The 55,090-nt window shown below is 68.3% G+C and carries 36 protein-coding genes and 2 pseudogenes; 20 read left to right on the forward strand and 18 right to left on the reverse strand.

Annotated elements, in window-relative coordinates; all coding sequences use genetic code 11:
* Positions 1-287: 287 nt before the first annotated feature.
* On the forward strand, positions 288-569 hold the full coding sequence (locus tag AC0AIB_RS21605) for a hypothetical protein (protein WP_465097350.1): 282 nt from the start codon (positions 288-290) through the stop codon (positions 567-569).
* Between the two features lie 2 nt (positions 570-571).
* On the forward strand, positions 572-973 hold the full coding sequence (locus AC0AIB_RS21610; RefSeq protein WP_465097374.1) for a hypothetical protein: 402 nt from the start codon (positions 572-574) through the stop codon (positions 971-973).
* A 38-nt stretch (positions 974-1,011) separates the two neighbouring features.
* Here the strand turns inward: AC0AIB_RS21610 and AC0AIB_RS21615 are convergent, their stop codons facing one another.
* The 5 genes from AC0AIB_RS21615 to AC0AIB_RS21635 form a co-directional block, all read right to left on the reverse strand.
* Positions 1,012-1,440, reverse strand: coding sequence for a hypothetical protein (locus AC0AIB_RS21615; protein ID WP_357892999.1), 429 nt, complete (start codon positions 1,438-1,440; stop codon positions 1,012-1,014).
* 192 nt (positions 1,441-1,632) lie between these two features.
* Complete coding sequence (locus tag AC0AIB_RS21620; protein WP_465097351.1) at positions 1,633-2,268, reverse strand: hypothetical protein; 636 nt, start codon at positions 2,266-2,268, stop codon at positions 1,633-1,635.
* A 24-nt stretch (positions 2,269-2,292) separates the two neighbouring features.
* Positions 2,293-2,553 carry a hypothetical protein gene (locus tag AC0AIB_RS21625; RefSeq protein ID WP_095563279.1) on the reverse strand — a complete coding sequence of 87 codons (261 nt, stop codon included), beginning with the start codon at positions 2,551-2,553 and terminating at the stop codon, positions 2,293-2,295.
* Between the two features lie 66 nt (positions 2,554-2,619).
* Entirely contained in the window at positions 2,620-3,288 is a 669-nt protein-coding gene (locus tag AC0AIB_RS21630) for a hypothetical protein (RefSeq protein ID WP_465097352.1), read from the reverse strand.
* Complete coding sequence (locus tag AC0AIB_RS21635) at positions 3,285-5,909, reverse strand: FtsK/SpoIIIE domain-containing protein (RefSeq protein ID WP_465097353.1); 2,625 nt, start codon at positions 5,907-5,909, stop codon at positions 3,285-3,287. Before AC0AIB_RS21635 ends, AC0AIB_RS21630 begins: the two co-directional genes overlap by 4 nt.
* Before the next feature lie 559 nt (positions 5,910-6,468).
* On the opposite strand from AC0AIB_RS21635, the gene AC0AIB_RS21640 reads away from it, so the two are divergent.
* The 5 genes from AC0AIB_RS21640 to AC0AIB_RS21660 are packed head-to-tail and all read left to right on the forward strand — an operon-like array spanning position 6,469 to position 25,132.
* On the forward strand, positions 6,469-7,611 hold the full coding sequence (locus tag AC0AIB_RS21640) for a serine/threonine-protein kinase (RefSeq protein ID WP_465097354.1): 1,143 nt from the start codon (positions 6,469-6,471) through the stop codon (positions 7,609-7,611).
* 46 nt (positions 7,612-7,657) lie between these two features.
* Positions 7,658-10,612: an SNF2-related protein gene (locus AC0AIB_RS21645; protein ID WP_465097355.1), complete on the forward strand. Its 2,955-nt coding sequence runs from the start codon at positions 7,658-7,660 to the stop codon at positions 10,610-10,612.
* Positions 10,609-16,116, forward strand: coding sequence for a class I SAM-dependent DNA methyltransferase (locus AC0AIB_RS21650; RefSeq protein WP_465097356.1), 5,508 nt, complete (start codon positions 10,609-10,611; stop codon positions 16,114-16,116). Before AC0AIB_RS21645 ends, AC0AIB_RS21650 begins: the two co-directional genes overlap by 4 nt.
* Positions 16,113-22,853, forward strand: coding sequence for a DEAD/DEAH box helicase (locus tag AC0AIB_RS21655; RefSeq protein WP_465097357.1), 6,741 nt, complete (start codon positions 16,113-16,115; stop codon positions 22,851-22,853). Before AC0AIB_RS21650 ends, AC0AIB_RS21655 begins: the two co-directional genes overlap by 4 nt.
* Positions 22,850-25,132: a UvrD-helicase domain-containing protein gene (locus AC0AIB_RS21660; protein WP_465097358.1), complete on the forward strand. Its 2,283-nt coding sequence runs from the start codon at positions 22,850-22,852 to the stop codon at positions 25,130-25,132. The genes AC0AIB_RS21655 and AC0AIB_RS21660 overlap by 4 nt, the downstream gene beginning before the upstream one ends.
* 470 nt (positions 25,133-25,602) lie before the next feature.
* Here the strand turns inward: AC0AIB_RS21660 and AC0AIB_RS21665 are convergent, their stop codons facing one another.
* From AC0AIB_RS21665 to AC0AIB_RS21680, 4 genes are all read right to left on the reverse strand, one after another.
* Positions 25,603-26,835, reverse strand: a complete 1,233-nt coding sequence (locus AC0AIB_RS21665) for a sigma-70 family RNA polymerase sigma factor (RefSeq protein WP_465097359.1) — start codon at positions 26,833-26,835, stop codon at positions 25,603-25,605.
* A gap of 63 nt (positions 26,836-26,898) precedes the next feature.
* Entirely contained in the window at positions 26,899-27,621 is a 723-nt protein-coding gene (locus AC0AIB_RS21670) for a DUF2637 domain-containing protein (protein WP_465097360.1), read from the reverse strand.
* A complete protein-coding gene (locus AC0AIB_RS21675; RefSeq protein ID WP_465097361.1) occupies positions 27,618-28,010 on the reverse strand; it encodes a hypothetical protein in 393 nt (130 codons plus the stop codon). The genes AC0AIB_RS21670 and AC0AIB_RS21675 overlap by 4 nt, the downstream gene beginning before the upstream one ends.
* Before the next feature lie 643 nt (positions 28,011-28,653).
* Positions 28,654-28,914: a hypothetical protein gene (locus tag AC0AIB_RS21680; protein WP_465097362.1), complete on the reverse strand. Its 261-nt coding sequence runs from the start codon at positions 28,912-28,914 to the stop codon at positions 28,654-28,656.
* A gap of 52 nt (positions 28,915-28,966) precedes the next feature.
* Between AC0AIB_RS21680 and AC0AIB_RS21685 the strand changes: the two genes are divergently transcribed.
* The 3 genes from AC0AIB_RS21685 to AC0AIB_RS21695 are packed head-to-tail and all read left to right on the forward strand — an operon-like array spanning position 28,967 to position 32,111.
* Complete coding sequence (locus AC0AIB_RS21685; protein WP_328341282.1) at positions 28,967-29,644, forward strand: vWA domain-containing protein; 678 nt, start codon at positions 28,967-28,969, stop codon at positions 29,642-29,644.
* Positions 29,641-30,495, forward strand: a complete 855-nt coding sequence (locus AC0AIB_RS21690; protein WP_328341280.1) for a protein phosphatase 2C domain-containing protein — start codon at positions 29,641-29,643, stop codon at positions 30,493-30,495. The genes AC0AIB_RS21685 and AC0AIB_RS21690 overlap by 4 nt, the downstream gene beginning before the upstream one ends.
* Positions 30,492-32,111, forward strand: coding sequence for a serine/threonine-protein kinase (locus tag AC0AIB_RS21695; protein WP_465097363.1), 1,620 nt, complete (start codon positions 30,492-30,494; stop codon positions 32,109-32,111). The genes AC0AIB_RS21690 and AC0AIB_RS21695 overlap by 4 nt, the downstream gene beginning before the upstream one ends.
* 832 nt (positions 32,112-32,943) lie before the next feature.
* On the opposite strand, the gene AC0AIB_RS21700 is transcribed toward AC0AIB_RS21695, so the two are convergent.
* Positions 32,944-33,312: a hypothetical protein gene (locus AC0AIB_RS21700; RefSeq protein WP_328341276.1), complete on the reverse strand. Its 369-nt coding sequence runs from the start codon at positions 33,310-33,312 to the stop codon at positions 32,944-32,946.
* Between the two features lie 53 nt (positions 33,313-33,365).
* Here AC0AIB_RS21700 and AC0AIB_RS21705 point away from each other — a divergent pair, with 53 nt between their 5' ends.
* From AC0AIB_RS21705 to AC0AIB_RS21715, 3 genes are all read left to right on the forward strand, one after another.
* A complete protein-coding gene (locus AC0AIB_RS21705) occupies positions 33,366-36,236 on the forward strand; it encodes a CHAT domain-containing protein (RefSeq protein ID WP_328341274.1) in 2,871 nt (956 codons plus the stop codon).
* A 486-nt stretch (positions 36,237-36,722) separates the two neighbouring features.
* Complete coding sequence (locus AC0AIB_RS21710) at positions 36,723-36,932, forward strand: hypothetical protein (RefSeq protein ID WP_328341272.1); 210 nt, start codon at positions 36,723-36,725, stop codon at positions 36,930-36,932.
* Positions 36,933-37,013: 81 nt separating this feature from the next.
* Positions 37,014-37,202 (forward strand): hypothetical protein, encoded by a 189-nt coding sequence (locus tag AC0AIB_RS21715; protein WP_465097364.1) that lies wholly within the window; start codon positions 37,014-37,016, stop codon positions 37,200-37,202.
* Between the two features lie 92 nt (positions 37,203-37,294).
* On the opposite strand, the gene AC0AIB_RS21720 is transcribed toward AC0AIB_RS21715, so the two are convergent.
* Genes AC0AIB_RS21720 through AC0AIB_RS21730 form a run of 3 tightly spaced genes read right to left on the reverse strand, consistent with a single transcriptional unit; the run spans position 37,295 to position 38,954 of the window.
* Complete coding sequence (locus AC0AIB_RS21720; protein ID WP_328348967.1) at positions 37,295-37,606, reverse strand: PCC domain-containing protein; 312 nt, start codon at positions 37,604-37,606, stop codon at positions 37,295-37,297.
* Positions 37,603-38,628 (reverse strand): hypothetical protein, encoded by a 1,026-nt coding sequence (locus tag AC0AIB_RS21725; RefSeq protein WP_465097365.1) that lies wholly within the window; start codon positions 38,626-38,628, stop codon positions 37,603-37,605. Before AC0AIB_RS21725 ends, AC0AIB_RS21720 begins: the two co-directional genes overlap by 4 nt.
* Positions 38,625-38,954 (reverse strand): PadR family transcriptional regulator, encoded by a 330-nt coding sequence (locus tag AC0AIB_RS21730; RefSeq protein ID WP_328341268.1) that lies wholly within the window; start codon positions 38,952-38,954, stop codon positions 38,625-38,627. The genes AC0AIB_RS21725 and AC0AIB_RS21730 overlap by 4 nt, the downstream gene beginning before the upstream one ends.
* Before the next feature lie 656 nt (positions 38,955-39,610).
* Between AC0AIB_RS21730 and AC0AIB_RS21735 the strand changes: the two genes are divergently transcribed.
* Entirely contained in the window at positions 39,611-44,917 is a 5,307-nt protein-coding gene (locus AC0AIB_RS21735) for a CHAT domain-containing protein (RefSeq protein WP_465097366.1), read from the forward strand.
* Here the strand turns inward: AC0AIB_RS21735 and AC0AIB_RS21740 are convergent.
* On the reverse strand, positions 44,855-45,475 hold the full coding sequence (locus tag AC0AIB_RS21740) for a restriction endonuclease (protein ID WP_465097367.1): 621 nt from the start codon (positions 45,473-45,475) through the stop codon (positions 44,855-44,857). The genes AC0AIB_RS21735 and AC0AIB_RS21740 overlap by 63 nt on opposite strands.
* 101 nt (positions 45,476-45,576) lie before the next feature.
* Between AC0AIB_RS21740 and AC0AIB_RS21745 the strand changes: the two are divergent.
* Together AC0AIB_RS21745 and AC0AIB_RS21750 are read left to right on the forward strand one after the other, a co-directional pair.
* Positions 45,577-45,859, forward strand: a pseudogene (locus tag AC0AIB_RS21745) (transposase family protein); the annotation flags it as partial.
* A 69-nt stretch (positions 45,860-45,928) separates the two neighbouring features.
* Positions 45,929-47,096: pseudogene (locus tag AC0AIB_RS21750) on the forward strand (IS3 family transposase).
* A gap of 226 nt (positions 47,097-47,322) precedes the next feature.
* Here the strand turns inward: AC0AIB_RS21750 and AC0AIB_RS21755 are convergent.
* The gene (locus tag AC0AIB_RS21755) at positions 47,323-47,694 is read right to left on the reverse strand and encodes a hypothetical protein (protein ID WP_328341262.1); all 372 of its coding nucleotides are present in this window, start codon (positions 47,692-47,694) and stop codon (positions 47,323-47,325) included.
* A gap of 352 nt (positions 47,695-48,046) precedes the next feature.
* Between AC0AIB_RS21755 and AC0AIB_RS21760 the strand changes: the two genes are divergently transcribed.
* Together AC0AIB_RS21760 and AC0AIB_RS21765 are read left to right on the forward strand one after the other, a co-directional pair.
* The gene (locus AC0AIB_RS21760; protein ID WP_328341260.1) at positions 48,047-48,388 is read left to right on the forward strand and encodes a hypothetical protein; all 342 of its coding nucleotides are present in this window, start codon (positions 48,047-48,049) and stop codon (positions 48,386-48,388) included.
* Positions 48,389-48,780: 392 nt separating this feature from the next.
* The gene (locus tag AC0AIB_RS21765) at positions 48,781-49,680 is read left to right on the forward strand and encodes a DUF6308 family protein (protein ID WP_465097368.1); all 900 of its coding nucleotides are present in this window, start codon (positions 48,781-48,783) and stop codon (positions 49,678-49,680) included.
* A 34-nt stretch (positions 49,681-49,714) separates the two neighbouring features.
* On the opposite strand, the gene AC0AIB_RS21770 is transcribed toward AC0AIB_RS21765, so the two are convergent.
* The 3 genes from AC0AIB_RS21770 to AC0AIB_RS21780 form a co-directional block, all read right to left on the reverse strand.
* Entirely contained in the window at positions 49,715-50,617 is a 903-nt protein-coding gene (locus tag AC0AIB_RS21770) for a hypothetical protein (RefSeq protein ID WP_465097369.1), read from the reverse strand.
* Positions 50,618-50,820: 203 nt separating this feature from the next.
* The gene (locus tag AC0AIB_RS21775) at positions 50,821-51,789 is read right to left on the reverse strand and encodes a hypothetical protein (protein WP_465097370.1); all 969 of its coding nucleotides are present in this window, start codon (positions 51,787-51,789) and stop codon (positions 50,821-50,823) included.
* 632 nt (positions 51,790-52,421) lie between these two features.
* Positions 52,422-53,957: an ISL3 family transposase gene (locus AC0AIB_RS21780; RefSeq protein ID WP_465097371.1), complete on the reverse strand. Its 1,536-nt coding sequence runs from the start codon at positions 53,955-53,957 to the stop codon at positions 52,422-52,424.
* 131 nt (positions 53,958-54,088) lie between these two features.
* On the opposite strand from AC0AIB_RS21780, the gene AC0AIB_RS21785 reads away from it, so the two are divergent.
* Positions 54,089-54,391, forward strand: coding sequence for a transposase (locus AC0AIB_RS21785; RefSeq protein ID WP_465097372.1), 303 nt, complete (start codon positions 54,089-54,091; stop codon positions 54,389-54,391).
* A partial coding sequence (locus tag AC0AIB_RS21790; RefSeq protein WP_465097373.1) for a DDE-type integrase/transposase/recombinase occupies positions 54,388-55,090 on the forward strand: 703 nt, incomplete at its 3' end. The genes AC0AIB_RS21785 and AC0AIB_RS21790, both read left to right, overlap by 4 nt.

Genomic DNA, 55,090 nt, shown 5'->3' on the forward strand with positions numbered 1-55,090 from the left:
ACGGTTCGGCACCACCCGACCCCTGCCCAAGATCCTCGACCTGCCCCAACAGGTCTGGATCAACAAACCCGAGCCACAACGACAAGCCGCTTAACTCCCGTTGGCCTCAATCCCTTGACACGTTCCGCTTCGGCTGCGGATCGTCTGCGTCCGCCTCGACCTCAGCCTTTGGTACGACGGCCAGTGGGTGTGGCTCGAAGGCATCGAGCTGTGCTCGCCCGGCCGCGCCGGCCGCTTCCGGCGCGTCCTCGCCCGCGTCGCTGCCCTCCCACAGCCGCAGGAATGACGTGGCCGCCACCGTCTACCTGTCCGCAGCGGCCATCGACCAGCTCGCGGCCGCCCAGCGAGCGCTCGACGAGCACGTCACCTCCAGCGCCACCGGCTACTGCCTGCGCTGCCAGCTCGTCGGCCCCTGCGCCACCAACGAGCAAGCCGCCGCCACCTTCACCCGCTACGGCCGTCTGCCCCGAAGAACGCCCGGCGCCACCCGACCGCAGCTCATCAACGCCCGCCGCATCACTGCCGGCCCCGATCCCGCAGCCGACCTCACCCGGAGGTACCAACCGTGACCATGCCCGACATCGCCGCCGCGCTCCGAGACCTGCACGTCTCCATCGGCCAACAGCATGACCTGACCAAGGTCGTCATCCAGGATGCCGAAAACGCCCGAGCCGAGTTCCGCGCCCTGACCACCGGAGCCACCAACCCCCTGGTCAACCGGGCGCTGGGCAACTACGCCCAAGGCATAGTCAAGCTCCGCGACGGCTCATGGCTGCTCGCCGAAGCAGGCGGCATCCTCGCCGAGTACGCCCGAGCAATCGGCATCGACATGCCGCCACGGCAGCCGACCGAGGGCAAGCGGAAGGTAGAGCCGATTTACGACGAGCAGAGCGATATAGGTCCCCGCCAGCCCAGCATCCAACGGCTCCCGCAAGCCGACGAACCGGCACCGCGCGACCCGGCGGCTGGCTGACCCTTCATGGCGTGGTGGAGTGCGGTGACGGCCGGTGCTCAGCCACCGGCCGTCGCCACCGCCACCAAATGCTTACCGACGAGATCCTGGGCCTGCTTGACCTCGTCCACGCCCTCTTCGAGGCGGACGGGCGCCTGCCGGCACGCACGCACCGCGCTGTTCAGCAGGTTGTTGCCCCCGCCCCGGCTGACCTTCTGGAAGTGAGCCTGGGCCTTGTTCACCGAGTCGACGACCTCGGCGATGCCGCGTCCCACCTGATCGAGCGTCTGTAGCACCATGCTCAACTCCGCCATGACCGAACCGATGGGACCGCCACCCCGCCCGGCGGTGATCCGATCCAGTCCGGCGTTCATGGCCCGCCCGGCCAGGCCGCCGACCTTCATGCCGGCATACGCAGCACCCACCGCCACCCAAGGTGAGGGCTGGTGGCCAGCGGCATCGACTGCTGCGGTGGCCGCCACAGCAATCCCAGCGCCAGCCACCTTCCCGACCTTCTCGCTGACCTTGGTGATGCCTTCCCGAGCGGACTCGATGGCGGTGTCACGGAGGGCACCGACCGTTGCCGTCAGCGCGCCAGCAGCTTTCTGTCGCGCCCCGGGTCTGCCCAGGTCCCTGGTTCGTCCCCGCTGGCCACGCCCTCTCGTCCAGGCCATCGACAGCTACCGCGCCAGGTCGAGGAATGCGCAGCCAGACGCGACCAGCATCGGAAGAGTCTTGGCGAGCTCGCTTGCCACCTCGGCGGCGGTAGCTGCCTCCACGTCCTCGCCGGCCTCGCGCTGCTCCTTCGCACCTGCCTCGAAGTCAGCGCACGCGTCCCATAGCGAGCCGACGCTCGAAGAGTAGGCCCACATGCCATAGACGGTGTAGTTGACCTTCGCGTGCGCCTGCCCGTTATGGCCGATGAGGCGTCGGTCCGGCTCCTCGGGGGTGTTGCCCATGCCTTCCGCGAGCGGGTGGAGCTTGATCCGCCGGAGCGCCTTCTCCAGTTCGCCGTCCGGGTCGAACTCGATCAGTAGCCCTCGGCCGAGGAGTCGGTCGATGACCGGCCCGGGGTTGGCAGGTCCGTTGCCGGCTGCGATCACATCCCGCTGAAGTGTCTCGCGGTTGACCTCCAGGCGAGCGTGCCGCTCTGGGTCGAGGAAGGCTCGCCCCCATACCTGGAACTCTTCGTCGGTCAGTTCCTCGGAGTCGCTGCCGAGCCGCACCTCCCAGTACTCCGGCGTCGGATCGGGCGGGATGACGTACCGGTAGGAGGGGCCGAGATTGAGGCCGACGGGGACGATGACGGTGGGCATCGGGTGACCTTCCGAGGATCGGAGTCAGAGGACGGCGTTGTACTTCTCGGTCTGGGCGATGGCGGCCTGGATCAGGCCGGCACCCTCGCCGAACTTCTGTTTGGCGGCGCTGAGTTTGCCGATGGCGCCCATGACGGCGGGCTGCTGGGTGCCGGCGGCGAGGGCCTGGAGCACGGCGATGGCCCGGTCGACCTGGGCGTTGACGCCGGCGAGCTGGGCGAGGGCCTTGTCTGCCTCGGACTTGCCGTGGGCCAGGCCTGCCTTGATGTCTCCGATGGTGGCCACTGAATGTTCCTCTCCTGGGTCGTGGTGTCCAACGCCCCGCCACCGGTGGCAGGTGCGTCTGCGGGTTCAGCCTCGGGTCGCGGCAATGAAGATGAACCACAAGATCGGCATGCCGACAAAACAGATCACTCCGCCTGCGCGGGCGGACCGGGTACCCCCTCCGCCGATGCGCGGTTGGCCGACGAGGCTGATCGTGAGGTAGCCGGCGAAGAACGCCAGCGCGGGCAGCCCACACAGCGACCAGGGCACGAGTTGCCATGGGATGCCACCGAGGTCGGCGTCGGGGCTGACGGCGAACATCAGCAGTGAGGCGAGGGTGCCGAGGGTCGCTGCGGCGGTGTAGACGAGGGCATTGCGGGCCAGCGGTGTGAGCCCGGGCAGCAGTGGTGGTTGCGCGGCCTGCCGGTGGGCGTGCTCGGCGGCGGCGTCGGCCGCGTCGGCGGCTGCAGCGGCCCGGCGCAGGGCCTCGGCTGGGTCGGGAACCGGGCTGGGGGCGATGCCGCCGATGTGCGGCTCGGGCAGGCGCAGCGTGGCGGCGAGCTGGTGAAGGTGTTGGCGCTGGGCGGCGAGCCGGCGGGTGATCTGGTCGAGAGCGGCCCGACCGCTGCGGCTTGCTGCGGCCTGCTGCTCAGCTCGTGAGCGTTCGTTCCGTAGCAGGGTGGCGAGGCGGCGGGCGTGGTCGGTGTAGGCGGCCCAGCCGCCGTCGCGGGGCATCGGGGTGACTGGGTCGGTCATGTGAGGTCGTCGATCTGGTCGAGGGTGCCGGGGCGTACGTAGGGGACGATGAGGGTGCGGCGGTTGTCGTTGCGGTCGATCAGCAGGGCCCGGTTGGGTCGGGACTGCCACTCGGAGGCGTAGTCGTCGAGCAGGGAGCCGATGTCGCTGCTGGGCAGGTTGAGCGCGACGAGGCAGGCGACCTCGCCACCGCCGGTGGGGCCGAGGTCGTCATTGAACCGGCTCAGGGTGCGCCACCAGCCGAGCAGGTGCACGCCGTGGCCGGGACCGTTGGCCAACACGGCCCGCAGGTCCTCGTGCCCGGAGCGGTAGGTGGTCGGGTCGCTGGCCGCGAGGAGGTTCGTCGCGGCATCGGCACCGAACACCACCAGGTACGTCGCCTGCCCGCCGCCAGGCTCGGACTGCTGGGCGAGGTCGACCAGATACGTCCGATACGGGGTCGAAGTGATCGTTTCGCACGGATGGCCGGCTGCGGTGATCGCCTCGACGGCGGCGTCGGCCGCCTCGTCGGCAGCGGCGACAAGCGGCGCGACCAGGAAGCGGGCGGTGCCGGGGGCGTGCTGGCGGGCCAGGCTGACCGCGGCTGCGTACAGGATGTCGGCACCGACCGGCGAGGTGCCGAGCACGGCCAGATGGCTACCTGGAGTGGCGTCGAGGGTGAACCCGGCGGTCGGCAGGCCGACGTCGACGGCGCGGCCGACCAGGGCCCGCCGCCGACGCACGTCCGGGGAAAGGCGGACGAAGGTGGGATCGGCGTCAGGATGCTGCTCGGCGTAGCCAGCGAACACCGCAGGTGGCGCGTCGCCCGGCGGGCGGGCGTTCCACAGCAGGTGTCGCTGTGCGGTCACCGACGCGGCATCGGCGTTCGGGAAGCGGATCACCCGATTCGCTCCCACTATCCCGGCCGCCGCATTGATGACGGCTCCGCCAATCGGAAGGTTGTCGGCACCATCGTTGAGCTGGTCGAGGATCCCGCCGCCACCGGCGAGCGCGACCCGCAGCGGGAACTGCCCGAAGATCGACTCGGTCTTGGTGAACAGCGCCTCCACCCCGGAGATCGTCTGCGACGCCAGGACCAGGTGGATGCCGTACGAGCGGCCCTTACGCGCCAGCTCCTCCAGCAGCGCCACCGCCTGCCGGGCCACCGCGTCGTTGCCTTCGAACAGCACATGAAACTCGTCGATCACCGCCACCAGCCGCGGCATCGCCACGTCCGGCCGCCCGGCCCGCAGGTCGGCGAGCTTCGTCACCCCGGCCCGCTTCATCTCCGTCGCCCGGCGGGTCATCTCCCGCGATAGCGTGCGCAGCACCGCCAGCCCGTACTCCCGATCGGACTCGATACCGACGGTGCGGGCGTGCGGGATCCACGACGGGTCCACCGCCGTCGGGGTGAACTCCGAGAACGACACCCCCTCCTTGAAGTCCAGCAGATACAGGCCCAACTCGTCCGGGGAGTAGCGCGAGGCCAGACCGTAGAGCACATCCAGCAGGAAGACGGTCTTGCCCGACCCGGTACGACCACCCACCAGCCAGTGCGGCGTCGCATCATCCAGCGCCAGCACGCACTCGGCGCGGCCCTCTCGACCCACCGCGGTGCGCAGCCCGCCGACCGACGACTCCTGCCAAATCTCGGTCGGCATCAACGCCGCGAAGTCCGTTGACGCTTGTACCCGCGCCGCCTTCGCCAACCTGCGACAGACCGTCTCGACCAGTTCGTCCGGCGGGCCCCCGTCCAGCCGCATCGGCACCGCCAAGCCCGTGCCGTCTTCACTGAACCGGTACGGACCCGGCGGGTCGGAAACCCGGAACAATCCGCTGCCGGCTACCGCCAGATGCGTCGTCCGCTCCAAGCGAGGCGCCGCCTCCAGCCCCGGGTGCTGCGGCGGCGGATAGCCGGCCACCAGCAGGAACACACCTGCGGCCGGACCGGCGTGCGCGATCGCCGCCAACCGCGACCACTCCGTACGCCCCGCGCCCTGTGGCAGCGCCGCGACACACACCAGCAGCACCGACGGATCGGCCGCGCCGGCCTGAACCCGCTCTATCCGCTCCTCCGCCTCCGCCAGCACCTGCTGGAAACCCGGCAGGTCGATCGCGGGGCGCCGCCAGGCCTCCGCCTCCACCATCGCGCGGAACGGACCGAACACCGCACCGAGCGTCGCCCCGTCAACAGCCGTGACCCGAAGCGCCCCATCCGGCAACGCCGCAAGCACTCGCAGCAGCAACCCGCGCAGCCACCGCGCTACGGACGGATCGCGGGCGTCGTTGTCGATGGTCAGATGACCGGCACCCAGGAACGGCACGACGACACCGAAGACGCTGCCAATGACCGGGGATGCCTCACCCAGCCGAACAGGAAGTGGACGACTCGCAGCCGCATCTACACCTGTCGGAAGGCTCGCGGCAGCAGTGTCCAGCTGGCAACCGAGCCAGCCCGGCGTCAGTCCCTCGGCCATTCGCTGCATACCGGCAGCGAAACGTCGAGCATCTTCACTGGCCTGCGCCGACACGCCGTCCCCGCCGGCACCAGCGCGCAACCGCGCACGGGCGGCCTCCGCATGCGATACCGCTTCTCGATGGGCCGTCACCGCCCGACCGAAGGCCGACGCCACCGACTCCATGCCAACGTCTCCCCCGGACCGATGGACCGCGATCTCTGGCGCCGACCCTATCCAACGACACCACCCGTAGTCAGCCCCGTATTGCTCAGCGTGCTGAGCGATGGTGGTGAGGTGGTCTCTACTGTGGCGAGGACATGCTTAAGCCATCACACCGCCAGCACGGGGTAGCCGGCCGCCGCGTGTCACCGCGGGGCGGCGGCCTGCTGCTGCCCCTCCCGGAGCCCACTCGTTGGCGGAGGTCTCACGAGTGGGAACCGCATCACGGTGGTCAGCTGCTGGCGCATGTAGCTGCTCATCAGGTTTCCATTGGGGGAGGAGCGCTCGTGCCAAACTACGTTGCGCTTGGGGACCTCACGCATCTTCCGTTCGATCAGCCGGCGCAGCGGCCGGGCTATGACGACGTCAAGGGACTGAAGAGGTGTGAACGTCGGCTTTTCAGCTACAGCGACGTCACTGATTGGCCACGGAGCGCGTCGTGGCTCGCGGTCGGTGCGCCGTTTCGGCACACTGGCCAGAGTGGATCTGGGTGCACGGTGGGCGGAAAAGCGCAGAATGTCGGATGAGTGAGCTCCCGTCTCGCATCGGCCGATACGCGGTCTGTCGAAAGCTCGGCAGCGGCGGTATGGGTGAGGTGTTCCTCGGATACTCGCCGGCGGGTTCGCCTGTGGCGGTGAAGGTCATCCGAAGTGATCGGCTGGATCCGGTCACCCGCGCCCGCTTCGAACGTGAGGCCGCCGTCGCCCGGACGGTGATCGGCACGAATCGCATCGCGCGGTTCCTGGAAGCGGACCCCTACGCGGACCGTCCCTGGCTGGCGATGGAGTACGTCCCGGGCTACACCCTGCAGGAGTACGTACGCGAGCACGAGGTGCTGCCCGTGGCTCTGGTGGCGAGCCTTGGCGCGCTCGTCGCGGAGGGCCTGGAGGCGGTGCATGGTGCCGGCCTCCTGCACCGGGACCTGAAGCCGCAGAACGTGATACTCGGCGCAGACGGCCCGGTGATCATTGATTTCGGTCTGGCGGCATTCGTCGATGCCTCGTCGTCGCACGACTCCCTGTCGACCAGCGGGATGATCATCGGCTCGGTGCGGTGCATGCCGCCCGAGCAGGCCGGCGGGAACCCGCGGGTTACCGCGGCGGCCGACGTCTACGCGCTGGGCACAGTTCTTCTGTACGCGGCGGCCGAGCACTATCCGTACGACGGGCCGTCGTGGCAAGCCATCATCTGGCAGATCACGAACCCTGAAATCGAACCGGATCTCACTGGAGTCCCCGCCCGCCTGCTCCCACTCCTGCGGAAGATGCTCGCCTTCGAGGCCGAGGAACGTCCGACTATCTCCGACGTGGCTGCCGCCTGTGCCGAACTGCTGGGGGACGCCTCTATCAGCCCGGCCGACGCACGGTTGGCTCTGATCGGCAGGACCGCCGGCCGAAATCCGAGTCTGCGGGAGGGCCAGGTGCCGTCGCCGTCGATCGAAGCAAGGCTCGACGAGCTGAGTACCGAGGGCGGCTCGGATGCAGATGGGCCGCTCGATGTGCCGCCGGCAACTCCCGAACCTGTGGAAGCGGGGGGGCCAGAGATCGCGGAGCCCGAGGCCTCTGAGCCACTGGTTCGGCCTCGGGAACGTCCATCGCGACGGCCGGCGTCCAGCCGGGTGGCGGCGGAGTTGCGAGCCGCCTACGCGGCCCAACCGACCCTGTAGCAGGGTGTAGGGCGGTCGAACAGCAGAACGAGGAGCGGGGCAAAGGGTGAATATCGAGGCCGAGACCGCAACCGGCGAGGGAAAGGTGTCGGCCGGCTTCCCTCCAGGGTCGCAGGTACTCGTACGTGACGAGCAGTGGCTGATACGCAAGAGCACGTTCACCAGGCGCGACGGATGGATGATCGAGGTCACTGGGGTGTCGCCGTTCGTCCGCGGCGAGGAAGCCATCTTCTATCAGAGCCTCGACGACATCCGAATCCTCGATCCGCGCGAGACCAAGCTGGCGGCGGACGACTCGGCGAACCACCGGCGGGCCCGGCTGTTCCTGGAGGCGGTATTCCGCAAGACTGCGCTGCCGCAGACCGAGCACGGGCTCGCGCTCGCAGACGGGTTCCTGATGCATCCGCAGGTGCATCAACTGCGGCCGGCTGAGCTGGCGCTGTCGATGAAGAACCCGCAGCCTCGGATCCTGATCGCGGACGTGGTGGGCCTGGGCAAGACCCTGGAGATCGGGATCTTGCTGGCTGAACTGATCCGACGCGGTCGCGGCGAGCGGATCCTCGTGGTGACGCCGCAGCACATCCTGGAGCAGTTCCAGCGGGAGATGTGGACGCGGTTCGCCATCCCGCTAGTCCGATTGGACTCGACCGGCATCCAGCGGGTGCAGCGGGAGATTCCGGCGGGACGTAACCCGTTCGCCTACTTCAAGCGGGCGATCATCTCGGTGGACACGCTGAAGAGCGCCGTCTACGCCCATCATCTGGAGCAGACCGACTGGGACGCCGTCGTCATCGACGAGTCGCACAACCTGGTCAACCGGGGCACCCAGAACAACGAGCTGGCCCGGTTGCTCGCTCGCAAGACCGACGCGCTGATCCTCGCGTCAGCCACGCCGCACAACGGCCGGGCGGAATCGTTCGCCGAGCTCATTCACATGCTCGACGAGGCCGCGATCGCTGATCCGAGCAGTTACGATGTCGACCAGCTCGAACATCTCTACATCCGCCGGACGAAGACCTCGCCCGAGGTACGCGACTCGCTGACCGGTTCCTGGCCGGATCGCGGACCGTCGACGCCAGTGCACGTTCAGGCCAGCGAGGCAGAGACCGCAGTCTTCGCGGAACTGATCCAGCGGTGGATCCCGACCGAGGGCCGTACTTCGGTCAGCACCCATCAGCTGATGCCGTATCAGCTGCTCAAGTCGTTCCTCTCCTCGCACCGGGCGTTGCTGGCGACGATCCGGACACGGTTGAAGACGATCGACACGTCCTTGGCCGAGAAGCCGGGCGATCAGGCGCGCCTTGCGGAGCGGACAGCGCTTCTGACGCTGCAGGAACTGACTGGGCACGTCCAGGACGAGGACGCGTCGAAGTTGACCGCCTTGGTGGCGCAGCTGCGTGAACTCGGCGTCGGACCGGGCTTGGACACCCGAGTTGTGATCTTCTCGGAACGCATCCCGACGCTCATCTGGCTGGCCGAGACCGTTCCCGCTGTGCTCGGGTTTCCAGCCACCGCCGAGGTCACCGATCGCAAACCATGGACGGCTTTCGGTGGCGCTGTACACGTCATGCACGGCGAATCGACCTCGGACGAGGAGCAACAGCGCATCGTCGAAGCGTTCGGCCTGCGTGACGCCCCAGTCCGGATGCTGTTCACCGGCGACATTGCCTCCGAGGGCGTCAACCTTCACCAGCAGTGCCACATCCTGATCCACTACGACCTGCCATGGTCACTGATCCGCATCGAGCAGCGCAACGGCCGCATCGACCGGTACGGGCAGAAACACTCACCGCAGTTTCGGGCACTGGTGCTCACCAGCGACCTGCCGTGGCGCACCGATCCGGAGTCTGGCGCGGCACGCACTCTGGATGACCGGCTGGTCGGCGAGAAGCTTTTGGCAAGAGAAGCCGAAGCCCACAAGATCGAGGGCTCTGCGGAGGCGGTGACCGGCCTGTACCGGGCGTCAGAGGAAGAGGATCGCCTGATCAAGGACCTGGTCGCCGGCCGTACCGTCGAGCAGTCGATCAAGAAGTCCCGCGCCGGCCGGACCGGGTTCCTGGCCAAGCTCGTCGGCCAGGTCGGCGCTGTCCCGGAACGCAAGGAAATCCGCAGAGCGGAGGTCTTGACACTCTTCTCCTCGACGGCGGACTACTTCGACGAGGGTCTCCGGCAGATCTGCCGGCCCAACCCCGAGGACCAACTGTCGCTCTACCGCGACGACAACGGCACCATCGCGTTCGAGCCGTCGGCGGACCTGCTGTACCGACTGCGGTCGCTACCCCGCTCGTATCTGAAGGAGCAGCAGATCCTGCCCGGCCCGGACTCGCCCGGCCGGCTGCGCATCACCTTTTCAAAGGATCTCGCCGACAACCGGTTGACGGCCGCACGGGAGAGTTCGGACTCGCAATGGCCGACGGTCTCCTACGTGACCGACGTACATCCCGTGCTGGACTGGCTCACCGACAAGGTGCTCGTCGAGGTCGGCCGGCATGAGGCACCGGTCCTGACCGCGAGTGTGACCGAGCCGGTCTTCCTCGTCCAAGGCATCGCATCGAACCGGCTCGGCCGGCCGACGATCGTCAAGTGGATGGCGGTCACCGGCCTACCCGACGCCCCCGAGACCCGGGAGCTGACTCCAGCACTGCTGGCCGAATACGGTCTCGGTCCGCGGATGCCGGCCCGCGCGGTACCAAGTGACTTGGACGGACTGACGAAGTTGGTATCAGACGCGATCGAGGAAGCTCGCCGCTACTTCAGCGAGATCGAGGGCAGCTACCGCGACGGCATCAAGGAGGCGCTGGCGCCGTACCGCAAGAAGGTCAGCACATGGAAACAGGAGGCGCTGTTCGCGGGGTCACGGCCGGATCACCGGCAGGTCGACAGCACGGCCGAGCGGCTGATTCAGCTGGTGGCGTCGCTGGAGTCGGTCGGGGCGCCGATGCTGCGCCTGCTGGCCGTGCTGGAACCGCTCGCTGACGGGGTTAAGGGAACACACCGATGAGCCGCGACTACGACTCACTCACCAACCGGGGCGAGTACTTCTCCGCGCACTACCTGGCCGAAGACCTGGACGCCGACCTGCGGAAAGGGATGTTCGCGACCTGGACCGGGCGCGAGGGCGACGAGAACGATCCACGGCGTACACCGCGCGAGCTCATCCGTGGCCTGCGCGGCAGCTACCTCGGCGAGGACGGCCGGCGCTACTTCGCCGGTTCGGCTGAGGCCGACGGCGACAGCCTGATCCGCCTGGCCACCTACGACAACCCGGAGTGGCGCAAGCGGCTGACTGAGTGGCACCAGGAGGTGCTGCGGGCACTCGGCTTCGAGCCCGCGCCTGTCGAACTCGTCGCGCACCGGGCTGGCCGCGACCACACCGTCACTGTCGCACTGCACACCGACGAGATCATCGCCCTGGACTGCGGCTGGACCGGCAACGCCGACGCGGCTCTCGACCCGAACGGTGCCGGGCGCCTGCTGCATCCCCTGCGCGTCACCGGGTCCGAGAAGTACGAGACCGGGCCGGCGCTCGCGTCGTGGCTGTTCCAGAGTGAGATCGGTGGTCCCGGCGGCGCCCACCCGCGTTTCGTCCTGCTGCTGCACGGCGGCGTGATCATCCTCGCCGACCGCGGCACCTGGGCCGAGGGGCGCTATCTCGCCGCGAACCTCGACACGGCGTTGGAACGCTTCGACCGGACCCAGACCGGCGAGCTATCGACTATCGCCGCCCTGTTCAGCCGCGACATGCTGCGCCCCGGCGACAACGATCCGACCCGCCGTATCGACGTACTGCTGAAGAACTCCAGCACCAACGCCGTCGGCGTCTCCAAGGAACTGCGGCACGGCCTGCAACGCTCCGTCGAGATCCTCGCCAACGAGGTTCTGCTCCGTATGGCAGAGCCGGGCAACAACGTACGCCCGGAGGACATCGAGGGTCCGAAGCTGCCGTTCGCCCGGGAGCTGACCCGCGAGTGCCTGCGATACCTCTACCGGGTCCTCTTCCTGCTCTACGCCGAGGCCCGGCCCGAGCTGGGCATCCTGCCGACCGACGACGGCAGCTACGAGAGCGGCTACTCGATGGCCCGGCTGCGGGAGCGGTGCGCCCTCGACGAAGAACTCGTCGAGGAGGAGTCGAGAAACGGCTTCTATCTGTACGCGTCCCTCGATCTATTGTTCAACAAGGTCAACTTCGGGCACCGGCAGTACGGCACCGAACCCGACGACGACCTCCCCGGCGATGATGAGGCGACCCGCAAGGAGAAGGCCGAACGCCGCAGCGAGGATCATGGACTGCGGTTCGAAGCGCTGCGCAGTACCCTGCTCGAACCGGGCGCCATCCGGCTGATCGGCACCCGCACCCTCGACCCGCGCAGTGACGAGGACGAAGATCCGCGCTGGCTCGACCTACGGCCCCGGAACGCGGCCCTGCACCAGGTGCTGCGCCTGCTCACCTTGAAGCAGGGCAAGAAGGGCGAGCGCGGCGGCTTCGTCTCCTACCGTAACCTCGGCATCAACCAGCTCGGCGCCGTCTACGAGGGCCTGATGTCCTACACCGGCATCATCGCCGATGAGGAACTCTGCGAGGTCGCCCGCGAAGGGAACCCAGACGAGGGCTCGTGGCTGGTGCCCGCCCACCGCCAGCAGGATTACCCGGACGAGACGTTGGTCCGCTACAACGAGGCCGACGCTCGGTACGGCCTGCGCGGCGTCAAGAAGTACGCAAAGGGCTCGTTCGTCTACCGGCTATCTGGCCGTGAGCGGGAGACCTCCGCCTCGTACTACACGCCGGAGTCACTGACCAAGGTCACGGTTGAGCTGGCGCTCAAGGAGCGGCTCGACCAGGAACGCGACGCTGGCGGCAACCCGATCAAGACCCGGGCGGCGGCGTTGCTGTCGTACCGGCTCTGCGAACCAGCGCTCGGCTCCGGCGCGTTTCTCAACGAGGCGATTAACCAGGTCGCCGAAGAATACCTGCGCCGCCGGCAGGACGAACTGGGACGGTCCATCCCGTCCGGGCAGGTGCTCACCGAGAAACAGCGGGTCAAGGCCTACATCGCTCTACACAACGCGTATGGCGTCGACCTCAACCCAACCGGCGTCGAGCTGGCCGAGGTCTCGCTGTGGCTCAACACCATGCACCCAGGCATGCTCGCGCCTTGGTTCGGCCTGCACCTGCGGCGTGGGAACTCGCTCATCGGCGCCCGGCGCGCGATCTACGCTGCCGACGACGTCTGCTCCACCGCCAAGGAGTGGCTCAAGGCCAAGGGAACCCTGGCCCCGACTCCGCTGCCGATGCGCGATGTGTACGGCGACCCTCAGCCGTTGCCGGCCGACGCTGTGCACCAGTTTCTCCTGCCCACGCCGGGCTGGGCCGCTGTCGCCGGCAACACCGAGGCAAAACAGCTTTCTACCGACCAGAACAAGAAGCTCGCGGACTGGAAGAAGGGCATCCTCCAGCGACCGACGCGGAACACCTCACATCTCAAGGCGGACGGCACCCCGAAACTGGTCGTCCGCACCCAGCAGCCGCAGCAGGAGAAGCCGTCCCAGTTCACCCGGCTCCGCGACGCCGCCCGGCGAGTCGAGTTCCTCTGGGCCGCGGTCGTCAAGCGGATGGACATGTCCGAGCAGAACATCGCCCGGCGGATCCCGATCTGGGGAGCTGGGGCGGACGAACCCGAGTACGGCTTCCTGCACCAGCAAGAGCGATCAACACCCAAGGAGGACGTGCTCCGGGACCTCTTCGAGGCAGTCGACACCCCGTACTGGCGGCTGAAGCTGGTCATGGACGCCTGGTGTGCCCTCTGGTTCTGGCCGTCCGACCAGGCCGGGCTGCTGGACGGCACCGACGAGGAGTACGAGGTCAGTGGCGGCATCACCCGCGCCAGCCTGGCCAGCCTGATCGACACCACGGTTCCCGGCACCGAGTCACCAGCCGAACTGCCACAGCAGGCGCCAACCAGTGCGGTTGCGCCCTCGGCACCAGTTGCCCGGCGCATGATCTCGCGGCCGATGACGCTCTTCCCCATGGACGGCGACCAGACGACCCTCGACGAACTTGGTTGGGGTCTGGAGCCCGAGCCAGCACCCGTAACACAGCAGCCCCAGAAGAGGCCCGCGAAGGCCCCGAAGTCCTCGGCACCGGCACTCCGCCGAGTCATCCCCCTGAAGAACCTCGACGACTGGCTCGACTTCCTCGAAGCAGTCCTCGGCACCGCCGACGTCCCGCAGAACAGTTTCCTCGACGCGTACGACACGCTCGACAAGCTGAAGGATTTCGAGAAATCCCTGTCCGCATTCTTGAACATGGACACCAAGCCGCCGGAAGACCGGTTCCCGTGGCTGCGGGTCGTCCGCGACATCGCCGACCGGCAGGGCTTCCTGCACTGGGAGCTGGAGTTCGCGCTCATCTTCGCCGAACGAGGTGGCTTCGACCTCCAGGTCGGCAACCCACCGTGGGTCCGGCCTCGCTGGGATGTCGACGGTGTGATGGCCGAGTACGAGCCCTGGTTCAAGCTGGTGGACCGTCCGTCTGAGATGGGCAAAGAACGCAGACGGCAGGAACTGCTTCAAAGGCCTGCCGCCAAGGCTTTTTTGATCGACGAACTCACTAGCAATAGGGCGACCGTAGCGTTTGTTGGAGGCTCTCAGAACTACCCGTTGCTGGCAGGCACTCAGCCGGACCTTTACCGGGCTTTCATGTTCCGCGTCTGGGCGCACGCTTCTCGACATGGAACCGCCGGAATGCTGCATCCCAATACTCATTATACGGGACAGAAAGAGGGAAGGCTGCGCGCAGCGGCCTACGAGAGGCTCCGGATCCACGGAGACTTCTCCAATCCGGGCCACAGATTTTTTCCGAAGCCAGTAGGTGAATCAAGTCATTTCGGAATCCATATCTACGGAGCAAGGCAGGTGGTTAGATTTAAACATCTTTCCTGGCTTTTCTCTGCGCGTTCACTTTCCCTCTCCTTGACGCATGACGGCACTGGGGAAGCTCCAGCCATCCGATACAAGGGCAAGCTTGACGAACGTCCACATCGAAACCGAGTGATCATTGTGGACGAAAAAGTTCTTGCAGTTTGGCGGAGGCTGGTCGGCGAGGAGGACCGGCCGCTAAATCAGGCACGCCTGCTATTCCCGGTCAGCACCGCCGAAGCCTCCGCAATCGAGGCACTAGCCACCTACCCTCGTCGACTTGGCTCCATGAGCCCCCAGATTTCGTCGGGCTTCCATGAATCAGACGCAAAGAAGACGAATCTTATCGACTACAATCGTGAGGATCCCTCGACTGGCCAGGAGTATCGGCCGGAGGATTGGGATGAGGTAATCCTTAAGGGAAACCAGATTGGTGTTGCTACCTCAATATTCAAACGCCATAATGCAAACAGTAATGATCCATATGGGGCGGACCTTGTAAATTTGCCATCAAACTTCGTTCCAGATACCGGGTATGTCGCTGTTCCTGGACGGAGGGAGGCATGTCGACAGGATCATGATCTGTGGATCGATCACGCGGAGTTGGCGCGTCTTCGCTCCGACGAAGAGGTCCTAAGCCGCACGAGGGCGCTAATCGCCGAGGTCGAGAACACCTCTGAGGCGAAGATCGGCCCAGAGAAGGTGGACGCGGCTCTGGTGCAGAATTCCCGGCGGCCATATGTCGATTTCTACAGAATGGCGTGGCGCCGCCAGATCGCTCCGGACACCCAACGCGCCCTTTATGCAGCCCTTATCCCGCCCGGGACTGCCCACATCGATTCAATGCACTCCATGGCAATGCCGAGTAACTCCCTTAACGTCTTGGTGGCAGGGTTCTGGGCATCCTTGCCTCTTGACTACCTCCTTCGCGCAACCGGCCGGAGCGATCTTTACGTCGCCGGAGCCAAAGCTATGCCCGCACCCGATGAAGATCACCCGCTTGCCTGCGCACTCCTTCTGCGGACCCTAAGACTCAATTGTCTTACATCTGCATACCGTGACCTTTGGGCGGAGGTTTATGACCCGGCGTGGACGAACACTGAAGCGTGGGCGCTGGACTGGTCCGGATCGCGGCCATTGGCCGAAGTCAGCCCAGAGTGGACGTCGGAAACTCCGTTGCGGACCGAACGAGATCGGCGGGCAGCGCTAGTCGAGATAGACGCCCTCGTGGCTGTGTGGCTAGGATTGGATGCCGACGCTCTCATTGCCGCATATCAGGGGCGGTTCCCTGTGCTCCAGAAGTTCGAAGCTGTGACCTGGTTTGATTCAGAGGGCTGGAAGCTTGCAGGTGACGCTCGGACGATCGGTCAGAGGCAGACCAAGGCGACCTGGGCGCAGTTCGAGGCGTACCAGAACGATAAGGCCGATCCGAAGACCGTTGCGCCTCCGGAGGGATTCACGCCGCCGTTCTACAAGGCGGACCGGGTGGCTGAGATGACAGCGGCGCACGCGGTGTTCCAGGCTCGGCTGGATGCGGCGATCGCTCGCGGTGAGTGGGATCCGGTCACGCGGAAGGCGGCGAACCAGTGAGGCCGACCCTGGAGGCGCGCGGGCTGAAGGAGAGCCTGCTGCAGTACCTGTCAACCACCTACGCGCTGGCCGACGAGGGTGCCCGGGAGGCGCTGCACCGATTCCTCGGCAACGAGACGTCGGGAATGTTCCGTGGGCCGTTCCTGCGGATCAGGACTCCGTTCACCACGGCGGCGACGGGTTGGGAGCAGCATCTGGAGTGGCGGCGGGAGGGCTGGACGCCGTACGCCCATCAGGCTCGGACTTTTGCCCGGTTGAGCTCGGCGAATGGTCACGTGCCGGAGCCGACGCTGGTGACCACGGGCACAGGCTCCGGCAAGACGGAGTCGTTCCTCTACCCGATCCTCGATCACTGTCGCCGGGAGCGGGTGGCCGGGCGGTCCGGAGTGAAGGCGTTGCTGCTGTACCCGATGAACGCGCTCGCCACCGACCAGGCGCAGCGGATCAACGAGCTGCTTCTCGGGCACCGCGACGAGCTGGGCACGGTGACGGCCGGCCTCTACATCGGTGACCGGGCCGCGATCCAGTACGAACGGGTCTACACCCGGCGGCAGGACATGCAGCTGACCCCGCCGGACATCCTGATCACCAACTACAAGATGCTCGACCTGCTCCTTCAGCGGGTCGACGACGCGCCGCTGTGGCAGGACGCGGACCTTCGCTACGTGGTGGTGGACGAGTTCCACACCTACGACGGCGCGCAGGGTACCGACGTCGCGATGTTGCTGCGCCGGCTCGCGTCCGTCGTGGACGCTGCCGAGGAAGGCCGCCCGCTGGGCCCGATCTGCCCGGTGGCCACCTCGGCGACGCTCGCTTCGGCGTCCGACGAGCGAGCCACCGAGGATCTGCTGAAGGTGGCGACAGCGGTGTTCGGCACCCCGTTCACCGCTAAGGCGATCGTCGGTGAGGATCGCCTTACCATCGACGAGTTCATCCCACTGCGCGATATCGGGGAGCTACCGAACGAGGAGGTGATCCTGCCGACCCCGACGCCGGACGAGCTGCTCGCTCTGCCGGACCCCACCAGCGGCGACGATGCGCTCCTGCTGCTGGCGCATGCTGTGACCGGTGTCGACGATCTGGATCAGATCGAGCTCGGAAGGCGACTCAAACGGCACCTATTCACCAAGGCGCTGCTCATCGCTCTCGAGGGCGATGTGAAGAGTGGCCCGGACGTGCTACGGCTGATGTGGCGTGCCGGCGCGCAGAGCTGGTCGTCGGCGATCACTCGGCAGCCGGAGAAGGCCGCTGCGGCGCTGGCCAGGTTCGTGGCGCTGCTCTCGTACGCCCGTGATCCTCAGTCTCCGCCCGGCGAGCTCCGGCCGTTCGTGCATGTCGAGGTGCACCAGTGGGCTCGCGCGGTGACCCGGCTGCTGCGTGGAGTGTTGCCGTGGCCGAAGGCGGAGTTCCGGTGGGACGTCGCCGGAACCCGCGATCCCGGCACCGATCAGGGCGTGGTGACGGTACCCGTGACGACCGCGACCGCCGGGCAGGCCGCGAACCTGTTCCTGCCGGCGGTCTACTGCCGGGAGTGTGGTCGCTCCGGCTGGGCGGTCTTCTCGCCGGAGAGCGACGACTGGGATGTCCAGTTCGACAGCTATAAGATCCGCCGGGCATCGACGGGGCAGGACAAGGTCCGGATCCGCTACCTGATCGCGGCCACCGACCGGGAGGCCGCCGAGGGCGCTGGCCGCAACACGATGCGCGACGCCGGCCAGCGCGTCGGAGCACCGTCGGCGGCACACGGTTCTGGCGGGACGCTGATGGTGCTGGACGCCGTCCGGCAGCGGCTGCGGCTACCGGACCCGGGCTCCGACTACAACGACGAAGGGCAACCCGCGCTGACCGCACGGGACTCGACGTTCCTACTGGTCAACCTTGGTTCGACGGCCAACACGGCCGCAGCGGAGGACTGGTGCCCGGCGTGCGGTGAGCGCAACGCCATCCGCTTCCTCGGTACCGGTGCGGCAGCGCTGGCGGCAGCGGCGATCACGCAGCTGTTCACCGCTGGGGAGCTGGACAAGAGGGCGTTCGAGGACAAGACCCTCATGTTCAACGACTCGGTCCAGGACGCGGCGCATCGGGCCGGTTTCGTGGCGAACCGGTCGTACACCTTCTCTCTGCGGGCGTTGCTCGCCGCGCACCTGCGTCAGGAGTCCGCCACCGCTCTGAACGACCTGATCGCCGACGTGGTGTCGGCGACGACCGATCCGCAGACCCTCGCTGCGGTCGTACCTCCAGATCTGCATGGCCTGCTCGGTGTAGACCGCCTGCTGTCCGGCCGTGGGCGTGGTGGCGATATCGCAACCTGGCAGTTGATCGGGCAGCGGCTGGCGTTCGAGACGCTGATGGAGTTCGGGTTCCGCTCCCGCAACGGCCGCACGTTGGAGCTCACCCGCACTGCGGCGGCGCACATCCACCTCGCCGATCCGGGCGCCATTACGGCAATGGTCAAGGAGATCCACCTCGATCTGGGCCGGGACGGCCTGCCGATCATGGAGGCCGACGACGCCACCTACCTGGGTTTCGTCCGGGTATTTCTGGAACGGCTTCGCAGCCGCGGCGCTGTCTCGCACAAGTGGCTGAGCAAGTACATCGACGAGGCCGGGACGAGCCGGTACTTCATCTGGGGACAGCGTCCGCAGGGCATGCGAGCGTTTCCGAACCGGGTCGCGGCACCGAAGTTCCTACTCGCGGCGCCGAAGAACGGCAGTGACTTCGATGTGGCCTCCGGCCGGCTGTCCTGGTACGAGCGGTGGGCGGGACGCACTCTCGGGCTGGCACGGGAGGTCATCCCGGAGTTCTGGTATCGGCTGCTGCCTGAGCTGGCCTCGGCTGGGCTGTTGTCGGTTCGTACCCCGAATGATTCCTCCGCCCGCATCTACGGCCTGCAGCCGGGCAACGTCGAAGCCCTGCTGCTGGACGACGGCCAGGTGCGGGAGGCTTTCGTACGTTGCCCTGTCTGTTTCTGGGAGCAGACGGTGCATCCGTTACTGCTCGACCAGTGGCACGGCCAGCGGTGCCCGGCCTATCGGTGCCGCACTGGCCGCCTGATCGCCGGCAACCGGCCGATGGAACTCGGGCGCCACCAGCGTGACCGTGACTACACCCAGGACTACTACCGCCGGCTCTACCGGCAGGCGGGCACCTATCAGGTGAACACCGCCGAACACACAGGCATGCTTACCCGCCAACAGCGGGAACGGGTCGAGCAGGCGTTCAAGCAGGGCCGCAAGCCCGACGAGACGGGCGTAGTGGCGTTCAAGAACCCGAACGTCCTGTCCTGCACGCCAACGCTGGAGATGGGTATCGACATCGGGGACCTCTCCGCTGTGGTACTTGCCGCGCTGCCCCGGCGCCCGGCCGGCTACGCCCAACAGACCGGACGTGCCGGACGGCGTACCGGCAACGCGTTCCTGCTGACCATCGCCGACCGCTCCCGGCGCGACCTGTATTTCCTGGATCAGCCGAAGGAACTCATCGCCGGGATGATCGTGCCGCCGGGCTGTTACCTGTCTGCGGTGGAGATCCTGCGCCGGCAGTACCTCGCCCACCTTCTCGATTTGGCCGCGACCGGCCGCCTTACCCGCCCTGACGGCGTCGTACTGCGGGCGCTGCCGGACCGGGTGAACGCGCTATTCGGACCGTCCGGATATCTGGTTGACCTGATCGAGGTCGCCGTCACCCAAGCTGCCGAACTCGTGGCGGGGTTCCTTCGGCTGTTTCCCCGCGACGACGGCGCTGACCTGTTGCCACGCGGTGTCACCGAAGATGCACGTAAAGATCTTATCGAGTACGCGTCACACGGCCTGCGGGCGGCGCTGGAGGAAGCCGAGCGGGAGTGGCGACGCCAGGACGAAGGACTGCGGGCCCGGATCCGGACGATCAGCGAGGCCTACGACGAGCTGCACGACTCCGACCCTGACGAGGCGGATGAGAAGGCGATGTTGGATGCCGAGCGGCGTGCGCTCGGCAAACGGCTGATGGACCTCGGGAACACCACGGCGCAGGGCGCGTTGTGCGATCTGGGCCTGCTGCCCAACTACGCTCTGGTCGACACGGTCACCACACTCAACGCCACGCTGTACGGGCCGGACGGTGTGAGCCCGAAGGACGGCAAGACGTCCCGGTACAAGTCGAAACCGGTGAGCTACCAGCGGCCCCGCCGATACGCCCTGGAGGAGTTCGCCCCCGGCAACACCTTCTACGTCAACGGCTACCGCCACCAGATCACCGGCATCGACATCATCACGTCTGGCCGGCCCGAGTGGCATCACTGGCGCGTCTGCCCGGGTTGCGGGTACGTCCGCACGGAAGACGCCGTGCACGACCGGTCTGCCTGCCCCCGCTGCGACAGCACCTACATCGCCGACGACGGCTGCCTCTTCCAGATCGTCGAGCCGTCGACCGTGACTTCGCGTGACCTGCGGGAAGACGCCCGGATCCGGGACGACAAGGACGAACGCGACCGTCGCTTCTACACCGTCGTTGACGCGGTCGACTTCCCCGACGACGAGATCGCCCCCGGTTCGTGGCGGCACGCGCACCAGACGTTCGGCGTCGACTACTGCCGGCGCGCGATGATCCGGCGCATCAACGTCGGGCCGGCCCGCTATGACGCGCCGCCGCGGGACGACTTCGCCGGGCACACCGTACGGATTAATCCGTTCCACGTCTGCACCGGATGCGGGGCAACGAGTGCGGACGGCCAGCCGGTCTTCAATCTCGAATCGGACGCTCTCAGCTCCTCCCAGGCACGTAACCCGCAGCTGAAGAATCACCGCCCATGGTGCCCGCTGCGCCGGGGCAAGCCGGACAACATCACCCAGGAGAAGGTCCTGCTCGCCCACCAGTTGCGGACAGAGGCGCTACGCATCCTCCTTCCGGCTGCGGCTGCCGACGTCGACACCCGGGTGCACTCCTTCCGGGCGGCGCTGCGGATGGGCGTGGACCTGCACTTCGGTGGCGACCCGCAGCACCTGGACACCACCGTCGCCTCCATGCCGGACCAGGCGAGCGGGGAACGCCGCTGGTTCCTGGTTCTCTACGACCGGCTTCCGGGAGGCACCGGCTACCTGGACCGGCTCACCAAAGCCGAAGACTTCCAGAAGGTGCTCTTGAAGGCATACGCCGCGCTGCTCGACTGCAAGTGCAAGGACGAGCAGCGCCGGGCCTGCCATCGCTGCCTGCACCGGTATACCCCCGAACCGCAGCAGGACCTTGTCTCCCGCAACACCGCGCTCCGGATGATCAGCTCGCTGCTCTTCGACGACGGATGGGAGATCGAACCGGTTGCCAACACCCGGAAGATCGGACTGGACGGCCAGCTCGAATCCGACCTCGAACAGCGCTTCCTCGACCTGATGCGCGGCTGGGTGTCGGTTACCGACGACGTATCGCTCGACGAGGACGGCCATGCCAGCGGACACCTGCGCTTTGCCCGCGGCACCGACCTGGTCCACTGGCGGATGACTGCCCAGCAGCAGCTGCGCCGGACCAGGACTGACTTCACCTTCAATCGGGTGGACGGTCCCAGCCAGAGTGTCACCGTCTACCTGGAAGGCTTCCGGTTCCACGCCACCCCTGAGCACAACCGCATCGCGTCGGACGCCCGGCAGCGGACCGTCCTGCGCGCCGAGGGCCACCGTGTCTTCCAGGTCACCTGGTCCGACATCGAGCTGTTCGAGCAGCGGCCGACCTCCACCCGGCCGGTCTGGCCGCCGTACTCAGGAACGGCGCAGGAGCAGGCCAAAGACGCTTACGAGGAGTTCGACGGCAACCGGGCCCAGCTGACCGGCATGATCTACACCAATCCGGTGAGCTCTCTGATCGCCTACCTGCGAGACCCCGACGAGCAGCGGTGGGCGTCAGCGGTGGGCGCCATGGTGACCGGACTGCTGGCCGAGCCAGGAACTGCTCTACTAACGGCGACGACCGATCGCCGGGAACTGGCCCGGACACTCCGTGCCGAACTCAACGGGCTCACTGCTGGTCAACCCAAACAGCCCCCGCCTGCCGGGGACCCGGACGCCACGCTGCATGCTTTCCGGGCGCACGATCAGTGCGGGCTGCCGATCATCGTCACCCTCGACGCCAAGGATCCGGACCACCCGCGCTGGACGGCGCTCGCGGCTCTCGACGACCGTGACGCCGCACTCACCGGCGATGGCCACTGGCGGCGCTGGCGCTCGTGGCTCTACTGGACGAACCTCACCCAGTTCCTCGCGTACGCCGGCGGTGACGGAGTCCAACTTGCCTACAGTACCGCCGCCGAACTCGACCTTGACACCCTCCTCGTCTGCGGTGGCGTCGGTGAACTCGACTCGCTGAACAGCCCGCCGCTGCCGAAGCCGACGGTCAGCGTCGACAAACCCGCTGCGGTGACGTCCGGACCACGGGACCACCAGTGGGACGACGAGATCCTGGAGATCCTCGACGATGAGCCGGAACACGGCGGTGATCTCGGTGTCCTCGCCCGCAGGCTGGCCGACCGGGGCAAACGCGCACCCGTGTTCGGCTACGAACTCGGTGCCGGCCGCTGGCAGGTCGACTTCGCCTGGCTCCTGCCAAACTTCAAGATCGCAGTAGTGGCCCTGCACGGTGATGACACCGACGCACGACACCGGAACGAGGCATACGCCGAGGAAGGCTGGATGATGCGAACCGCGGCCGAGTGGCTCCAACACCTCGACGAACTCGAAGACCTGCTGCCCGACATGGAAGACTCCGAGTCATGACCGCGCGACTCAGCCTGCACTACAAGGCCGAGGAAGAGCTCTACAAGCTCGACCGGACGGTCAAGGGACTGTTCTACGACTTCTGTCACCGGTTTCGGAAGAACCCGGATCAGCCCGGCCTGGACCTGAAGAAGCTCAAAGGCGACTCCCGCATCCACCGCGCCAAGATCAACCAGTCGTATCGGGCACTGCTCATTCCGGTCGAGACCGACGAGCGTGGCCGCCAGCACTGGCTGATCATCGCGGTCCGACATCGTAAGGACGTGTACGACGAACTCCAGGTCGCGGTCAACCGCGTCACCGGAGAGTTGGAGTTCGTCGATCTCGCCGTGATGGGCGACAGCTCCCTGCAGCGTGCCGGGATCACGCTCACCCCGGCCGAGCCCGATGATGTAGCTCCAACGCCGGCTCCCATTCGAGAGCCCGATCAGGTTCCAGACCGGCCGCCCCTACTCGGTGCCTACACGGCCGACCAGCTCCGCGACCTCGGCGTTGCCGAGCAGCTCATCGACTTGGCCTTGGCTGTCACTACTGATGAGGAACTCGACCGACTCGTCTCGGGTGCACCGCTGCTGTCCAAGGACGTGCTCTACGGACTTGCGGCAGGGATGAGCATCGACTCAGTACTCGAAGAGGTTACCCGCCCAGTGAAACTGCCAACTGAGCCGGACCTCGCCGACATCTCCACTGCGGTCAGCCGAACGAATGTCTCGTCGATCGACGACGACGTGCAGGCTGCCCTAGACGAGGGCAGTTTCCGTAGCTGGAAGCACTACCTGCATCCGACCCAGGCCAAAACCGCGCGGCGTGAATACACCGGCCCGGCCCGCGTCTCCGGCGGTCCGGGCACCGGCAAGACCGTCGTCGCTCTGCACCGGGTCAAGTATCTCGTCGAGCAGCTGACCGACGACGGCGTGCAGATTCTGCTCACAACCTTCACCGCCAACCTCGCTGCCGACCTGCGGCTCCGCCTCACCTCCCTGATAAGCGAACCGGAGCTGCTGGCGAGGGTTGACGTCATGCACATCGACCAGCTTGCCGCCCGCGTCATCGGTGAGAACACCGACCAGCGCAACCGGCGCAAGCGCATCAGCGATCAGGCAGCCATGATCGAGATGCGGCAGCTCCTTCTCGAACTCGACGAAAAGCGCTGGGAGGCCGACTTTCTCCTCGACGAATGGGAGCAAGTTATTCTCGGCCAGGCACTGACAAGCCGGTCGGACTACTTCAGCGCCCGACGGGGCGGGCGTGGCCGCGCGCTCACCCGCCCAGAACGCAGCCAGATCTGGAAGCTAATCGAGCAGTTCGCCGCTCGTCTGGACAAGCTCGGTGCCGAGACCTGGGGCCAGGCTGCCGAACGCGCCGCCCGCTTCGAGATCGAACGCGCCGTCGCAGCGGAGCGGTACCGGAGCTCGCCTGCGACGGCTGACGACAGCTCCGGCTCTCGGCCTTTCGTGTACCGATACCGGTACGTCGTCGTCGACGAAGCCCAGGACCTGCGCGCCGCTCACTGGAAGATGTTGCGCGCCATGGTTGAGTCAGGCCCGAATGATCTCTTCATCGCCGGCGACACCCACCAGCGGATCTATGATCACCAGGTCTCTTTGGGTGCCCTGGGCATCAACATTCGGGGCCGCTCACGTCGGTTGACACTCAGCTACCGCACCACCCGCGAGATCCTGGTACACGCCCTCCGGATCGCTGAGGGCAACAAGACCGTCTACGACGATCTCGACGACGGCATCGACAACCTCTCCGGATACCGGTCTGTGCTGCACGGCCCCAAACCGACCTTCCTGGGATATCAGAACTGGCCGGGCGAACTGGCCGGCGTCGGAACCCTGCTACAGGGATGGCGCGACGAACTCTCGACGGACGACGATGGCGCCCGCCAAGACCCGTCCGGCCACGTCGCGGTCGCGGTCGCGGATCACGAACAGCTGACCCAGGTCATCGATTACCTGGAGAAACAGGGCGGCCTGACCTGCGCCGAGCTCACTAAGGACGGGCCGCGTGGTGACGGCGAGATTCACGTGGGGACGATGCACCGATTCAAGGGCCTTGAGTATCAGCGGCTGGCGATCATCGGAGTGCGCAAGGGCGCGATCCCACGTCCCTACATCGAACGCTACCGCCGGTCCGACCCGCAGCGGTACGAGCTCGAGCAACGCAAGGCCCGGTCGCTGCTGTTCGTTGCCGCGACCCGCGCCCGAGATGTACTAGCCATCACTTGGCACGGTGCACCCAGCCCTTTGTTGGATCCAGTGGTCAACGGCTGAAACGGTCTTCGCCCACGCGCAATGCGTACTTCCCGTCACCAAATGAGCTTGCCGCTATGCCGCTGAACGCTGTTCCCGAGCCGTTCTTCGGTCACGGCGGGGAGGAGGGACAACCCCTGACAGTCGGACCAAGAGCAGCGCCCTGTCGGCGACAAGGCGTGCCGTTCACCACGCCCTGATGCGACTGCTCGATTCAGGCTGCCGTTCCCTCGCCTGCCTCAGCTACTGGCGGTTGCTGCGCTGGCACCTTCTGGTCCTGTTGTCGCGGTCCGCAGGCGCTTGATTCCGGTCAGTATGTCCTTGCCGATGTGCTCTTTGATCAGGCAGGTGAGGCGGTTGCCGTCGATGAGTTCGATTCGTCAGGAGCGCGGCGTGAACCACGAGGTGGTGACCAGGATGCCGTGTCCGGCCTTCCTTTCTTCGATGGTGCCTCCGCGACGACCGCTCAGTACTGGCCGCCGGCGGTCGGATCAGTAGAGCATTCTTGGCCGTAGCGGACGGTAACCGTGCGGTCCGAGCGGGTGGAGTTCGCGCAGCTGAAGCAGGGCTGCTTTGAGCATGCTGTCCACGGTGTGGGCGTCGCCGCCGATGCGGTCGGCGATCTCGGCAAGGTCGAGCCCGTGGCGGAACCGTAGTTCGATGGCGGCGCGGAGGTGCTCGTCAAGCAGCTCGAGGCGCTGGCGCATCGTGGTCGAGAAGCTCATGGTTGCAGTTCGCGGGGCGGGCGCGGCGATGTCGTTGTCCAGAGGCTGCGCGTGGCGGACAGAGAGCGCGGTCAGCGCGTCGGTGATCGTGGAAACCGGCATCGCGAGGTGCCTGGCGATCTCGGGCGCGGTGGGTTCGCGTCGAAGCTGTTGACGCAGGTCGTCCCGGGCCCGACAGACGCGGGTGGCGATGCCGCGTAGTGCTTTGGCGGTTCCGGACTGCCATTCACATCCGGCTTGTTGCCGTATCTCGCCGAAGATGCGCTTCCGTAGGTAGGGGACGAAGTCGCCGCGGAGAGGATCGTGCCCGTCTACGGCCTTGACCAGCGCAATCGTCCATGCTTCGGCGGCATCACCCGGCTGGGTGAGGCGCCGCGCCTCCCGGTTCGCCAGTTGGCGGGCCAGGTCTGCGTTGTCTCGGATGAGGTCCGCACGGAGTTGACCGCGTTGCTTCTCGTCCGTCTGTGGACTGCGAAGTTGTTGAAACCTGCGGCGCAAGCGCAGGTCGCGTGTGCTGGGGCGGAGGGTGCGGAACCGTCGAACAACGTCCGCGTAGCGGTAGGTGGGCCGTAGGAAGCGGCGGGTGAGACGCTGGACGATATCCGGTTCCGGTTTGGCTCCGTGTTCAACTGCGGTGATGTGCGGCGCGGAGACGGACAGGATCGCCGCGAACCCGGCCCGGCTGCGACCGTTGAGAACTCGGATGCCGGTGAAGAAGTCATGGATGGACGTGTAGCGCGCCGGGTCCGCCGAGTCGATGGGGCGGTAGCTGAAGGTGAAAGCGATGTCGTTGAATCGAAGTCGGCACTCGGGTGCGGCCTCGATCAGGTCGTGGAAGAAGATGGCGGGTGGACGACGCAGGCCGTGCTCGTACTGACGAATGCTCTGCACGGACCGGCCTGTCATCGCGCCGAACGCCGCCTGAGTCATACCGAGATCCGTACGGATCGCCATGACGAATTTAGCCACATCGCTCGGGAAGGGGTGAACTTTGGTCACGTCCTACGTAACGAGCCTTCGCGTCGATCGATGCGATGTCGCGGCACCGTGTGCCATCAACCCTCAAGAATCAGATGTTCGTTGCCCTGCGTTTCGAGATCTACCGGTAACAAGGCGTCGGACATGACGTTCGGTCACACCAGCGGCCATGGCCAACTCCGCCAGACTGGCCTGCGGGTGCTCGGCATGCAGCTGGGCCACGACATCCGCCGTCCGGGCATGTCGCGTCGTGTGCCGACGCGCCGACGCCGGTACTTGATTCGTGGTCAGACCGTCGGCGCTGCCAGCCGGCTTCGCTTCTATCGCCTCCGATGTAGAGATGTCTGGTGGGTGCGGCTTCGGTGGCGCAGCCGTGGTGTCGGAGGCTGGCGGCTCCTGCTGCTGGCGGGCGGGGTCAGACACGTGGTGGGTGTCGCGTGGGGTCGGCTGCGATTTGGTCAGCATCTCCACGACCAGCAGCAACGCTACCGCCGGCCAGGCGGCGACGATGCGTGCTCCAGGGCTTGGCTCGGCGGCGGCGATGTTCGCCGCCACGCTGGCCGCCACCCCGACCGCGAAAGCCGTCCGGGCCGACCAGCGCACCTTCCGGCCGGCGCGTTTGTCCTCGACCATGGCCGCCGACGCGACGACGAGCATTCCGTCGACCGACAGCGGCAGCACGTAGGCGACCTCGGGACGCTCTCCGAACCTCAACGCCACGGCGACCATGTGACTCCACGACGACCAGGCAGCAATCCCGGCCACCGCCACCGTGCTCACGTCTCGGGCCAGCCGGGTCGGCGTCACCGAACCACCCCCAGCCCGAGCCGACGCTCGATGGCCCGGACCTCGACGGGGTCCACGGAGGGGCGTCCGCCGATGTCCAGCCGCGTCTGGACATCGGCCCATCGCCGCCACCGGTCGACGACTTCGCCCGCGTCGAGACCGGTCGCTTTCGCGATGTCCGTCAGGTCCGCGCCCGCCCGCAGCGCGGTGTGGATCATCGTGGGTTGCCAGCGCGTCCACCAGGACACCACCGCAGCGGACAACGCCAGCTCCGCCAGGACGGCAACGCGTCCGGATTCCGGCGTCCGAGCCACGGCATGGTAATGAAGATCGAGAAGGAGTTGGAACGGGTTGATCTCTTCCGCGTCGGCGAACCGCACCGGCGGTTCGGTCGGTCGGTTCGGGTTCATCGGGCACCGCCCGACCCGCGTGAGCTGGGCAAAGTCAGCGGTAGCGGGTCACCGGCGATAGTGGCGGTGTGGTTCGCATGGTGGTACCTCCGGCCCACCATCTGAACTGGGAAAATAGCCAGACGTCACTTCTTATCGACGACCCCTTAAGGGGCCATTGTCGGATTTGGGCCGGAGTATATGAGCACCCGCCGAGCACCCCAGCCAGGAATGGCAGTAGGCCTAGGGATCCCTCTCGCGCCCGGCTCGTCCAAGCGGTCAGCAGTCGCCTGCACTGCCAGCGCTTCGGTCGTTGGCTGGTCTGGTGCCATAGTCGAGTAGGTCGCTGGTGCGGCGGGAGAGCTCGGCGAGCCGGTCGTCGGCCTGCTCTCGGTGGAGTCGTACCCAGTCCCTGCCCTCTGCCGCGACGCCCTCCAGCACGTGCAGGGTTTGGCGGAGTCCCGAGGCGTCGATGGTCAGTTCGGTGACTGGGCCGGGGTCCTCGTTTGGTGCGGTCGGTTCGGTGTCGGTCCCGGTTACTTGCATGGTGATCGTCTCGCCGCTGTTCAGCGCCAGGTGGAAGGTCGGACGCCGCCCGTGATGACGCCCGCTTGTGCGCCGACGAAGGCGCTGCCTTGGGCGACGTTGTGGGTGGAGTGCGTTGTCACGCTATGCCTCGCGCGGCCGTGATGATCATCGCCAGCCTGACGGCCAGTTCAGAGACGTCGGCAACCAGGCCTTGCAGCCGCTTGAGGGACATCAGGAACCCGCTGCGGTTGGTGGCGGATCCGTCTCGTAGGCAGCCGGTCGCCGCGTCTAGCTCTGCCTCGGCTGCTGCGTAGGTCTCCTCGTCCAGCCGGCCATCCAGGCACGCCTGCTTGAGCCGCTCGGCCGGGTGGGGCGTCGCGGACCGCCATCGCCACATAGACGGACGGTGTTACGTTGAAGCCGTCCACTGACGACGGTTGGGGGTGCGCATGGCGGAGACTGCCGGGCGGGTGCTGCCGGTCTACCTGGTGGCGGACGAGTCCGTCTCCATGACGCCGGTGGTGGGTGAGCTGAACGCCGGGCTCCAGTCGCTGCACGACGCCCTGCTGCGCGAGCCCCTCGCGGCGGCCAAGGTCAGGTTTTCGATCATCGGCTTCTCCGAGGACGTGATCGTCCACTCGGCCCTGTCCGACCTGCGCAACGAGACGGCGCTGCCGCAGTTGTCGGTACGGGCCGGGACCGCCTACGGCGTCGCGTTCAGTCTGCTGATCGACCGGATCCCGGCCGACGTGCGGGCCCTCAAGCGGGAGGGCTTCGCGGTGCACCGGCCGGCGGTGTTCTTTCTCAGCGACGGGCAGCCGACCGACCCGGGCCAGTGGGAGCCGGTCTACGCCGAGTTGACCGACCGGGAGCGCACCCCGACCGCGCCGAACATCATCGCGTGTGGCATCGGTGAGGCGCGTGCCGAGACGATTCTGCACGTGGCGACCCGGCCGGAGTTCGCGTTCGTGGCCACGCCGGGGGTGGAGGTGGGCTTCGCGATCGCCGAGTTCTGCACCGCGCTGACCCGCAGCGTCATCAGGTCGGGGCAGGCCGTCGGGGGTGACACCGCAGAGCTGGTCGTGGAGCGGCCGGACAGCTTCCGGATGGCCGTGGACGTGGTGTGAGCTTCGACTGGGCGCCGCCGCTGATCGGGGTGCCGGGCCCGGAGGTGCCGGCCCGTGCCCCGCAGACGCAGCCGTACCGGCCGGACACCGTGGTCGACGGCTGGGCGGCGGCCGGCTTCGAGGTACGGGGGGCCTCGGTGCGCGGGCCCGGCCACCGGGCGTCCGGCGTACCCCGGCAGGATGACTTCGCGCTGGCCACGGTGGCCGGTTCGGTGATCGCGGTGGTGGCCGACGGGGTCTCGAACGCCCCGCTGTCCCACCTGGGCGCGACCATGGTGTGCCGGACGGTCGTCGACTACCTGCTACGCGCCGACGACACCGTCGACTGGCACGACCTCCTGCGCTGCGCGGGCTGGGCACTGGTGGAGTACGCCGGGCGGCAACTGGGCGAGACCGATCCGCATCGGGCCGAGACGCTGCTGGCCAGCACCGTGGTGGTCGCCCTGGTCCGGCCGGACGGCCCCGGGCGGGCGGTCGCCCACCTGGTCCGGGTCGGCGACTCGGCCGCCTGGCGGCTGCGCGACGGCGGCTGGGAGCCGCTGTTCACCGACCCGGCCGACCCGCAGGACGAACTGCTCCCGGACGGCGTCGCTGCCCTGCCCCGGGTGCCCGCCGAGGTCGACCCGGTGGCGGTGACGCTCGCCGCAGACGACGTGTTGGTGCTGGCCACCGACGGCTTCGCCGAGCCGCTCGGCCCCGGCACCGGGAACCTCGGGCGGCTGTTCGGCGACGCGCTGACCACGCCTCCCGCGATGACCCGGCTCGCCTGGATGCTCGACTTCACCGGCGGGTCGTGGGACGACGACCGCACGGTGCTGGCCGTCTGGCCGGTGCCGCCCGAGCCGTCATGACCGGCCCGCTGCCGCCCGAGGTGAGCCTGTCCGCCCTCGGCCCGCGTACCCGGATCGGCACCGGCGGTCAGGGCACCGTCTACGCCCTCACCGAGGATCCCCGGTGGGTCTACAAGGAGTACGCGACCCGGTTCGTCGACGACGTCGACGTCACCACGTTGAACCGCTTCGTCCGGCTCGCCGCCGGGGCCGGGCCGGATGCGGAGACTCTGCTCGGTCTCGCCGCCTGGCCCACCGCGATCGTCCGCAAGGAGGGCGTGGTCCGGGGGTTCCTGATGCCACGGGTACCCGACCGGTTCCGGGTCCGCATCCAACTGCCGCGCGGACCGGACACCGTCCTGGCCCAGGTGCAGTACCTGTTGAACAGCGACGACTACCTGCTCGACCGTGGGCTGCACATCGACGACCGGCTGCGTCTCGAACTGCTGCGGGACACCGGCGAGGCGTTGACCCTGCTGCACCGGCTCGGCGTCTGCGTCGGCGACCTGTCACCGAACAACCTGCTGTTCAGCCTCGACTCCCGGCCCCGGTGCTACTTCATCGACTGCGACGCGATGCGGCTGCACGGCGACTCGGTGCTGGCGCAGGCCGAGACCCCCGAGTGGCACGTGCCGGACGCGGACGCCGAGGAACTGGCCACGCCCGCCAGCGACGCGTACAAGTTCGGCCTGCTCGCGGTGCGCCTGTTCGCCGGTGACCAGCAGACCCGTGACCCGGAGGCGGCCCGGCCGCGGCTCGACCGGCAACTGGTCACCCTCGCCGGCCGGAGCCTGGACCCCGCCCCGCACCTGCGGCCCGCTCCGCAGCAGTGGTCGGACGCCCTGGAGCGGAGCATGCGCCGCACCCCGCCGACGGCACCGCCGCAACGGGCTGCCGCTCCCCCGACCGGCCCGGAGCCGACCCGCGCGGACGACGCCCGCGCGGACCCGGTACGCCGCGTCGTCCCCGCGCCCGCGGTGGCCGGTCCCCGACCGGCCGGCCGGGGTTGGGGTCTGCTCGTCGCGGCGCTGGCCGCGATAGCGGTGATGGTCGGCCTGATCAGCGCCAACGACGACTCCCCGGACACGCCCTACCGGGCCGGGTCGGGTCTGCCGACGGGACTGGTCGGGCAACCGTCCTATCCCCGGCTGTCGCCGGGCATCCCGGGCCTGGCCACGCCCACCGGCGGTGCGGCCGGGGCGACCCGGTATCCCGGCCTGCCCCTGCCGACCCGAATCGACCTGGAGAAGCTCCTTCCGCTGGCCCGGCCCTGTCTCTTCAGCGACGTCAAGGTGGGCAGTGGCCTGAACCGGACGTCAGCCCGGACGAAGTCCTCGGTCACCGCCGTCCGTCGCTTCCTGTGCGGGATCAACGCCGACGCACCACGCCTGGACGACCGGAGCCGGACCCAGCTCGTCCGGGCCGCCACCCTGACGAAGAACGGCCCGTTCCCCGTCGCGACGATCATCGGCATCCGCACCGCGACCGGCGGCAGCCCTCAGGTCAACGTGGTGTTCGACCCGGACGGTGCCGGCTCGTCGTCCGGCTGCTGGCGCTCCCGGTTGTCGCTCGTCACGGACGACGGCGGATACCACGTCGGCTCGCTCTCCGCGCCGGCCCGGTCGTACTGCCCGTGACCGCTGGCACCCTTGTGTAACAGGTCGTTGACGGTGGCAGCGGTCGACGGTGGCAGCGGACGCCCCTGTTCGACAGGGAAACCCAGCTCGGCGACCAGGCCGCGGTGCCGCAGGTCGACGGTCGCCTCCACGATGTCGGCGAACAGGCCCGCCGCCGACCGGGCCCGCCGCCAGGAGACGACACCGAGGGTCACGCCGAGCACCGCCGCCGGCCACCACCACGGGGCCAGCGCGAGACAGAGCACCGCCCAGCCGGCCGAGGCGACGGCCCGGTCGAACCGGTCACGCGCCTGCATCACGTCGGTGCGCCCCTCGGGGGTGAGTAGCAGCCACAGGCGCGGCCAGATCAGACCCAGGCGGAGCCCGTACTGCGCGGCCACCCGGTCGTCGGCGAGCCGGATCCGGTCGCCGATCCAGGTGGGTCGGGCCGGCAGGTACACCGCCGGAACCACCCGTGCCCGCGCGGTGAAGCGGCGCGCGGCGGCGGCACGTCGGCGGGCGGTCAACGCGGTCGCGAGCCGGCGGGCCGGGCCGACCCAGGCACCCAGCCAGACGTGACGGACGACCCTGCCGGCCGCCTGGGCGCAGACGGCGGCCGCCGCAGCGGCCGCGACGACGAGCGCCCCGACCACCAGGGCCAGGCCGACCCGCTCCCGCAGGTGGTCGACGGCGTCGGCTGCGGCGAACGCCGCCCCGGGCACGTCGAAGACGGCACCACGCCCCGGCAGCACGGCGAAGGCGGCCACCGCGAGCCACAGCAGGGCCGGGCCGAGCGCCCGGGTCAGCCAGCGGTCGTTGATCCGCCGTCCGACCTCGCCCAGCAGCACCTCGATCATGGCTCGGACCGGTACGTCATCGCCGTGTCGGCGAGCGCGCAGTGCGGCACCCGGCCCCGGTCGTCGCGGTGGGCCCGGCGCGAGCAACGGTGCAGCGGGCAGCGGTAGTCGCCGTCGAGCACCACCGGCGCGAGACCCTCCAGCCGGGCGCCCTCGGCGTGGTCCGACGGGCCGACGCCGATGCTGCGCTCGGTCTCGGTCTCGGTCGTCCAGCCGAGCTGCCGGCAGACCTCCACCACCGGCTTGCCGGCGGCCAGCTCGTCGAGGAGTTCGTCGAGCAGGTCGCTCCACGCCCCCGCCTCCGCACGTTCCCGCAGGGTCGGCACGGCGGCGCACAACGAGGCCAGCAGACGGCGTTGCTCCATGTACGACACTCCCGTCGGTTGACGCCTGAGCTGCCGTCGAATCTACTGAACCGGTGCCATCGCCCGAGCGGTCCATCGATGCGGTGGACCCGCTCATCGTCGCCTACAACGACAGTGGCGACGAGTCGCTGCTGGTCCGGGCCGAGGGTGTGGCGCGGGACCTGCTCGCGGCGGATCCGTCCCGGGTGGACGTGCTCGCCGCGCTCTCCACCGTCCTGATGTTGCGGGGCCGCACCTCGGATCCGAAGCAGCTCGACGCCGCCGTGGCCGCCGCCGGGAGGGCGACGGCGCTCACCCCGCCCGACGATCCGTGGTGGCCGTACGTCAACGCCCAGCTCGCCATGGTCGTCGGTTTCCGTTTCGAACAGCGGCGTGAGGTGTCGGACCTGTCCATGGCGAAGCGGCACGCGGACGTCGCGGTGGCCGCCGTCGACGAGGACGACCCGGTACGGATCGACGTGCTGATCCGCTGCGTGAACGTGTACCGGCTCAGTTTCGAGAGGTTCGGCCAGCTGGCGGACATCGACACGGCCGTCCGCCTCAGCCGGGAGGTCCACCGCTCGACCGACCCGGACCACGTGCTCACCGCCCACCAGTTGCTGGCGCTCTGCCTGGTCATGCGGTTCGTCCGGACCGGTGGCCCGGGTGACATCGACGAGGCGATCGCGCACTGCCGCCGGGGTGTGGCCACCATGCCCGCACGGCACGTCGACCGGGCCGCCCTCAACGGTGTGCTGGTGATCGCGCTGGTGCAACGCTGGGTGAGCCGCGACGGCGGCGACGACGCCGACCTGCACGAGGCGGTCCGGGTCAGCCGGCAGGTCGTCGCCGACCTGCCGAGCATCGGCACGGTCCGCGCGCAACTGCTGTCCACCCACGGTGCCCTGCTGGTCATGCACGGCCTCAGCAGCAACTCGTCGGCGCACCTGGACGAGGCGATCCGCAGCTCCCGGGAGGCCGTCGACGCGCCGACGGCCGGCACCCAACGGGCCGGCCACCTGGTCAGCCTGGCCCACTCGCTGCTCATCCGGGCCCGGATGAGCAGCGACCCGGCCGGGGTCAACGACGCCGTCGACACCGGCATGGCCGCCCTGGCCGGATTCTCGCCCGGCCACCCGGACCGGGCACGGGCCCTCAACGTGCTCGGCACGGCCCTGCGGGTGCGCTACCTGATCGATCGCGACCCGGCCGACCTCGACGCCGCAGTCGGCATGTGGCGGTCGTCGTCGGCCTCCCGGGCGGGTGCCGTCGAGATCCGGATGACCGCGGCCCGCACCTGGGCGCAGACCGCCGCCGAGGCCGGTGACGCGGAGCTGGCCCTGGAGGCGTACGGCACCGCCGTGGGTCTGCTGCCGCTGCTGGCGTGGCGGGGCCTGGACCGTACCGTGCAGGAGAAACGGCTGGCCGCGGTGTCCGGGCTGGCCGGCGACGCGGCTGCCTGGGCCCTCGCCGCCGGGCAGCCGCAACGCGCGGTGGAACTGCTGGAGCAGGGCCGTCAGGTGCTGTGGTCGCAGGCCCTGCAGACCCGCAGCGACCTGTCCGCGTTGGCCGCGGTCGCACCCGCGCTCGCCGACGAACTCGACCGGACGCGCCGGGAGTTGGACGGCACCGGGGCGTCCCCGGTCGTCGAGCTCCCGGCCCGTCCCGGCTGGGAACTGGGCCGCGACCTGCTGGCCAGCGCGCTGGGTGGACCGCACCGCGTCGAGACCGAGGACGCCGGTCACCGCCGCCGGTTGGCGGAACGCTGGGAGCAGCTCGCAGCCGAGGCCCGCCGCCTCCCGGGCTTCGAGAACTTCCTGCACCCGCCGTCGTTCGCCGCCCTCCAGCCCGCTACCACGGGCGGGGCGGCGGTGCTGGTCAACACGTCGCGCTGGCGCAGCGACGCGATCATCGTCACCACCGACGGGGTGCGCGCCGTGCCGCTCCCGTGGCTGTCCCACGACACGGCGCAGCGTCGGGCCGCGGCGTTCCTCGAGGTGCAGCGGGCGGTGGAGGGCGGCGGCGGGCCGGTCGAACGGGCCGCGCTGCACCAGACGCTGGTGTCCCTGCAACGGTGGCTCTGGGACACCGTCGGGGAGTCCGTCTGCGCGGCCCTCGACGAGATCCTCGGTGGCGGGCCGGACCGGCGGCACCGGGTGTGGTGGTGCCCGACCGGGCCGCTGACGATGCTGCCGCTGCACGCCGCCGGCCGGTTCGGCGCGAGCGCCCCGCTCGCCGCGAGACGCCGGATCTCGGTCGCCGCCCGCTGCGTGTCGTCCTACACCCCGAGCCTGTCCGCGCTGCTGCGCGCCCGCGCCACCCCGACGCCGGACGGAGCGCCGCAGGCGTTCGCGGTGGGGCTCGGCACCCTCCCCGGCCAGGCGCCGCTGCCCGCGGTCAGCGACGAACTGCGCGCGGTCAGCTCGCACGTGCCCGGCCTGCGGGTGCTCTCCGGCCGCAGCGCCACCGTCGAGGGCGTGCTGACCGCGCTCGAACAGCACAGTTGGGCGCACTTCGCCTGCCACGGCGACCAGGACTTCAAGCGGCCCAGCGCCGCCGCCCTCCGCCTGGTCGACGGCAGGCTCAGCGTCCTGGACCTCGCTGACCGTCTCGCCACCCGCAGCCAGTCGGCCGGCGGTTGCGACCTCGCCTACCTGTCCGCGTGTCGCACCGCGGCCGGTGGTCGGGACCTGCCCGACGAGGGAATCCATCTCACCGCGGCGTTGCAGATGGCCGGCTTCCGGCACGTCATCGGCAGCCAGTGGGCGGTCTCCGACCGGGTGGCGGCCCAGGTCGCCGACGACGTCTACGCCGGCCTGAGGGCGGGGAGACGCCTGGACGCCGACGGTGCGGCCGTCGCGCTGGACCGGGCCATCGACCGGGTACGACGTGCGCACCCGGACCGCCCGGAGGTGTGGGCGGCGCTGATCCACACCGGTCCGTAGCACCCCGGCCGCACGAGCTGCCGACGCGTAGGCACCCGGGCCGGCCGGTCGCCTTGCCCGGGAGGGTGGCCGGCGTGCCGGGAGCCGGACCGTGACCAGGAGACCTCCGTCGGGCCGGGCGACGAGGGCGAGGGTCCCGGCGTGGGCGCGGACGATGCTGTGCACGATGGCCGGGCCGAGTCCGAATCCGGCGTGTTCGTCGGTGCGTAAGCGTTTCCGTGCCGTGCCGTGCCGTGCCGTGCCGGAACGGCTCGGTGAAGCACCTACGCGACCGTCAACCAGCACCTGCACCAGCAGCGCGACAGGTACCCGGTGCTCAACGCGCGCGGCGACATGGTCCAGGACGACTGGGACGCCAACTTCCGGCGCGGTGTGGCATACATCCTCGACGGGATCGCGGCTGCCAAGCCCTGACGGCTCGCCCGCCGACCGCCGGGCCCGGCACCACTCGGCCCCCGGACCGCCGCCGACCGCTGGTGCCTGTCGATGCCAGGCCGCCGCGCCGGCGGCAGGACCGGGCAGATCGACGACCCGGGGGCGCGGGCCGGGGCACGAAGGCGGATCACGAGCAACCCGGCCAGATATCCCACGCTCGCCGCCTCGGGGCACCTCGACGAGAGCCAGTGGGTCGACGAGGACCTGTTCGTACGGGGCATCGACGTCATTCTCACCACCCCGGCGAGCGACCGGACCTGACCTTCACGCGCCCCAGCAGTGAGGATCTACTCGTGCCCTACCTCGGCGGGCCGATCGGCGAAACCCGCACGGCACGGCTCGTTGCAGACCGTGCGGTGCCTGGCCGACCTGCTCAGCCGTGAACGGCACGCCGGGGCGCCCGGGCTGGGACCCGCGTTCAGGGCGCTTCGCAACGTCAGCCTCGATCCATGGCGGATCGGCAAGATCGTCGCAGCGGCGCTCGCGCTGCCGCACTTCGACCACGCCCAGCCAAACAATCACCTTCGTTGATCACACCCTTGCGCGGAAAGGCTCACTGAGTGAGCAACGCCAGCTCGACCCACGGTGCCGCCCCTGAGCCGTCCGCCTCGCTTTCGCCCTGGTCACCGTCCGCCGCTGATACTGGCGACCTCGGCGGCCTTCGGCGGGGCCGATGCCTGCTGGCAAGCGGGCCACCGAACGGGGCCGGTGATGAGCGCCAGTCCGGTCTCTGGATCGACCCGCTTGGTCAGCTCCGGAGCGACCTCGGTGACGATCGCCTCGAGCGTCGACCGCACCCGGCGCCCACCGTGGCCGCCGTCAGGGCGGCCGAGAACCGCGTGCACGTGCAGGACCGGCTCGCCGTCGCGGGCCGCCACGCCCCCGACCAGTGACAGCACCTCCACCTGGCTCGCGTATTGGGATGTTGAACCTATTGGACATCGCCACCCTGCCCGGCCGGCCCGCCAGGCGGTAGCTCAAGAGGGACAGGGTGGCCGTCGCTGCGGGGGCGGTGGGCTGTCACGGCGGCGAGAGCGGTGATCGCTAGTCCGATCAGGAGCGTTCGCAGGCCGGGGACGACGGTGTCCGGGAACGTGGTCGGATCGCGCAACGGCCAGGGCATCCAGGAAAGCGCGTCGTGTATCGGTGCGTCGAAGCCTGCGCCGTTGTCCTTACGCAGCAAGAGGAGTAGCCCCTGATAGAGCCTCCCGGTCGGCACGGCGAGGATCGCCACGCCCACGGCACCAACGACCACGGCGGGCACGCGGTGGCGGGAAGCCGTCAGCCGGTCTGCCATCGCGGCACCCACCAGCCAGCCGGTGAGCAGCCCGACCAGGAGGCCACCGAGGACCAGGGGGAGGTAGGTGGCCGGGCGTACCGGATAGCCCAGGACCTCGATGGGACGGTGGGGGTCGGCGTACCCGGTGACCGAGACTCGTAGGTCATGGGAGCGCGCCGAGAAGCTCCACTGGTCGAGGCTGCGGTAGCGCTCGACGGCGGTGACGTCCCAGCCTGTCGCGGCCAGCCGGTCGTGGATGTCGTGTACCTGCTGTTCAAGCGTGCTGGAAGTGGCGGCTGCGCCGAGGTTGTGGGTGATCTCCAGGTGGAAGCGGTCGCGATGGAGCCGGTCGGGCTGGGCCTGCGGACCCAGAATGTGTGCGGCCAGCGGGGCCGTCGCCGGCATCGACGGGTACGTCTGCTCGCCGGCGAGCGAACCGACGGCGAGGCCGATCGCTCCGCCGACCAGTACGGCTGCCGCCACGGTGAGCACAGCCAGTGGCCGTCGGGCCGGCAGCCGGAACCGTTCACGCACACCGTCGGCGATCAACCGCAGGCGATCGGTGTGGGACGGACGGCCGTCGGTCATCTCGGCCAGGGTGGTGATCAGTTCGGCCCCGTGGCGGCGGCGGATGCGGGCCGGGAACGCGGCCAGGAGCACGCGATGTGGCATCGTCACGCGGCACCACCCGAGAGCTGCGGCCGGCGTCGCAGTTGCGCCTCCGCCGCGGCGCCCCGCTTGCGCAGCCTTTGGGCCTGCTCAGCGAGGGCGTCCACTCCAGAGTGGCTGAGCTGGTAGTAGCGGCGCAGCCGCCCGTCGATGATCTCTTCGCGTTCGACGACGATCAGTCCCTGGCTGGCGAGACGGTCGAGTGCGCCATAGAGCGTGCCTGGCCGCAGCTTCACTTCGCCTTCGGAGAGAGCCTCGACCGACTGGATGATCCCGTACCCGTGCCGCGGCTGCGCTGCGAGCGCGGTGAGGATGAGGAAGGTGGCTTCTTGCATGACGAGCATAGTAAGTTGCACGATGTATAACGTCAAACGTACTATTGCCTAGTGCGTTGGCCATGAACGTTCACCGGGTCCGAGATTCAGGCGGCCTGGTTCCTGGTGAGTCCAGCCGGATAACCGCAGATCCACGCCCCCTGGCAACCAGAAGCCGCGCAGCACTACTTCCCGCGATCGGGGCAAGGGCCCAACTTCCGCATCGTTCCGAGGGGGTCCATGCCAGTTCCCCGACGTCCGAGCACCCGTGGAGCACTCAGGGAGTTCGAGCCCGGCTGATGAACATCGCGCTCCACGACACCAATCGTGCCGCGACACGGCCGGCCAGCAGCAGACCCACATTCATCAGGTCGGTGGCGGCTCACCGCGCCCACCGTCGGTGGACCCCTCGCCTCGATCTTCCTCACTGAAGCGCGAGGAACGGATCGAGCCGCCGTCAGCCATCAGGATCACCCGGAAACCGTCAGAGACGAGAGCATCAAAGATGTCCGCTCCCAGCTCCGGTTCCCGCGAAGAAACCCCAGCTTCAGTTCAATCACGTATGGATGACTGGCGAATGGCTCTGGTTTTGGCACCCTACAGGAATCTACAGCTTCGACAATGGGGCACCGACACTCGGTAAGGTGCCGCGGAAGCGGTGGTGAACGGAGGTCCGGGTGCGGGAACAGTTGGTCGAGGCGATCCTGGCGCGGTTCGAGGAGGCGCGCCGGACGGGTGATTACGCCGCAGTCCTGACCGAGGACGCGCTGGAGGAGGCGAACCTGCTCCAGCTGCGGGTGTCCGGACCTGCGTCAACGCCCGACCTGCCTGTCGACGTAGTCGCGCTGACGCTGATCGGGCGGCTCCACTTGCTCCGGTACCGCGCGAGGCAGGGAACGGAGGACCTGGAGGACGCCCTGCTGTTCTTGGGCGAGGTGTACCGGGTCGCACCCGACTCGTTGCCGGACCAGGTGCGCCAGTTGTTCGACCACACGCCGGAGAGCACCGAGTCGGACGACTCTGTGTTCGGGTACAGCGACGACCCGGACGCCTACACCGAGCAGGGCGGTGCGCTGTACGAGTGGTACGAGGAACACGGTGATGTGGAGGCGCTGGAGGCGGCCGTCCGGGTTTACCGCGCGGCCGTCGGTGTCGCCGACCGGGCGAGGAACGCCCGGTGCCTGCGGAGTCTGCACGCGGCCCTTGTCGAACTCGCCAGCGCGACCGGCGACCTGGAGGCGGCGCGCGAGGCGGCCGACGTGGCGCGGACCCTCGCCGAGTCGGGCACCGACGTGGCATCTCCTACCGAGGGCGGGGCGGCCCGCCTCGCGAACCTCAGCGGTACGCTCCGGGTCGAGTTCATGCGCACCGGGGACGAGGCGGTGATCAACGATTCGATCGCGACCGCGCGAGCCGCCGTCGACGCCGCCGAGAACGACGAGGAGCGTGGGCTCGCGTTGACGAACCTGGCTGCGTCTCTGGAAGCCCGGTACGAGTACCTGAACGACGGCGAGGCGTTGCGCGAGTCGGTCGACGTCGGCCGGGCCGCGATCGCAGCCGACCCCGATCTGCTCCCGACTGTCGCCAACCAGGCCGTCTTCCTCAGGGAACTGTTCCTGCGCACCAAGGAAGCCGCGCTGCTGGACGAGTCGTTGGCCGCGCACGCGCGGGTCTTGGGCGCGACGCCGGACACGCACGCTTCCCTGCACTCCCGGCTCATGAACGCCGCGAACACCCTGCGCGTGCTCTACCGGTGGACCGAAGACCCCTCCCTTGTGCAGGACGCCGTCGAGGTGATGGCGGACGAGGCCGTCACGGAGGCCGGGCTCGGTGAGGTCGCGGTGCTCGCCGACGCGCTCGTGGACCTGGCCGACCGGACCGGGGACGAGGACATTCTTCGCGAGGGGATCGCGACCTGCCGGATGGTCCTGGCCGAATTGGCCGACGACGAGCCGTTGCGCGGCGACCTCCTGTATTCGCTGTCTGTTGCGTTGCACCAGCTGACGGGGCATAACAAGGACCCGCACGTGCTGCGCGAGGTCCTCGACACTGCTTGGGAGGCGGTCGGGGTCGACGCCGAGGACGACGTCGACCTGGCCCGGCGCATGACGCACCTGGGGTTCGTGCTGTGCCGTGCGTTTGAGGTGACCCGCGAGCATGCCCTGCTGGCCGAAGCCCGAACCGCCTTGATCCGGGCGATGGCGCTGACCACACCGGGCATCGTCGAGCAGGTCCTCGGCGACCGCGAGGAAGCGGTCGCCGCGGTGGTCGAGGACGACCGCGTGATGGAGCTGTGGATCCTGGAGCGGACCGTGAGCTGGGCCGCGCCAAGGGTGCGCGGCATAGACCGCGCCGAACTCGTGCGACTCGCGGGTGGCATCGGTGAGGTCGCGCACGCTGTGGCGCTCGAACTCGCGCGGGAGTTCGTGACGGCCCGCGACGGTCTGATGGGGTCCGGGTTCTCCGCGACCGAGCGATCAAACCTGATCACCGCCCTGCGCGAGCGTCTGACCGCGTTCGGTGGTACCCGCGATGCCGACGAGGTGCTCGTCCCCGAAGTGCTCGACGAGCTGGTCGACCTGCTGTGCGCGGTGCCGGACCCGCTCGACGACGTGGAGGTCACGCAGACGGCCGGGTTGCTGCTGTTGTCGAGGGTCGAGGCGCATGGCACGCCCGAGGGTGCCACGGAGCTGATGATGGTCGCGCTCGACCTGCTCGCGCCGCTGTACCGGATGGGCGGTCGGGCGCACGTCCCGACGTTGATCGCCGAGCAGTTCGACAAATACCCGCCCGCCGCACCGGACAGCGCCGCGACGCTCGGCAAGCTCGGCCGCGTCCAGTACCGCGACGCCGACACCGATCCGGGCGCCCTGGACCGGGCTGTCCGCCTGTTCCGCCGGGCGATCGACCACGCCGAGAACGGGCACGCCGAACTCCCGCACCTGCGCACGAACCTCGGTACCGCACTGATGACGAAGTTCGACCGCGACGGCGACCAGGACGACCTAGACGAGGCGGTCGAGGAGTGCCAGGCCGCCGTCGAGGACGCCCCGCCGGACGATCCGATGCAGGCGACGTGCCTGTCCAACCTGGGAATCACCCTGCTGACCCGGGCTGAGCGGCTGGGCAGTCGGCAGGACCTGGAGAACGCCGTCGTGGCCTGCCAGGCGGCGGTCGACGGGTGGCCAGACCATCCCGACATCGAGGCGTTGAAAACCAACCTCGACACCACGCGACGCACCCTGGCGAACTACCTCGATCACGAGGCCGGGTTGAGCGCCCGGATCGACGCGGCGTCCGATCCGGGTGAACTGTCCGACTTGCTGTGGAACCGGTTCATCCGCACCGCTGACCTGGCGGACCTCGACCGGGCCATGCGAGTGCGGCAGGACGCGCTCGACGCGGGTGAGTCACCGGCCGAGCACCTGGAGGGCCTGTGCGACCTCCTCCGGGACCGGTTCGTCCATTCCGGACGGTCTGAGGACCTGAGCGCGTCCATCGCAGCGGGGCGGGCCGCGATCGAGGCGACGCCACCCGACGACCCGGAACTCGCCGGGCGCAGGTCCACGCTGGCGATCGCCCTATCCCAGCGGTACCAGAACGGTGGCGCGCCCGAGGACTTGGACGAGTCCATCCGGTACACCCGCGACGCGATGGCGTCGGACACCGAGCCCTCGCCCACCGACCTGTCGAACCTCTGCATGTCCCTCCGCCTGCTGTTCGAGCGTACCGACCGCATCGAGCACGTCGACGAGGCGGTCGAGGCCGGGCGTGCCGCCGTTGGGGCCGCGCTCAAGGGCACCCCGCTCCTTGGCGTCTACCTGGGCAACCTCGGCGGCGCGCTGTTGGCCCGGTTCCGCCGCACGAGCGGTCAGGTCGACCTGGACGAGGCGATCGACGCGCTGCGCCGGTCCGTGTCGGCCATGTCCGCCGTGAGCTACGAACGCGGGATGGTGCTGGCCAACCTCTCATCCGCGCTCTACACCCGGTTCGACTGCCGGCAGGACCGCGCCGACCTGGACGAGGCGATCGACACCGGTCGGCAGGCCGTCAAGGCGACCTCGCCGGACCACACCAGTCGCGCGCTGCGCCTGTCGAACCTCGGGGCGATCCTCCTAACCCGGTTCAGCGTCGGCGACGCCCCCGCCGATCTCGACGAAGCGCTGGAGGTGTGCCGGGCTGCCGTGAAGGCGCTGGCTCCCGGCGATCCGCGACGCGCACCCGCCTTGCTGAACCTCACGCAGGCGTTGCTGGACCTGCACGACCGGACCGGACGACAGGAAACCCTCGACGACGCGGTCGACGGCGCCCGCAAGTCCTTGGCAGAACTCCCCGTCGACCACTCCGACCGGCCGCTCCACCTGCTCTCCCTCGGCAGGGTGTTGCGCCGACGCAACGCCGTGACCGGTACGGATCTGGAGGCCGTGCTCGCGGCGGTCCGGGAGGCGGCGTCGACCGATGTGGGTGTACCGCGCGTCCGCGCCGCTGCGGCCGCGGAGTGGGCCGGGTTGGCGGCGTCCGACGGGCGGTGGGCGGAGGCCGCCGAGGCGTACGGGACGGCGGTCGACCTGGTGGGGCGGACCGTGTCCCGATCCCTTACCTGGCGCGACCGCGAGGCGTTGATCGACGGTATGGCGGGGCTCGGTGCGGACGCCGCCGCGTGCTGTGTGCGCGCGGGGTTGCCGACGCGGGCGGTTGAGCTGTTCGAGCAAGGGCGCGGGCTGCTGCTCGGGCACGCGCTGGACAGCCGGACCGACCTCACCGCGCTCGCCGAGCGCCAACCCGCGTTCGCGACGATGTTCACCGAGCTGTGCGCGGTCTTCGAGGACCCCGACACGGACGTCGCGACGCGACGCGGGCTGGCCGCGCGGTACGACTGGCTGCTCGCGAATATCCGGACGCTGCCCGGTTTCGACACGTTTCTGCGCCCGCCGACCGTGTGCGACCTCGCGCCTGCCGAGGGGCACGCCGTGGTCGTCGTGGTGTCCGACTTCGGGTCGTACGCGCTGATCCTGTCCGCTGCAGCCGAGGTGACGCCCGTTCCGCTGCCCGCGCTCACGCCCCGGGTCGTCATGGAGGAGGTGCTGGACTTTCTCCAAGCGGTCGAGGACACCCGGTCCGGGACGGCCAGGACCAGGGCCGCCGGGCGCGACCGGGTGATACGCACGCTGGAGTGGATCTGGGACGCGGTAGCCGGCCCGGTGCTCGACCACCTGGATGCCGCCGAACGGTTGTGGTGGTGCCCGTCCGGCATGCTCTCGCTGCTGCCGCTGCACGCAGCGGGTTACCACGGCACGGGGTCGCTCACCGTGGTGGACCGGGTGGTGTGCTCGACCACGCCGACCCTCCGGGCGCTGGTGCACTCACGGCGTGGTGCCGACCCCGCCAGGCCACGCGCCGACCGCGCACTAGTCGTGGCGATGCCGCGCACGCCAGGCCACGACGTGCCGCTGCCCGGCGCAGAGCGGGAGGCGGCGGTGGTGCGCACCCACCTGCCCGGCGCGGTTGACGTGGTCAGCGGGACCGCGGCGACCCGCGACACTGTCCTCGCGGCCCTGCCAAAGGCGCAGATTGCGCACTTCGCCTGCCACGGCAACAGCGATCTGACCAACCCCTCGGAGAGCCTGTTTCTGCTGGCCGACCACCACAACCACCCACTCACCGCGCTGGACCTTGCACACCTGCGCCTGGACGCCGATCTGGCGTTCCTGTCCGCGTGCTCGACAGCCCGCCCCGGCGGGCGGCTGGCGGACGAGGTGATCCACCTGGCATCGGCGTTCCAGCTGGCGGGGTACCGGCACGTGATCGGCACCCTGTGGCCGATCGGCGACCAGCCCGCCGTGGACTTCGCGGAACTGGTCTACCCGGCGATCGCAGCGGGCGGAGACATCGCGACAGCCGTGCACACCGCTACCCGCACCCTACGCGACCGCCACCCCGACGACCCGCTGGTGTGGGCGTCCCACGTCCACGTCGGCCCGTGAGTCAGACGCTGGGGCACCCAACAGGAACTCCGCGACACACTCCGGGTGGTCCTCATCGTCGGCGGCCAACACGATCCCCCGAGCACCCACTCCACCGTGGTAGCAGGCCACGAGGGCGGGCCGGGCGGCCTTGCCCGTGTCCCGAGTGGTGAAGACGAACCGCCCCTCGGCAACGGTGACCAGCGCGATCCCGTGAGTCCTGGCGAACTCGACGGCCCCCGCCTGGAACGCCGAGGTTGCCACCAACACCCCCTTGTGCGCACCCACGCTCAGCACCTTCTGCCGCAACACCTGCACCAACTCCCGCTTGATCGGGTTCCGGTGCAACTTCGCCTCGACCACCACCACGAACTCCATCCCGGCGAACCGGTACCGCGCGGTCGCGTCAAACTCGTAGATCCCGTCCACCCCGGCGACCTTCTCATGCGTACTCACCACCAGCCCGTCAACCTGGGACATTGCGGCCCCCAACAGTTCCCCGGCAACGAACTCCTCGAACTCACCCGGCGTGATCCCCGGATACGGATACCGCCCCACCACCCGCTCGTCCTGCACCACCCCGCCACGTTACCGCTACGCAACCTGTAAGGGGTCTGTCAAACGAACGGCTCTGCCTCACATTCGGTGGTGACCGAAGGTAGTCGATGTCGTTGAGACCTGTGTGCGAGATCGATGATCTTACGAAGACAGTGTTCTCAGGACTCTGCCGCTGGTGATCGACGACGTGATGGACGAGGGCGAGCGAATCCTGGTGCGGGCTCGGACTCCGCAGAGGCCAGTGGCGTGTCCGGGGTGCGAGGCCGTGACGGCCCGGGTGCACGGGTATATCACCAGCGGACCCTCGCGGACGTTCCGGTCGATGCCCGGCCGGTGGTGCTCCGGGTACGTATACGTCGTCTGGTGTGCCCGACCCAGGGCTGTCGCCGCACGTTCCGGGAACAACGGGTCTGCTGCACCGACAGGTGACATCTGAGATGGCTTGCCGAGTGGGCAGGCTGGAAGGATGTCGCTGTGCCCAAGCCCTACCCTCGTGAGTTCCGTGATGATGTCGTGCGGGTGGCCCGTGATCGTGATCCGGGCGTGACGGTCGGGCAGATCGCGAAGGACTTCGGGGTCCATCCGATGACGTTGTTCAAGTGGTTGCGCCAAGCCGACATCGACGCCGGGACCAAGCCTGGCGTCAGTGGCAGCGACTCAGTCGAGCTGCGGGAGGCCCGTGAGCGGATCAAGCTCCTCGAACAGGAGAACGAGGTCCTGCGTCGGGCCGCGGCCTACCTGTCGCAGGCGAACCTGCCGGGAAAAGGCTCTGCCCGCTCGTGAGCGAGCTGGCCGCCGACGGGATCCCCGTGGCGGTGACGTGCCGGGTATTGACCATCGCTCGTCAGCCTTACTACAGGTGGCTTGCCCGCCGTGTCACCGACGCCGACCTGGCGCAGGCGTACCGGGCGGACGCGTTGTTCGACGCCCACCGTGATGACCCGGAGTTCGGATATCGGTTCCTGGCCGATGAGGCCCGCGCTGCCGGCCAGCCGATGGTCGAGCGCACCGCCTGGAAGATCTGCTCTGGCATGGGCTGGTTCAGCGCGTTCAGCAAGCGCAAGCGCCGGGGCAAGGGCGGCAAGGTCGGTCCGCCGGTGCACGACGATCTGGTGCGCCGCGACTTCACCGCGGATGGCCCGAATCGGTTGTGGCTGGCCGACATCACCGAACACCGCACCGGTGAGGGCAAGCTGTATCTGTGCGCGATCAAGGACGTGTGGTCGAACCGGATCGTCGGCTACTCCATCGACGCACGCATGAATCTAGGCTGGCCGTCAACGCCCTGCACAACGCCGTAGCCCGCCGTGGTGACGTGGCCGGCTGCGTGCTGCACACCGACCGCGGGTCCCAATTTCGAAGCCGGAAGTTCGTCTAGGCCCTCAACCAGCACCAGATGATCGGGTCGATGGGCAGAGTCGGCGCCGCCGGCGACAACGCCGCCATGGAATCGTTCTTCGGCCTGCTACAGAACAACGTCCTCGACAGCCGAACCTGGACCACCCGACAGCAACTCAGGACCGCGATCGTGACCTGGATCGAACGTACCTACCACCGCCGCCGACGCCAACGATCCCTGTCCCGGTTGACCCCTATCGAGTACGAGACCATCATGACCCCACCGGCCAGTCAGGCCGCGTGACTGCAACTGTCACCTATCGGTGCAGCAGACCCCTGGTTCCCCAGAACGAGGAAGACCTCCCCAGCTGCGACCTATGAGTCACCACCAACACCAGCCAGTGACTCACCCGACCCGGACATCACCCCGGTGCCACGCATCCCCACCCGCTCGCCTGCGCAGGAAGGGCCCGACCGATGCCCACACCCCGCCCCGACGGCCCTGTGCTGAAGAAGCTGGGGCCGCAGTGTCACCTGCCAGTTCGTCGGGAGCCGGGTCGCCGACCGCTACCCGCAGACCCAGAACTGCGGCGTCGGGTCGGCTGATCAGCCGGTCCGTCGACGGCACCAGGGCTGGAGAACGACACCGAAGGCGCTGCAGGACGGGAAGACTCCGGTGGCGGCCATTGCGACGCCGCGATCTGGGCCCCGGTGACCGGCAGGGTAGGCGAGATCTGGTCGAGCAAGCGCTGCGCCAGGGTGGCGTCGATCTCGACGTCCGCGCTGATGCGAACATCGGCCGCGGTCGCCAGGTCCACGACGTCGTCGCTGGTGAACGCATCAGCTCCGAGAGTACTCAGCCGTCGCGCGAACTCCTGGGCATTGATCATTTGCAGCCTCATCGTCGGACTGTTAATTATCCACCGTAACCCCCGCTCCGGTCGGCGGATCCTGCACCCGCCGTGCGGGCTACTGGGGCCGACAGTCGGCGCCGACAACTGCGACCGCTGCGCGGAAGCCCGCAACTCTTCGGTGAGCTAATCGCGCGCCTGCAGAGCCGTCACGCTCTGTGTTACCCATGCTGTCCCGCGACGCCCGGAAGCAGCCGCGATGTGCGCGGCGACTCGGGGCTGCGATCGGTCCGGCCCGGTAGCGCGTGCTGCGCCGGGCCGGGGCCACCGCGCAGGTGCGAGCGCTTACGGCGGCGACCCGCCCGGCCGCTTGCCGTTCTGCGACGAGGCACGCCCCGGCTCGATGCACGACACCACCCAGGCCCGCACCGCCAGCCTGGGCGACATTCTCCCGCACGCACCCCCGAGCGTTCAGGTCCTCACCGACGCGGCGCGCGTCACGGCCACCCAACCACCAGCCCGCGTGGACCACCCGAACACCAGCGGACCCGTTACCGACAGCTGTGGCACAGAACGGGAAACAACCCCCCCGAAACAGAGGAGCACCAACGGAGCACCAGCCGTCCACATCATGGAAGATCGCGGCACATCCTGGGACAACAACAAGGCCGCAACCGGCGTTTCTGCTGGTCACGGCCTTGATCGTGAAGTGCGCCCGAAGGGACTCGAACCCCTAACCTTCTGATCCGTAGTCGGCAGCCATGTGGGTAAAGTCATCCATTTAGCACTCTATCAAAGTTGGTCCGAGTGTCTAGCCCTTGATCCTGCTGGGTCCGGCCGGATAACCACAGTTCCACGCCTCCTGCCGGGCCACGAGCCGCGTATCACTACTTCCCGGGACCGGGGGCAGGGGCCCAACTTCCACGCCGGTCCGAGGGGGTCCATGCCAGTCCCCGACGTCCGAGCACCCGTGGAGCACCCCGGGAGCTCCGGCCCGGCTGGTCGACATCGCGCTACACGACGCCGCTGGAGATCTAGAGTCGGAGTTGACGACTGGCAAACGGTGTCTACCCTCGACAGCTGTTGGCGGCAAGGTGGCCCGTCGATCTTTAGGGGGCCAGCCCGTACGGTGTCGCTGTGAATACTGACCTTCCCGAGATGGTCATCGACCCGGCAGCGGCAGGATTCGACGGTGACGTACTGGCTCCGGTACCCGTGACAGATGCGGCCCAACGAGTGCTCGCCTTCTGCACCGAGCCGCGCAGCGGATGGGTCACCTACCATCTCGCCGCCCGCAGCACCCGTACCTCCGGGCTATTCGATCAGGTCACCACCTGGTCACTGCTCTACGCCAACGCGCTCGCCGGCCGAGTAGACATCGAAGACGTGGCCGGATTCTCCCGGTCCCGCCGACGCGACTTCGCCGCCCGACTCGCCACCGTGCCGGAGGACACCGACCTGCACACCATGGACGACGACGGCATAGCCACGGTCGTCAACCTGTGCCGCTTCGGGTACCACGGTGTCTGGGGACCCAAGACAACCAAGATGGCCGCCCTGTACCGACCCCACGCAGTCCCAGTGCTCGACGGACACGTCGCGGAAGTGTTCGGCTTCAACCGCGAGGGCTTCTCGAACAAGGCGCGCCAGCACGGCCTCGACCGCCACGAGCGCATCGACAAGGTCGTTCGAGCCTTGGCGATCTGGATTCGCATCCACCGCGCCGAGATAGCGACCCTGCGGGATGCCGTGACACCGACCGTTCCCGAAATCCACGACCTGCCAGACCTTCAGTTGATCGACATCGTCCTATGGACCTCGCAGGACGACAAGCCGACATACCGGCGACCCGGCCAAGGCGAACGATGGATCAACCGGCCAGTCGGCCAACATGTCACAACCGAGGAATTACAGCCTGAACCAATCCCCACACCAAGTAGTCACTCGCTTGCGGGATCGAGCGGCACCGTACTCTCGGCTGCGGGAGGCGAAGGACGCCTTGACCAGGGCGTCACCGGTGGCGAAGACGGCGTGTAGGGCGTCGTCCGGTCGTCGAACTCGAAACGGATGATTAAGTCCCTTCCACGGCGTACATCCCACAGTTGGGATACTGGTTACAGTGGAGAAGCCGGAAATTCGAGTAGCGGCGCGACATGCCCTTGGATGCTTTGTCGCCGCTCCATGCAACGAACCCGTCCTTCCCATGCGCGCATGGAGAGTCGGATCCGTCATCGAAGCGGTCGAAGCCGCGTCCACCGGGAACCTTGCGGTGGTAGACCCTTTGGCCCGATATCAAGTCGATCGGTCCTGTTCCGCTCGGCAATGCCGCACCCCACATCACAGCGACGATGTGTCGACGGAAATCGCTGTGGAGACTCTGGAAAGTCGTCCCGGGACTACCTATGCGCTCAACTGGCTTTTCTAGCTGGTCAAACCGCTCGATCGAGAGCCGCCAGTCCCCTCGTCCGGTGATGACCACAACCAGGTCGGCTCGTTCCGCCAAGGCCTGAGAGCTTAACTCACGGGGGGCCGCGACGATCGACAGACGCAGGCCAACGGCGGCGGCGGTGGTGCGTAGTTTTGCCTCCCAATCAGGAGGCGTCTCGAGATATCCCGGCGTCGGCATGCCCAGGATGAGCACTTCTCTCGGGGCGTCCGGATGCTGAAGGTGGTGATCCACGCGGAGCCTCGCCCGCATGGTTTCCAGCCGCTCGGCCACTGTGCAAAGACCGTCGTGATCCACCACCACAGGAAACACCTCAACGTCTACCCTGGCGACCTCGGGTGGTAGACCGGGGGTGATGGTGGCGCTGAGTTCGACGTAGACAGTAGAGCCAGCCACGATGACCAGCGCCGACTGGCAGACTTCGATGATGCCGCCCGAGGTGCGCAGCTGGCCCGCAGCGCTCGGCCGGTTGACTACTTGCTCGAGGATTGCCGTCGCGGTCGGCGAGGCGAATCCGTAGTCCTTCAAGGCAGCGAATGCCTGCTGCAACCATCCTGGCTTGGTCCGCTTTTGCGTTGCCCGCCGGAGGGGCGAGGTACCTGCTTTGCCAGCCAGGACAAACTCGCCAGGAGGCCGGTCGACAGGCGTAACCTGGACTGGCGACAGAGCGACTGAGAGGAGATCGCATGCCTGTTTACCAGGCACACGCGGGTTGACCCCCATGACAAGCCTCAGCCGCGCGCACGCAGCAAGTACTCAGCCTTGATTGGAAGGCTCGCAAGCTCGGCCAGGGGCATAAGGTCAATCACCAAGTGAAGCAGCGCACGCAGTTGGGCGGTTTCGTCGTTGGACTTGGGGATGACCGTTTGTGACGTGGGTCGGGTCAGCTCCGAGTTCGCCGACGGTTTTGCGGTTGCCCTCGTACGCGTATCGAGGAGATCCCTCACGTTGACGCCGTTATGACGTGCCCAGGCGACGGCGAGGTCCAGTACCCTGCGCTGCAACTCCGCCCGCCAGGCGGACAACAGTCCGAGGCGGTTCAACTCATTTCGAAACCGTCCAGGACTGGGGTCGTCCAGGCTAGCCAGAAGGGTGTCTCGGGTCGTCTGGTCAGTGAGCGTCTTTGCCCACTCACGCATCCAGGCGATCTGGGTGGCCATATCGGCGGAAGGCATTTCGATGAAGCGTTCTGGAGAGGATTCCCATGCCGGCCGCCCGTCGCGGCCGACAGGGTACATGATGCCCCTGTTGTTGCCGTTGTCCCAGAGCCTCCGATGGTCGGGCGCCCAATCGACGAGGCATTGCCAGACATCGGATCGCAGCCGCATGCCCGGTGCCCCCGTGCCACCGCCGGCCGAGGAGGTCATCGTGGGCGTCGCGGCCTTCGCGGCCGTGGTTGACAACTGGGTGTCCGTCGTCAGCACGGCTTCCACCGGCTCCTCGGGCAGCAGCGCCATCCAGTGCCGCGTTGGAAGTTGCACCAAGCGGATGTAACCCTCCTCAGCAGCCGCCTGCACGAACTCACGGAAGGTTGGAAAGCCGAGCCCCTGCTCGGAGAAGGTGCCCTGCATGCGCTCTTGCAGGGCGGGCTTGAGACCCGCAGTTGTCGTTACTCGTCCGGTCTGACGCCACTCGCGAATGACAGCGACGAGTGCCTCGTATGCGTCCAGCGTCGCGGGATCGGCGGGAAGTGCGGTCATGACATCCTCCAGAGAGTGAAAGCCCTCTTAGGAGGGCTTTCCACTAGTCCGTTTGAATGTCGACCCGTCAGGGCAGTGGCCTCCGCCGGCTCTCGATCTGACCGATCACTGCCGCACGACCCGTAGGTAGGCGGTTTCCCACAGCGCCGCGAAGGGCTAGCGCCGCTGGGGCTCCCCGTCCGAGGGTTGCCGTCTGGCCAAAATTTGGCCCGACTCAATTCTTGGAACACATGTGCGTCGGTCTCCGCAGATACGCGTCGCATCGGGACCCCGACACCGCCAGACTAGCCCACCAGCGCCCGGCTGTCACGTAAAGGTCGCGATGGGCCGGCTCACAATCCCGACTGCGATCTCCCTCCCGCGACCGTCGCGACCAGTCTGAAGGCACGCTGGCACCGCAACCAGCCAACCTTCCCCGCGCTGGTTGACACGCCGTCGGCAGCGCTCTCGCCTGCCCGGAGGCCAACACCGGCGAGCTGGCGTCCAGGACGACGGATGGACCCTCCCGGGCGGCGACTCGGCGGCGCACCTCGACTGTCTTCTGGCCCGAGAGAATGGCTTCGCCGGGGCGCGGGGGACTGTAATACGAACGGCCCTGTCTCACATTCGGTGGTGACGGAGCGTGCGTGCTGTTATCCGAGGAGGATGCGGTGGCGGAGCAGGGCGAAGCCCGCTCGTCCGTGCATTTGACGGGCGATCCGTTTGGTCTTGGTGTTGACGCCTTCGGTGGGGCCGTTGCTGTACGGAAGCGTGAGCGCCGCATTCACGGCGTCGCGGTCCCGCTCCAGGCCCCGGGCGAAGGCGTGCAGATGGGGCAGATCTGCCGCGCGAACCTCGTTGATCCAGTACGAGAGCCTGTCGGAGTTCCCCGGCTGGGGCGTGAGGAGCTGGGCGAAGCCCTCGACCGCGGTGGCCAGGTGGGTCATCTCGGGGCAAGCGGCGGTGAGCCGTGCCAGTAGGTCTCGATGTTCGGGTTTGAGGGTGTCGGGCCTGGTGAGGATCATCCGGGCGAGCCGGCGGGGGGAGACGTGGCTGCGGTCGGCGTCCGCGCGGCCTTGGTTGATGTACTTGTGCAGGAGGTTGAGGCAGCCGGTGAAACCGAGGGCCTTGATCTCTTCGAAGAGGTGCTTGATGCCGACGCCGGGGTCCTCGGCCCGGCGTTTGCGTAGGTGTTCGCGGTAAGGGTCGACGAGGCTGGCACGGTACTTGGGGACGCGGAGCATCCGTTCGGGCCGGTCGGCTCGCGCGTAGCGTTTGACGGTGTTCAGGGCCAGCTGCAGGCGACGGGCGCACTCCAGCAGGCCCACGCCCTGGTCGAGTAGGCGGTGGACCTGGTGCCAGCGTTCCAGAGTCGTCTGCGCGCGTGGACCGTCGTAGATGGGTGCGTCCAGCACGGGGGCCCAGCAGGTGCTGTGGGCCTTCACCTCAATCAGGGCGGCTTCGCAGAGGTTGTGCCACAGGTGCCACCTGTCGGCAACCTGCACCGCGTCGGGCAATGCGCGGCGGATGGCCTCAGCGTAGGTGGCCGAGCCGTCTCGGCACACGACCTGCACGCCCGGACGCTCGCGCAGCCACGCTTCGAGGGTGTCGACCGTGCGGTCGGGCAGCACGTCGATCCGCTCATGGGTCTCGGCGTCGATCACCACGGTGGCGTAGCGGTGCCGCCGGCGCAGAGCGAAGTCGTCGACGCCGATCACACGGGGCGTCCGCCCAGTGGGCAAAGGGATACGCAGCAGGACGCGCAGGGCCGTGTGACGGGACAGGCCCATGGCCAGTACCGCCAGCAGACGTGCCCCCGCCCGGCCCGCTAACTCCTTGACCACAGCCTTGACCTGCCGAGACAGGCGGGCCGTGCGTCGCTGGTAACGCTCCAGCACCCCGGGCATCTGCTCACGGAAGGTCTGCCGGCAGCCGCGCGTGGGACACACCAGACGCCGCACCCGCACACGGACCACCACCCGACGCCCATCGACTGGCACGTCGGCCACCGTCCGCAGGTGAAACCCGTGCACCCGCCCCGACGACACCCCGCACACTGGACAGACAGCGGTGCCCCACGGAGTCCGCGCCCGCACCACGATCCGCTCGCCTTCGTCGACTACATCCTCTATGACCAGCGGGGAAAGACCCGAGAACACCGCCCGCACAAGCCCATCGACATCCTTCACGCCAGGGTCAACGACCCTGGCGACACTCCGTCACCACCGAATGTGAGACAGGGCCGTTCGTTTGGGTCTGCTGCACCGATAGGTGACATCTGAGATGGCTTGCCCTGGTGGCGGGCTGGAAGGATGTCGCTGTGCCCAAGCCCTACCCCCGAGAGTTCCGCGATGACGTCGTGCGGGTCGCTCGTGACCGCGAGCCAGGCGTGACGGTCGAGCAGATCGCCAAGGACTTCGGCGTGCACCCGATGACCTTGTTCAAGTGGCTGCGCCAGGCCGACGCCGGAGCCGCCCCCGGGACGGCCGGCAGCGAGTCGGCCGAGCTGCGCGAGGCGCGCAAGCAGATCCGGTTGTTGGAGCAGGAGAACGAGGTCCTGCGCCGGGCCGCTGCCTACTTGTCGCAGGCGCATCTGCCGGGAAAAGGATCTACCCGCTCGTGAGCGAGCTGGCCGCCGGCGGAATCCCCGTGGCGGTGACGTGCCGGGTATTGAAGATCGCTCGTCAGCCTTACTACCGGTGGCTGGCCCGACCCGTCACCAACGCCGATGAGGTGGCGGCGTACCGGGCTAACGCGTTGTTCGACGCCCACCGCGACGATCCGGAGTTCGGCTACCGGTTCCTCGTCGACGAGGCCCGTGACGCCGGGGAACCGATGGCCGATCGCACCGCGTGGCGGATCTGCTCCGGCAACGGCTGGTGGAGCGCGTTCGGCAAGCGCAAGCGTCGCGGCAAGGGCGGCAAGCCAGGCCCACCCGTGCACGACGACCTGGTTCAGCGGCACTTCACCGCCGACGGCCCGAACCGGCTGTGGCTGGCCGACATCACCGAGCATCACACCGCCAAGGGCAAGCTCTACCTCTGCGCGATCAAGGACGTCTGGTCCCACCGCATCGTCGGCTACTCCATCGACTCACGAATGAAGTCCCGCCTCGCCGTCGCCGCACTGGACAACGCCGCCGCCCGACGCGGTGACCTGGCCGGCTGCATCCTGCACACCGACCGCGGATCCCAAGGCGGACTCAACCGGTCGTCGCAACACCTCGTGGTCAGGGAGGTGTTGCATGGTGCGTCGTCAGCAGCAGGCAGATCGGGCTTTGCGTCCGGCGATGCGTTCGCCGGGCCGGCCGATGCCGGCCCGG

The organism is Micromonospora sp. DSM 43699 (assembly GCF_055517075.1).

What these genes read in the sequence shown, in the direction of transcription:
- AC0AIB_RS21610 (WP_465097374.1), top strand. Translation starts at nt 572, where the DNA reads ATGCCCGACATCGCCGCCGCGCTCCGAGACCTGCACGTCTCCATCGGC.
- AC0AIB_RS21620 (WP_465097351.1), bottom strand. Translation starts at nt 2,268, where the DNA reads ATGCCCACCGTCATCGTCCCCGTCGGCCTCAATCTCGGCCCCTCCTAC.
- AC0AIB_RS21630 (WP_465097352.1), bottom strand. Translation starts at nt 3,288, where the DNA reads ATGACCGACCCAGTCACCCCGATGCCCCGCGACGGCGGCTGGGCCGCC.
- AC0AIB_RS21635 (WP_465097353.1), bottom strand. Translation starts at nt 5,909, where the DNA reads ATGGAGTCGGTGGCGTCGGCCTTCGGTCGGGCGGTGACGGCCCATCGA.
- AC0AIB_RS21640 (WP_465097354.1), top strand. Translation starts at nt 6,469, where the DNA reads ATGAGTGAGCTCCCGTCTCGCATCGGCCGATACGCGGTCTGTCGAAAG.
- AC0AIB_RS21650 (WP_465097356.1), top strand. Translation starts at nt 10,609, where the DNA reads ATGAGCCGCGACTACGACTCACTCACCAACCGGGGCGAGTACTTCTCC.
- AC0AIB_RS21660 (WP_465097358.1), top strand. Translation starts at nt 22,850, where the DNA reads ATGACCGCGCGACTCAGCCTGCACTACAAGGCCGAGGAAGAGCTCTAC.
- AC0AIB_RS21675 (WP_465097361.1), bottom strand. Translation starts at nt 28,010, where the DNA reads ATGAACCCGAACCGACCGACCGAACCGCCGGTGCGGTTCGCCGACGCG.
- AC0AIB_RS21680 (WP_465097362.1), bottom strand. Translation starts at nt 28,914, where the DNA reads ATGTGGCGATGGCGGTCCGCGACGCCCCACCCGGCCGAGCGGCTCAAG.
- AC0AIB_RS21685 (WP_328341282.1), top strand. Translation starts at nt 28,967, where the DNA reads ATGGCGGAGACTGCCGGGCGGGTGCTGCCGGTCTACCTGGTGGCGGAC.
- AC0AIB_RS21695 (WP_465097363.1), top strand. Translation starts at nt 30,492, where the DNA reads ATGACCGGCCCGCTGCCGCCCGAGGTGAGCCTGTCCGCCCTCGGCCCG.
- AC0AIB_RS21700 (WP_328341276.1), bottom strand. Translation starts at nt 33,312, where the DNA reads ATGGAGCAACGCCGTCTGCTGGCCTCGTTGTGCGCCGCCGTGCCGACC.
- AC0AIB_RS21710 (WP_328341272.1), top strand. Translation starts at nt 36,723, where the DNA reads ATGCCAGGCCGCCGCGCCGGCGGCAGGACCGGGCAGATCGACGACCCG.
- AC0AIB_RS21730 (WP_328341268.1), bottom strand. Translation starts at nt 38,954, where the DNA reads ATGCAAGAAGCCACCTTCCTCATCCTCACCGCGCTCGCAGCGCAGCCG.
- AC0AIB_RS21755 (WP_328341262.1), bottom strand. Translation starts at nt 47,694, where the DNA reads ATGAGGCTGCAAATGATCAATGCCCAGGAGTTCGCGCGACGGCTGAGT.
- AC0AIB_RS21760 (WP_328341260.1), top strand. Translation starts at nt 48,047, where the DNA reads ATGCACGACACCACCCAGGCCCGCACCGCCAGCCTGGGCGACATTCTC.
- AC0AIB_RS21775 (WP_465097370.1), bottom strand. Translation starts at nt 51,789, where the DNA reads ATGACCGCACTTCCCGCCGATCCCGCGACGCTGGACGCATACGAGGCA.